Consider the following 56,916-nt stretch of genomic DNA (forward strand, 5'->3'; position numbering starts at 1 on the left):
AAGTTTTGAAGGAATATATTAGAAATCAAGAAAAGCCGTCCTAGAAGGACGGGGCTTGAATCCCGTTTTTTTGGTCAGATGGACCTCCTGAAGGGTTGCGAGACTACTTTAAAGGTAAGGAATTCCAGGAAGATTTCTGCCCTGAGAATGCAACGTTAAGGTTTTTTTATATTCATGGGGGCTTACACCTATATTCTCAAGGAGAAAAAATCCTAAAAATTACCAATAAAGGAGAAAACATCTTAGAACAATGTAAACAACTCTGGAGCGATCCAAATTTCCGACCCTTGTTCATTGCCGAAGGTACATGGAGAGACAAACTCAAATTCATTCGCAACTCCGATTATCTGTTTTTTGCTTATAACAGGCTCAAACAAAACACTGATAAACTTGTTGTACTTGGCAACCCGTTGAACCTTGATAAAAATCTGCTGGATAAAAATCATGATTTTAACAAGCACCTTTTAGATGCAATTGTTGAATCAAGCCCTCAGACAGTAGCTATTTCCATAGTAGATGATGGAGATGTAGCTCAGCAAATCAAGTATTGGGAAGGCGTAATGAAGCCAGACGACATACAGTTTTTTGACGAAAAATCTCATCCTTTATGCTCTCCTGGTATCAGGATAGAAGCAGACTGATAGAGCTTAATCGTTCCTGTTGCTTTCGGTGTTTGTTGACATTTAAACAGAATTTAGCAATATCTGGCTCAATCTTAACGTGCCAGATATTGCCAGCATAATATTTTTTCCAATCTGTGATAGGTGCAGCCAATTTCAGTGGTAATTTACCAACACTATCAGAACTTACCACTACAGCCGGACGGATTTTTTTGATTTCTGCTCCCACTGTTGGGTCAAAATTAGGTAACCCAATATCACCCCGTTTAGGAGAAGGAGAGTTAGTAGTCAATTAAATCTCCGGCTTCTAATTCTTGCCATTCTCTATCTTGCTGGTAATGTTGCAACATTACCTCAGCTTGTCTTTCTAAAATATTTCGCCTCTCTTCTAACGGCAATTGCATAAATTCTCTGCGACTGGGATAGTCGGCTAGTGTTGGTATTTCTAAAGCTATATCCATCTGCTGATTTTGAATCTTACGATCGCAAATCAATGCTTCTATTCGCTCGCCTTCTGCTGCTTCGGCTGCAATGTCAGCATCAATTTCCTCTCGGTTAGCATGGTAATAAGTCAAAGCTGCATAGACTTGGGTGAGAGTTAAATGCCCGATGCGATCGACAATTTCTTCTGGACTCAAACCTTGCTTGTACCAAATAGCAATGCGCCGGACTGTAACACCAGTTCCGGCAATAATAGGACAGCCACCATGTATGTCAGGCTGACGGCTAATTAAAGTTCCTATATCGGTGATAGTTGACAAGATTTTTTCCCGCCAATTTCTGATTGTTCTCTTATCTAGGATAGCACTGTCACAGCAAGAGCGATCGCCCCCTAATTTTCTGGAAAATAACGCTCCAAAAATTCCCTAGCCGTAACAATAGGAATCCCCTCATATTCCTGCAACACTAACAAATCCAGATCGCCCGTAACAATTGCATCAGCATCAGCAGCGAGGGCAGTTGCTAAAACCATATTGTCATTAGCATCTCGTAACTCAGGCACGTTGATAGTGGAAATCGGATAAATCTCCACTAACTCTCGTGTTCCGCTCATTAAATCATTGAGATTCACTCTCAAAGCCTGAAGTTTAGAAAGAAATTTATCTTGACTCAATGTGCTTTGCATTTCATCAAGCAACTCTTCAGAAGCACACACAGTAATGAGATAAACTTCTGCTAATTTTAATACTCTATCGGGTCTACCTCCCCACAACCACCCTGAGATAAAAATATTAGTATCCAGTACAACTTTCATGGTTGCGACTCTCTTTCCAAACGTTTATCGCGACGTACTTCCCGCACAAGTTCGCAAATTTCCTCCATTGTCATCGGATTAGGATCGAGGGGTAAAGACTCTCTACGCCGTCGTAGTTCCTCCCAGTCGAAACCTGCTACCTTCTCAAAAACAATACTATCTCCTGTGACTGTAACTGCATATCGATCCCCAGGCTTCAGTTGAGCCTCAATCTCAGCGGGAATTTCTAACTTACCGTCGGGGTTGACAGGAACAGTAATATTTGATTTCAGAATGTATTCTCGCAGGTGTTCAACAACTCTATCTTGCAGAGTTTCTGGCAAAGATTCCATGATTTTGACCAAAGTTGCGATCGCCCTTGATGACATAGCTTTATCCTCCTAGTAAATCAAGTTTTTATTTAGCATTATTAATGAGAGCTTATACTTAATTTTACCACAATATCTTCTCGGCAAAAATCAAGCAATTTCCTCCGCTAAAAGCCGACCCTCGCAGCGCTCATACTCATCTTCCAAAAGCCATGAATGAGCCTCATCATAGCTTGAAGTTAAAAACAGAGACTTATAGTTGGCTGATGGGTCATAAATACAAAAACCTCCATTCTTTCCACTCACTAACATCAAAATACGAGGGAGAAAAACAATCGGATCTACCCACAATTCGATAAAGTCCCAATCATTAATTTGTTCGGCGAGGTCTGGTGCGTGGGATAACATGATATGTATCTGTTCCTTTGATAATTTTTATTTCAGCATAATAAAGAGGAATGCGACTACCATCTGCTCTAACTTGATAGCCTATCGCATCGTCAAAGTAGAGTCCATAACGTTCATAGTCATCGGTTTCATCCTCAACTCCTGTCAGATATCCTCTGTCTATAATAGCTTCCGTCACTGCATCTAGTGTAGCTCTGTCATTGGAAACATGAGCTTTTCCCTCTTTCCTTAGCAGTCGTTCCACCTGTGAGGTACCGGGAAGATGTTTGTCAAATAAACTATTTCTAGCGTCTGGTGTTAGTTCGCGGTTAATGCCACTCATCAACTAATTAGACAGGTAACATGATATTCAGTTTACCCAAACTCTACACAAAAAGCGATCGCCCGCCCAACACCACCAATACCTCCAGACTTGCTACTGTAAAGAGAGTTAGATTTAATCAAAATCAGCGCAAGCAATTATGAGCGGTACTGTTACATCCCCCAACAACCTCAACCAGCAGCGGCCACTCTCCACGGCATCCGCTGACACTTCCAGTTCCCTGCTGGGCGACTTCATCCAAGAAACACTCGCCTTAACCAAGCGCCTGTTTATTCAATTGCAGCGCCGCCCCTCCACCCTAGTTGCAGGCATTATTCAGCCGCTTATGTGGTTGGTTTTGTTCGGAGCTCTGTTTGAAAATGCACCCGCCGGCTTGTTCGGCGAAAGCCAGAATTACGGACAATTTCTCGGCGCTGGTGTAATCGTTTTTACTGCTTTTGCCGGGGCGCTGAATGCTGGTTTGCCGATTATGTTCGATCGCGAGTTCGGATTTCTCAACCGCCTGTTAGTCGCGCCGTTGGCTTCCAGATTTTCGATAGTCTTGGCTTCGGCTATTTTTATCGTCACCCTCAGCTTTATCCAAACCGGCACAATCGTTACAGCGGGCGCGTTTTTGGGCGCGGGATTCCCCGGAATTGCCGGACTGGGGGCGATCGCCCTAATTGTCCTACTATTAGTTTTGGGCGTCACCGGCTTGAGTCTGGGTTTAGCCTTCGCTCTTCCCGGTCACGTAGAATTAATTGCGGTAATTTTTGTTACTAACCTGCCGCTGTTATTTGCCAGCACCGCCCTCGCGCCGCTGTCATTTATGCCAGAGTGGCTGCAAGTTGTGGTGACTCTCAATCCTCTGAGTTATGCGATCGAACCCATCCGCTACCTGTACCTGCACAGCGATTGGTCGCTCGCCAGTGTCGTGATGCACGCTCCTTGGGGTAATGTTACCTTTGGAGGAGCGCTGTTAGTATTGCTAGCCTTTGATGTCGTAGCGCTGCTGAGCATTCAACCGCTGCTGCGACGCCGGTTTGCATAGGGCAGGGCGATCGTTTCACCTGCACCGTCAATTCTAGGACATGGCGCCGTGCCTTTCGTCGTGTCAACTTAACGTAAAACCGATAGTCCGTCAGGGGTTGAAACAAGAGCCTCAAAGCCAAAGTCCTTGCATAGGACTAATGAGTTCTCCAGTCCTCTTTGAGAGGACTTTAGCTATGAGACAGGGAATTCATTCCCTGGCGGACTGCCGGGTGAGTGGCAGGACTGGCGGACTAAAAGCTTAAGTTGACACCAATGGGCATTGCCGTCTCCTGAGCCCCAGTGAAGTAATATAATATTTAGTCGCAAGTCAGAATATTGTTTAGATAGAATTGTTTTTTTGAAGGTTCAACTAATAAATTATGAACACCAAAACTTCCAAATCGGGCAAATTGATGATTGGGATTGCTGCAAGCGCGATCGCATCCTGTGCTCTGTTTTCCCCTCAAGCAAGCTTCGCTCAAGCCAGCGGTTTAAATAATGCCCAACCGCTGCAAGACTTTCAAACTCAAGACAATACCGACCCATTTTCCGGCCAAAGCAGCGGAAGCGCAATATTTGATTTAATTCACAGATCCAGATTGGGAGGCGGCCGCAGCATGGAAGAATTTAATAGCGAACAGCGCCAAAATTTGAACGATGCGGCCACAGAATATCGGAACAAACAGCGCCTACTACTGGAAAAGCAAGCTGTACCTTCTGAAGGGGCGATCGCACCTACAGAAATTACCGCCCCTGTCCCTTAAATTGCTTTCTTAGTCCGCGCACCATCCGGACTTCGTGTGTCTAGCAGCGGTTTCAAGCGCCGAGTTTTAATCTTTAGACCTCTTGCAAAAGTCCTTTTCATAAATTTATTGGACGGGCTCTTCGGCCCATCTCACAAGAAAAAATAACTCTTGTGGGATGGGCCGAAGAGCCCGTCCTAGTTATTTTTGCAAGAGGTCTTTTATTTATTAGTCCGCGCACCATCCGGACTTCGTTTATTTAGCAGCGATTTCAACCGCCGAACGATCTAAAAACCATCGCCCTTAATCCCGTTCCAACCACGCCCGCATTTTACCCGGATTAAGCAAACCGTAAGGATCGACCAACTCTTTAAACTGCAACTGTTCCACATTAATACTTTTCATCCCTCCATCTTCCAATATATAAGTGTGAGGATTAGCAATTAGTGCGCCTTGCTCTTCGTGATAGCGAATAATTTCATTGAGCCGTGATTCCGTAGTGTAGCGAACTATTTGCAAAGCCGCCGCGATCGCCCTCCCATTCATCCGCAAAAACTCCAAGTGCATCATCACCTCATCTCCATAATAATTGTACAGTTCCTCAATCAATTTCAAACCTCGATCGGCGGGAAAAATCGTCTGCAAATAAGTCAGAGAAGGGTCAGCGCTGCGAGCGTGTAGAGTTGTATGATTCCAAGTAAATTCAGCAATGGCTGCACCTTTGCTCGCTGCTTGCGCGTTTTTTTGATAGCAAATTGTGCCGCCATATTCGCCCACCAAATCTTGCAGCGGTTCCAGACAAGATTCAGCTACCATTAACAAAGCGCAGTGCTTACCTTCAGGAATCTCCTCGCGGAAAGCAGCAAAATAAGCAGGAATCGGCCAAGCACAAACACAAATTAGTTTTTTGATAATTCCGTCAGCATCGCCCAAAGCTTGACCGAAGTTTGCCGATGTCATAAAATCGTCAAAAGCGACGATGATTTCCGCCCAAGGATAAGCAGGGGCGAGGGGAATTTCTAACTCAGTAATAATCCCATTTGTGCCGTAAGCGTGATTGACTTTTTGCACTTCATCGCCGCGCAATTCGATGACGCGGGGCTCGTCTTCCATTGTAACGACTCGAACGGCATGAAGATTTCCTCGATCGCGCAATTGCCCGTAAGTTATCGAACCAATTCCCACGCTACCGCCGCCGATAAATCCTCCAATCGTTGCGGTGCGATAGGTTGACGGAACCATCCGCAATTCCCAACCAGTTTCTCGCGCTTGTTTGTCGAAAACCGACATTTTCACCCCTGGTTCTACGCAAGCTAAACCCGGTTTTATCCAGCGGATACTGTGCATTTTGGTGGTATCTAAAATGACGCCACCCTTGAGGGGAATGCACTGCCCGTAATTGCCCGTTCCTGCACCTCTGACAGTTAGCGGAATTTTGGATTTGACGCAGGCTGCTGCAATCCGCAAAACTTCGGCTTCGCTGGCGGGACGAACTACTAAATCTCCTATTTTATCACTTAAGAGAGGTTGCAAAACTGGACTGAAGTGATAATAGTCTTGAGATAGCTTGACAACTTGCGCGCGATCGCTAATTATTTCAATTCCCGATAGTTCCGAAGAAAAAGCATCCCAGTCAATACTTTCGATCGCATTTGCAGTCATTTTGTTTCCTAAATCCTGACAGTATTATATATTTTTTCAAGCCGAACTTAGTAACCAAAAACACTAACTGCCATCTTTATTTAAGCAGTAAGGTGCTTATGCGCGCACCCTACACATAGAAGTTCTGCCTCCAGGACTGCTTTTCTCCATTAACAAATCCCCCAAACACCGCCATACCGTAGTATTTCCAAGGCACTGCAACAGTGTCAAATCTAGCTTTTACCAGCATTTCCAACTGTGCCGAAAGTGTAGCTAGGCGATCGGGATTAGAATACCCGTAAGAGACACTCGTCCCCACATTTGCCCGAATTTGTGCTAACGTTTCCCCCTGATTTCGCGCCCACTCTTCTCGCGCCGCTTGATAAATATCTTTCATTCCTGCTGATTCTGCTAAAAGAGGATCGGCATTCCAAAAACAGCCACCAGCATTTAAACTTCCGCGAATGCGTTCAAACAATTTTAACTTCATCTCGTCCTCAAGATGGTGAATTGCCAGAGATGAAATGCAAGCATTGAATTTATCGCCCAAGCCTGAGAAATTTGGATTGTTCGCCCATTCTCCAAAATCCATTTCTAAACCAGTCCACCGGGCTGCGTATCCTGCCGACTCTATTTTGGCGCGGGCAAAATCAAGCATTCGCGGCGAGTAATCGACAGCAACTATTTCCGCAGACGGGTAGCGTTTGAGAACTTTTAAAGTGAGTTCCCCCGTACCGCAGCCGAGTTCTAAAATGCGGTGGTTTGTGTTAGCAATGCAGCCTGCTACTACATCCAGCATTTCGTCATATTTAGGTAAAAGTCGCCGAATGCCAGTATCAAAATTAGCAGTATTGACGAAAACTTCTCCCGGAAAAATTTCGTTGCCCGTCGGTGAGACAGTAGAGTCAGAATTCACGATCGCCAACCATAGACTACAATTGCTATCCTAACCGAGATAGAACAAAAAGTGCGTGAAGTAGGGACACGGCACTGCGGTGTCCTTACTCGATCATCTGTACTTCACTCAACCGAAAACCACTATAAAGTTATGGGTATTCTTACGGATAAGCGAAACACTCGCGGTAAACAATAATTAACCCTCGGTTGCACTCAGAGAGTCTTGCTTTACCCCGGAGGCCAGCAAAACAGTCTGAACAACCAGTGTTATGTTAGTAGTGCATAAATTGAAATAAAGATTAAACCTCACACTTGAGGATACCATGCGCCAGTTGATTTCTCGCAGTCGGGCTGCCATCAGCCAATTAATTTATAAGCGAATTCTGCTTGCGCTGACAATTTTATTTTGTGTAGGTGTAGGAGTAGCGATGGCAAATATGTATCGTCTTTCCTCCACCCTAATCGAATCGCAAGCCCTCCAAAATGCCACCCTCTATGCCCAAGCAGTTAAAGAAGCCCGCACCCTTTACAGTTCTGATGTTGTCAATCCTCTAAACACCGCTAAAGCGATTAACTTTACCCACGACTACAACCCGACAAAAGTAACAGTTCCCGTACCGGCCACTTTCTTAATAGAACTCGGCAACCAGATCACCAATAAAAATCCCGAAGTATCACTTCGTGTCTACAGCGACTACCCGTTTCCCTGGCGGCGAGGAGAAGGCGGAGTCCGAGACGATTTTGAACGGCAAGCTATTACCTATTTGACAAAAAATCCGACACAAAAGTTTTTCCGCCGTGACGATTTTCGCGGCAAGCCAGCATTTCGATATGCCGAGGCAGATCTTCTAAGTTCTAGCTGCGTTAACTGTCACAATACTCACCGCGACAGTCCTAAGACTGATTGGAAAGTGGGAGATGTACGGGGAATATTAGAAATTACTCAACCTCTCGATACCATCACTCAAAATACTCAAAGTGAACTTAAAAACCTGTTTTTACTGTTAGTAGGTCTTTCAGTTTTAGGGGTAACAGGATTAACTTTAGCTATCAGCAGGTTGCGCCAAAATGCTAAACAATTAGAACAGCGCGTCAGGGAACGCACGGCACAATTGCAAGAAACTAATGTAGAATTGCTGAAAGAACAGGAAAAGAGCGATCGCCTGCTGCTCAATATTTTACCCCAATCCATTGCTACCAAGTTAAAAGACGGTCAAAGCAGTATTGCTGACGGCTTCGCAGAAGTCACAATTTTGTTTGCAGATATCGTAGGCTTTACCGTGCTTTCAGCACAAATATCTCCCGAAGAACTGCTCAATTTTCTAAACGAAATTTTTTCAGCCTTCGATAGCTTAACGGAAAAGTACGGCTTGGAAAAAATCAAAACAATTGGAGATGCTTACATGGTAGTGGGAGGTTTGCCAAATCCTAGCACCAACCACGCCGAAAGCATTGCGGAAATGGCTTTAGATATGCAGGACGAATTAGCAAAATTTAATGCCAAACATCATGCAGGCATTAACATTCGCATCGGCATCAATACCGGGCCTGCAATTGCCGGGGTTATTGGCACTAAAAAATTTATTTACGACCTCTGGGGCGATGCCGTCAATACAGCAGCCCGCATGGAATCCCACGGGATTGCCGGCGCGATTCAAGTCACACAATCAACTTACGATATCTTGCAAAATAAGTATTTGTTTGAAGACAGAGGAATTATCCACGTCAAAGGCAAGGGCGATATGAATACTTATCTGCTTGCAGCCAGGCTAGTCAGCGCAGTTTCGGTTTAATTTGTTTATTATATTATTAAGGGGTCTGCTAGTTAGTCGCGAGTCATCCGTCGTTAGTGGTTAGCCAAGAACTAACCGTTAATGCCTGCTGGCTGTTGACTACGGACAATTACAGGAATTACACAGGGGATGTGAGAAACCCGGTTTTTGCGCGGTTGCTTCGTTGACACACCCAAAATTGATTACCAGAAACCCGGTTTTTTTCCTATTCCCTAAACTCGCCCTTTGCCAAATAGTAAATTTTATGTTCGTGCGGATTTTATCATTCTTGAGTTTTTTCAAATCTCGCTTGTCTAGGCAAATAGCTTTGTGGGTATTTGCTAGCATTCTTGTCATAGAGGGAATTATTTTAGTTCCCTCTTATTTTCGGCGTGAAAATGAACTTTTAAGTCAACTGGAACAGGTATCTCGGACGACTGTGGATTCCCTAGAGTTTTTGCTCCAACAAGATATTTCCGATCGCACTTTCTTGCAAGAAGAAGTCAAAAATATTACTAAGGACTCTCAAGTAGTTTTAGGATTATCTATTTACCAGGCTAACGGTGAGCTCATATATACACTTGGCGAACCGCCAGAAATCCGTTTCGAGCAACTAAACAGATCTCGTATAGTTCACAATCACAATTTCGATGGCAAGCGCTACGATATTGCTTGGACGGAGCGACATTTTGGAGGCGATTATATCTTAATTGTGCGTCACGATGCTTCCACAGTTCAGCCGGAACTCTACGCATTTATCGGACGGGTTGCTGTTCTAGTCATCATTATATCAGCCTTTGTCACTTCTGTGACTATGTTTTTTTTAGGGGTGACAGTAATTGCACCTATCTTGAGATTGCGCGATGACTTGATCGCTGCCGGAGACGCTTTGAGCAAAGATCGAGAACAACCTGATTTCTACTCTCTGTCTGTCAAGCGCGATGACGAGTTGGGAGAACTCATGGTCGCATTCAATCAAATGTTTCACCGAGTATACAAGGAAATTGCACAGCGGAAACAAGCTGAGGAAGTATTGCGCGCCGAACAAGAAAAGTCGGAACGTTTATTACTAAATATATTACCTGTAATGATTGCCGACCGCCTAAAACAAGGTCATATAAATATTGCGGACGGCTTTGCCGAGGTTACGGTTTTATTTGCTGATATTGTGGGGTTTACCGAAATATCTTCGCGCACGTCTCCTGAAGAATTAGTCGAATTGCTTAACAAAATATTTTCAGCTTTCGATCGCTTAAGCGAACAATACGGCTTAGAAAAAATTAAGACTATCGGCGACAATTATATGGTAGCAGGCGGTTTACCGCTTCCCTGTACAAATCACGCCGAATCTATTGCCGAAATGGCTCTAGAAATGCAGCAAGAAATTATGAAATTCCGCGACGAATGCGGTAAACCTCTCAATATCCGCATTGGCATTAATACTGGGCCTGTTGTAGCAGGTGTCATCGGCACTAAAAAGTTTATTTACGATTTGTGGGGAGATGCTGTGAATACAGCAAGCCGCATGGAATCTCAGGGACTTCCTGGTAAAATTCAAGTTAGCAACTCAACTTATGAGTTGCTGTGCGATAAGTATTTGTTGGAAAAGCGCGGTAAAATTAATGTTAAAGGCAAAGGATCTATGACGACTTATTTGCTCAAAGGCAGAAAATTGTAACTGACAATTTTAACCATCGCCCGCGAATACGTGATATGGCGGCAGACGTTGCAGGGCAGCCGCCATCAACACCCAACTAGATTTTTTTTGAACGAACCGCTAAGACGCGAAGGACACGAAGGAAGAGAAGAAGAAATAAAAAGTTCATAAGTGAGTAAAAATTGCTATATTAAAAGGCGACTTGATATTAGCTGTATGGGTAAAAATGACTGCGAATCAGGAACATAATTCTTCAATTTCTCCGATTTGGCAGCCTTTCACGCAAATGAAAACGGCTGCCCCGCCACTGAAGGTAATTCGCGGCAAAGGAGCGGTGCTGGAATTAGCAGACGGGCGGCAAATTCTTGACTGCATTTCTAGTTGGTGGGTGACTGTTCACGGGCACAGCCATCCGGTTCTCGCTGAGGCTCTTTACGAACAAGCTCAAAAGTTAGAACATGTAATCTTTGCCGGATTTACTCACGAACCTGCCCAGAAACTTGCGAGTAAATTGCTCACTCATACGCCTGCTTCTTTAACGCGAATTTTCTTTTCTGATAACGGATCGACTGCTGTTGAAGTAGCTCTAAAAATGGCATTTCAATATTGGCGCAATCTCGGAGAAACTAACCGAACTAGCTTTATTAGTTTTGAGGGAGGTTATCATGGCGATACTGTGGGCGCGATGTCTGCTGGCAGAAGTTCGCTGTGGTGGGAATCTTTTGCACCTTTAATGTTTGCTGGAGATGTTGTTCCTTTTCCCGCGACTTTTGACGGCGACAGCGAGGTGGAAAGCAAGGAGGCGGCGAGTTTAGAGAAATTGGAGTTTTTGTTAAAGCAGGGCGGCTATGCGGGAATTTTTATCGAACCTTTGGTGCAAGGTTCTGGGGGGATGCGAATGTGCCGCCCTGAGTTTTTGCGGGCGATCGCACAACTTGCCCGCCAGTTTAATGTATTGTTGATTTACGATGAAGTAATGACGGGTTTTGGGCGCACGGGTGAACTGTTTGCCTCGGTTAAATCTGCAACTTCACCGGATATCCTGTGTTTGTCTAAAGGATTGTCTGGTGGCTGTTTGCCAATTGCTGTCACAATGGCATCGGAGGATATTTATCAAGCTTTCTGGCGAGATGAATGGGACAAAGCTTTTTTTCACGGTCATTCTTACACCGGAAATCCCTTAGCTTGTGCGGTGAGTGTAGCATCTTTGGAGCTTTTGGAGCAAAACCCAAATGTTTATCAAGGGATGGAAAAACTGCACCGCCAATATCTGAATCAATGGCTGAGAAATCATCCTAAACTCGAACGGATTCGGACTTGCGGCACCATCGCAGCAATGGATGTGAAAACCGAAAGCGTTTCTGGTTATTTTAATGACATCGCTCCTGTATTGAAAGCCAGATTTCTCGAAGCGGGGTTTTTGCTCCGCCCCTTGGGAAATACGCTTTACTTGATGCCTCCCTACTGCATTTCTCCTGATGAACTAGAATCGATTTATCGGGTGATTCGTCAGGTTTTGGATACTCTGTAAACCCTTTAATTTTAGTAATGAATTTACCCAATTGGAACGATTTGGCTGACGACGCGCTGGCGGGCAAATGTCTCTCTCGCGAGCAATCTTTAGCCGTATTGCGCGCACCGGATGAGGTTTTGCTGGAACAACTAAACGCAGCTTATCGGGTGCGCCGCCACTACTGGGGAAACCGAGTCAGGCTGCACTATTTGTTAAATGCTCAAAGTGGCCTTTGTCCTGAGGATTGCCATTATTGTTCTCAGTCAAAAATTTCGAGTGCGGAAATTGAGAAATATCCGCTTTTAGCTAAGGAAAAAATTCTGGATGCCGCCCAACGCGCCGCAGATTTAAAAGCAGGTACGTTTTGTTTGGTGATTTCGGGGCGTCAACCTAACGCATCTACTTTCGATCGCGTTTTGGATGCTGTCGAGACTGTGAAGGCAAATTATAACCTGAAAATTTGTGCTTGTTTGGGATTGTTGAGCGAGGAACAAACTCATCGTTTGGCTAAAGCTGGAGTCGATCGCGTAAATCACAATCTCAATACTTCCGAATCATATCACACGGACATTTGCACCACTCACACTTTTGGCGATCGGGTTGAAACCGTCGAACACGTAAAAGCAGCGGGAATCACAACTTGTTCCGGCGGAATTTTGGGGATGGGCGAATCGGATGATGATGCGATCGATTTAGCGCTTTCGCTTCGCCATTTGGGCGTTACTAGCGTGCCGGTCAACTTTTTCATTCCGATTCCCGGTACGCCATTTGCAGATGTGAACAGGTTAACTCCCCGCCAATGTTTGCGAATTCTCTGTTTGTTCCGATTTTTGCTTCCCAGTCAAGAAATTCGGATTGCTGGGGGACGGGAGGTGCATTTGCGATCGCTGCAACCTCTCGGACTCTACCCCGCTAATTCTATCTTTGTTGGCGATTATCTGACAACTCCCGGACAAGCTGCCCATCAAGATTGGGACATGATTAGAGATGCGGGATTTGCGATCGAATCCCCCGAAGGTTCTCTCTTAGAAGTTGATTCAGCAGTTACCAAATCTGAACAAAAAACCCTGGCTGTTTAACTCTTATACCAGTTTTCAATCGGATGAAATAGAGTAGGACACGGCAGATGAAATAGAGTAGGACACGGCACTGCCGTGTCCCTAAGGTTGACTCAACTGTCAAATAATACAAGAGGAGGAATTGTGGACAAACGCGAAGAAGTGACGATCGCAGAATACCAGCTAACTGCCGAATCTTTCCGAGCGGGAACTTGGCATCACGACGTATCCCAAAATCGATCCGCATTGACCGCTGCCATGCCCCGCAATCCCGGTAAAATTCTCGATATAGGATGCGGCCCGGGACGAGATTTGGTTGCCTTTAAAAGCCAAGGACACACAGTTGTAGGCTTAGATGCAACTCCAGCTTTTGTAGAAATAGCAAAAGAGTTGTCAGGATGCGAAGTTTGGCAACAATCTTTTCTGAATCTCGATTTGCCCGAGGCAGAATTTGACGGTATTTTTGCCAATGCTTCCCTGATTCACGTTCCCAGCGACGAGATGGTGAAAGTGCTGCAAGATTTGCACAAAGCCTTAGTTGTTAGCGGTGCAATTGTCATGTCAATGTGCCGGGGAAATTGGGAGGGATACGACGAGAGACCAACGGGAAAACGCTATACTGCCGGATGGGAATATCATACTTTAGCGCCTTGTTTAGAACAAACAGGATTTGCAATTGTCAATCACTACTATCGCCCCCCCGGCTTACCGCGCGAAGCTCAATCTTGGGTAGTAATAGTGGGCAGAAAAATCTAACGTAAATTGGAAATAGGCAATCGGTAATTGCCAATCATTCCCCTCTCTTCCTCTGCGCCCTCTGCGGTTAAATAAAAAAATAATTCACCAAGTGACAGAGGATGGTTGTATAATCCACAGTAAAATAAACCAATTTCTGCACCCATTAAATCAAAATTGATATGACAGAGAAATTCCACATTTTTTTAGCTGGTGCTAGTCGAGGAGTCGGCTTAGAAATCGCGAAATGTCTGACAGCACAAAAGATGCAAGTAACTGCACTTTTGCGATCGCCCGCAACCAGCACCGAATTAGAAGCAATGGGCATCAAAGTCGTGACTGGGGATGCTTTGGATGCAGCAGCTATGGAAGCTGCGATGGCTGGCGGCGATCCAATTCATGCCGTAATCAGCACAATTGGCGGCTTGCCAAAAGATGGAGAAAGAGCCGATTATTTGGGCAACAAAAACTTGATTGATGCGGCTGTCAAAGCAGGCGTGCAAAAATTTATTTTAGTTTCATCAATCGGCAGCGGTAATAGTGTCGGCGCTTTGCCGCCCCAAGCTTTAGAAACTTTGCGCCCGGTTTTAATTGAAAAGGAAAAAGCCGAAAATCATTTGATAGCAAGCGGGATGATTTATACAGTGATTCGTCCCGGCGGACTCAAATCGGAACCTGCAACAGGCAACGGTATTTTAACAGAAGATTGTCGAGTTTCTGGAACGATCCACCGGGCGGATGTAGCGCAGCTAGTTTGTCAGTGTTTAGTTTCGGATGCTGCTAACAATAAAGTTGTGTCGGCGGTAGATAAACAGATGGTTTACGGCCATTCAGAATTTGAGGTATTAACTTTCTAGGGGCGGGTTTAGCGCAAAAATAAGCTGTATCCCATCTAAATTGTATTTTTTGGGCTGGCTAGGAGCAACGCCCCACAGGAAAATTGAACTTTTGTGGAACAGGCATCTTGCCTGTTCCTAAAAATGCTGCAAGATTTGGCACTCAAGAATCGAAAGGCTTAATCCACGATCGCCCGATCGCCCAATCCAAAACCAAACCCGCGATCACAAACAATACCACACTCTCGACACCGCGAACCGCAAACGGCAATAACTCCTGTAGGGCGGGCATCTTCCCGGGTTCAAAAAACAATCCAGCATCCAATTGTCCAAAAGCCCGCACCAACCCAAAAGCCAACACCGCACCCGATTTAAGCTGCGGGTTAACATCTCGGCGAATCGCATAGCGGTAAGTCACGCCGAACAAAAAACCGCCCAAAAGTGCGATCGTCCCTCTGAAGGCAAAATTTAGGTCAATTTCCCTTACCTGCAAACTCGCCAGAGAATCGAACCTATCCGCCAGAATTAAGCTATTACCAAGGGCGATCGCCCCAAAACCCAGCAAACAAGACAAAGCAGCAACACTCCCTGCCTTCAAAGATTCTACCCGTTCAGCGGCACTAAAATTTGACGAGTCCTTCACAGCGCCCTCATTTCAAAAATGGCTCAAATTGACTTATCATAAGGTTTGGAGTCACTTTGTACAGTTTGTTCAATAAATAGCTATGGATATTTTGTCACTCGGTTGGGTTTCGGTGCTAGTTCTGTTCTCCTTCTCAATTTCAATGGTCATTTGGGGACGCAACGGTTTCTAGATTTCACAATAGCTTGCGGGGCAAGCTTTTTAACTGCCCCGCATTTTTTTTAATCCTATTTAACTGATATCTTGCACCATTCTCAATTACTTGTTTAGGAACGGGCATCTTGCCCGTTCCACAAGAAAATTAAGTTTTGTGGAACGGGCATCTTGCCCGTTGGTTCTTGACAATGGTGCAACATCTCAGATTTAACCAAAACGAAATAAGCCCAATTGCAAACATGACAGCCAAAAAAATATTAATGCTAGTCGGCGACTTTGTAGAAGACTACGAAGTAATGGTTCCTTTCCAAGCACTGCAAATGGTAGGTCACACCGTCCACGCCATCTGCCCGGAAAAAGCCGCAGGCCAAACAATTCGCACTGCAATTCACGACTTTGAAGGCGATCAAACCTACAGCGAAAAACCCGGTCACAACTTCACTTTAAACGCGACTTTTGACGAAATCAACCCGACTGACTACGACGCTTTGATTATCCCCGGAGGACGCGCCCCAGAATACATCCGCCTCAACGAACAAGTGCTGCAAATTACCCGCTACTTTGCCAACAGCAAAAAGCCGATCGCATCTATTTGTCACGGCTTACAGGTCTTAACAGCAGCAGGCGTACTCGAAGGCAAACGCTGCACCGCATACCCCGCTTGCAGCCCCGACGTACTCCGGGCCGGCGGCAAATATACAGAAGTTCCCGTTACCGAAGCCGTAGTTGATGGCAATTTAGTCACCGCCCCCGCCTGGCCAGCACATCCTAACTGGCTAGCTGAATTCCTGAAAGTTTTGGGAACGAAGATCGAACATTCAGAGAAAGTCGAGGTATGACTATTTTCACAGTCAAAGTAAAACCGAATTGCAAACAGCAAAGCATCGCAGAACAACCAGACGGCAGCCTCACAATACATCTCAAGTCGCCGCCCGTCGATCGCACAAGCCAATCAAGAATTAATCATGCTGTTGGCGAAAAAGTTTAAAGTGCCGAAATCTGCGATCGGCATTAAATCCGGTTTTTCCTCCCGCAATAAACTTGTCGAATTTGCGATCGAACCTGCAACTTAGAAATAAAGGTAATAACAAATCTATCTAAAGAGAGATACAGACTCAACTTTAAAATCATATATTAGTAGTTGTAGAGTTAGAATATAAAATTATGAGCATTGAAAATAGAGTCGAAGCAACAGCGAAGAATATTGAAGGCAAAATCCAAGAAGCTGTTAGCGAAGTTACAGGCAATCAGAAAGATAAATTAGAAGGTCAAGCCAAGCAAGACCAAGCATCAGCAATTCACCTGAAAGAAGACCTCAAAGATAAAGCCAAAGAGATTGTAGACCGAGCTTAGTAACAGTATTCGCTACAAGTTTCCTGCCTACTAAATCCCGCAAGCGATATGTTTGCGGGATTTTTTATACTGAGCCTAAATTATTTGTACCAATATCTTGGGGTGGGTTTATTAACATTATTGGTGCGTGGCAAAATTCACCGGCGAACCGCCCCTATAGATTCTAGTAATTCATAATGCAAAAGCATTAATTTTGTGGCTGGAATTGTTTCCCTTGCATAAGTTGTGCCATCTTGATAAGAAAATTATACCTCAAAAGCACTGCCATCAAATTCCATCACGACTGTTCCTACTTGTCCTTTATATAATTTAATGATTTGTTTTGTTTCAAAATGGGTTGCTTCTAAATCTTCAGTTAAAGCAACAATATCTAGGTCTTTAATTGTTTTCATTGTTTTTACCTCACTTTTTGACTTGGCTGGGGGAGAGTTATCAAGATTAGTCCTGGAGGTAGAAATCGGGTTTTTACCGAAATACTGCACCCCAGCCTTTAATTAGGAGTGAAAAACCCGGTTTCTTTGGTTCTGATGCGTCAGTTCTAAAGATTATTGGCGCATGGCAAAATTCACCGGTGAACCCGCCCCATGCCTCACTAGATTGGCGATTTTCGATTAAAATTACCAATCAATCGAAAATCTAAAATCTAAAATCTAAAATCTAAAATTGCCCAATTCCCAATGCCAATAAAAAAGCCAGGGATGGATATCCCCAGCTCGGAACATAGCACAATTAGTTTTGAGAGTTGGTAGGGCGATGTTTCAGAATCGACCCTACCCACTTTTACCCAAATTAAATCAGGGTAATGTCAGCAGCCGTAATGCCCGGTCTGTTATTCAGAATTGCCAGCGTCACGCCTGGGTTAGAACCAGCAGTACCGTCAGGGTCAAATCCTAGTCGTCCGTCTGCATTTTGATAAAAGAGGAACGCCTCAGAGGCGCCAGCCCCGGCTGGACCAAACTGGCTAGTGTAAGTCCCACTCTCAAGCACCAAGAACGACCTCGAAGAAAGTCGATTCGTACCTTCGACTGCACTCAAGCCGTTGAAGCCGTTGAACTGCAAGATAAACTTGTCTTGACCGACGACAAAATCGCCGATTTGGTCTGGCTCAGTACCCACTGGAAGGCCGCCGGGGCCGATCGTGACGCCCTCGCCGAAGTTGTTGTAGTAGAAGCTGTCATTGCCCGATCCGCCAATCAGCGTGTCAGCACCAGGCCCGCCACCGAGAGAGTCGTTGCCGTCACCCCCGATTAAATAGTCGTCCCCAAAGCCGCCCAGCATGGTGTCGTTCCCGCCACCGGCATTTAAGGTATCGTCCCCGAATCCTCCGAGGGTAGTATTGGATGTGTCGCCGAACAGTATGTCATCCCCGTTACCAGTAGTTATGACATCAGTGCCGTTGCCACCAATAATGAAGTTGCTGCCTAAGGTATCGGTAATCAAGTTGGCGACTGTGCCGGCAAAGGTGACGCCGCTAGCGTAGGAGATGAAGTCGTTACCCGCAAAGTTGCCAATCACGCGATCGCGCTGGCTGCCAAAGATGATGGTGTCACTTCCCTCGCCACCGTTCATGAGGTTGGTGACGGTGAAGCTGCCAGTAGGATTGGTGTAGCCAATTAACAGATCGTTGCCCAGCCCGCCTTCGAGAGTAATCAAAGCAGTACCAGTACCAGCAAAACGGGCAGCGGTAGCATTGATAGTATCGTTGCCATCTCCACCGGCTGCATTAGTAAAGGTACCGCTCAGGCTGTCGTTGCCTTCGCCGCCGATCATTGTATCACTGGAGAAGGCAGCGACGATCGTGTCATTGCCCACTCCGCCGTCGAGCAAGTTGCGACCCGCGAAGCCTGGAAAGGAACTGGAGGCGCCTACACTCGAAATTACATTCGGCACCGACGCCGACACGATGAAGTCGTCGCCTGCACCTCCCAACGCGGTATCAGAAGTGGCAAAAACGCTGATAGTGTCGTTACCGTCGCCGCCCTCAAAGAAGTTTCTGCCGCCGCCAAACTCGCCGATCGCGCCGGTGAGAGAATCGTTACCGCCACCACCAATCAAGGTGGTTCTCTCAATTCCGATCGTGATGACGGAGGAAGTAAATGGGCTGCTTTGCGTACTGTTGGTAATGACCAAGATGTCGTCGTCCAGATCGCCCGACAGGTAGCTGTTGCTGGCCACACCTCTTAGGGTGTCGTTGCCTCTACCGCCAAAGAGACTGTCTCTTACATTGATACCTACAACCAAGTCGTCGCCCAAATCACCCCGCAAGTAGTTGCTGCCTTCATTGCCAGCGAAGCCAATAGCCAAGCCACCCTCTAAAGAAAGGTTGTTGCCACCGCCTGCGATGAAGAAGCCGATCGCGTCATTGTCCTTACCGCCGTAGAGGGAATCTCCTCTCTGCGCCCCTCCCAGCATCGTATCTGCGCCCTGATTACCAAACATCAGGTTAGCTTCGACAGTACCTTGGAGGAAGTCTTCTCCCTCGCCGCCGGCCAGGGTAGCGCGGGCTTCAGCGACTATGGTGTCCGAGCCTGCGTCGCCAAACAGCAAAGCCGGAGTGCGCTGAGATCTGATTGAATCTTCGTCGTCGCCGCCGTATATGGTATCGTTCGGGCCAACTGAAATCAGAGTATCGTTATCGCCTTGGCCAAATATTAAGCTGCCGCCCAGGGTGGAAGTTCTAACGAAATCCGCCCCGGCTCCGGCGAATACTGTATCCGGGCCTAGTCCCGGAAGGTTTAAATCTAGTTGATTAGGATTGTCATCTAACGTTGTCATAAAGCTTCACTCCTCTACTTGTTGGTCATCGCTGGTGCGACTACAGACACTGCCTAGAACACCGAATGTTTGGATTCCGCTGTAGTTTAACCTGTTTGCCAGCCGCAAGTCTAGCCTACTGGCCTTAACCCTGTCTAGACTTTCTCCCTCGCGGATTTTTTGCTTGTAAGCTTTTATTTTCAAAGTCTTCACCCTTTAATAATCCTGGTGCACTGTCTCAGGTGCTCACGCTCCATAAGACGCGGCTGATATTCTTAATGTTCCATTCGGGATTGGCGGTCGGGGATCGCGTCCGGGGGAGGAAATTAAAGATTAAAAAAGGCAGATCTGGGTGATCCGGAAGACAAGGGAAATTGGGAGATTTGTTACTTGGTAACAAGGCTTTGTGGCAATTTCCGGTTTTCCAGGCAGGGCCGTCATTTAATAATTCTGGCCCGGATTGAACTCGCCAACCGCTCCGGGCTTTAAAAGTCTACGCCCCGCTTTAGTTCTACGCCCCGATCGCCGTAGTGTTTGTGACAGTATACCTCGGAGTGTACGCTTGCCAAGTCAAAGTAAGCGTGGGGTTTGTGGCAGCGCCCGGTGATAATGATTTCTGTATCCCGCGGCTTGCGTAGCAGGGCTTCGACGATCGGCTCTACCGGCAGCAGTTCTAAGTCTACTGTGGGATTGAGTTCGTCGAGAATAATCGTTTTGTACCAGCCGCTGGCGATCGCACATTTGGCGATTTCCCAGCCGCGTTCTGCTTCTATGCAGTCTAGCTCTTGCTGTTGCCCCCGCCAAACTATAGCATCTCGGCCGCACCGCTGATGGTCTACTAGCTGCGGATAGCTTTGGCGCAAAGCTGCGATCGCCGCATCTTCTGTATAACCGCTGCCACCTTTGAGCCATTGCACAATTAACACCCGGTGAGATTGGTCTTGACTGATACCCCTACCTATTGCCTGCAAAGCTTTGCCCAAAGCGCTCGTAGACTTGCCTTTCCCCGCTCCAGTGTATATTTCGATACCGGAAATATGATGCTCTGCCGCTGCGGGGTGATAGTGGGGCTTCATTTCTGAGTGTAAGTCGGCAATCTCCAGCAAAGCTTCCGGGGCCGCTCGGCCTGTGGCGATGACTTCTAAATATTCTGGTTTGTTTTTGAGGGTTTGGACTACTTCGTCAACTGGCAGCAAACCCAAGTCCAATACGGGGTTTAGTTCGTCTAGTACCACGACGGAATAGAGCTCGCTGGCGATCGCTCCTTTGGCGATATCCCAGCCTCGCTGAGCTTCGGCGCGATCGAAGCGGGTGATTGCTTCGGCCCCAAAATATTCGGATCTGCCGGTACGCACTTGGTCGATCAAGTGGGGAAATGCCCGTTGCAAGGCTTCTATTGCCCCGTCTTCGTCGTAGGAGCGGCCGGGGCCTTTGAGAAAGCGCAGCAACAAGACTCGCGTGGGCGAGTCAGAATTGATACCCAGCCCGATCGACCGCAACACTACTCCCAAAGCTGCCTGAGACTTGCCTTTACCAGCGCCGTCGTAGACGTGAATCTGACCCGCGGCGCGTTCCGACCGGGATGAGGCTGTCCGAATACCAATGCCATTCCTTACCATAATCAGCAGTTATTTGAGTCTGTATCGGGGTGGGTATTCGATCGCGCGCCTTGAATGTTTAATTTTTCCATTCTGTTGGCGGATCTCAACAGATTATACGATAACTTCTAACCCCCAATCTTTTAAGCAGCGATCTAACGGAATCAGGCGCTCAAACCTCCGGTTAAGATTATTCCGTTTGTGCTGTACAATTAAAATTTAACACGGACTGATATACCTAAAGGCTTATGATTGCGAGTGTTTTCCCATTTAGGACTGTTTTGGTGCAAATTTTAATTATGTTTTTGGCGATCGCGATAGAATCGTGGTTTTTGCAAAAACTACTTAAACTCGGCCCCAAAACCAGCATTGAATATACAGCCATACTCAATCTATCTTGCACTTGCGTAGGCTGGTTAGTTTTCTTCGGCATTGAAAGCGTTCTTAGCAAAGAATTGCGGGAACAGCTTATCGGTTATATTTTATTAGGACGTGGGGATAATGTTTACGCTCCAATAACTATGATAGCACTCTCAGTATTAGCAGTAACTTTTCTAGCTAAATGGCAGGGATTAGAAATCATAGAAAACATGGTTTCCGGCAATAAAAAAGCTTCCCAACCTCAGTTTATAGGGCCACCCACCCTCACCCGCCGTCCTCCCCAAAAAACTTTTCAAGTAACTACCCAGTTTGGGGGAATTTTAATCGCCCACACTGTTAGCAATGTCGTTATTTTAACCGTGTTGTTTTTGCAAAGCGTCTATTGAAATTTATGATGAAGCAATTTTTTGATGCCACTCAGCAACTCATGAAGCTGAGGAAAAACCTTTCGGAAACCAATAAAAAATTCCAACAGGCGATGATTCCGCCTAGAGTTGTCCACTGGAAGACGCCTTTACTGCTCAGCATCTTTTTAGCTTTGCTGACAGTGGCGGCAGTCACTGACTGGCGGACGAGAACTCTGCTTTTTGATATGAGCTGGTTATTATTTACACTTTCAATGGGTTTGCTGACCAGCCAGCAACCTTTTGTGATTAAAGGAGTAAGTCTCAGTCCGTGGGTGACAAGCTTCTTAATTGGCTTGTGGTTACTGATAAGATTGCCGTCGGATAGGAAGGAAATAGCATGGATATCCGGCCCACTTATAGCAGTAGTAGTCCTTGCTATCATACAGATTTGGAAGAGCGAGTCAAAACGGGAAGGTATCAGGTCGTTGGTGCGCCCTCAGTTTTTGATGATTACTCTAGTTCACCTGCTTTTTTCCTGTTGGTTTGCATTTCACTTTTTAATCCAAGGCTGGATAGAACAGTATCCGAGCGTTTTATCGGAAAATTTCAGGCAAAGCGATTATGTGGTGACATTTCAACAGCCAACTATTAATCGCTCCCGAGGAGTTGTCATCCTCAATGAAATGGAGCGATACCTGCGAAATGAAGCCCGCACAAAACCGTGGGCGCAGGTAGAGCAAATGCTAATAGATATTGACAACCAGCGATTTTTTCTGAAGAATCAAGCCTTAAAAACAACTGGGGTAGTCGCAGAAGATGCGAGGTGGGATGTTAAAACTGCGATCGTCCAAGGAGAGTCCCGCTATCAGTTAGAGATGCAGGCAACTTGGCTGGGGGTGGTTTTTAGACCGGAAATATATTCGTTTACCAAATCTTGCGAGGTGTTCGAGATAGCCAATAGGGCGACTGTAACTTGCGATGCCATCAAACGCTCTCAACCCGGACAGAAAAAAGATGGAACGGCGGGGGACACTCAAGTTTGATTCGGTCTCTGTTAACTAATTGCGATCGATATAGCGGGAGAGTGGAAGAGTCTGAGAGTGGGAGAGTGTGAGAGTCTGAGATGGAAAAAATCCTCTTTCTTCCCTCTTCCTTCTTCCTTCTTCCTTCTTCATTACAATAAAGTATGGCGAAAGTTTTCAGCGGGTTAATAACTAGATGAATTTGAGAAGAATCTTGACAGTCGCGACCAATGTATTTTGGGAAGTAATTCGCGATCGCATCCTTTACTTAATTATTATTTTTGCTCTGTTGATGGGCGCCTCGGTACGGTTGATACCGGAATTGGCAGCGACAACCGAAAAGAAAATTATCTTAGATGTCGGTTTGGCTGCTATGAGCATTCTCGGTCTAATTGCCACAGTTTTTGTGGCTACCGGATTGGTCAACAAAGAAATTGAAAAGCGCACTGTTTACCTGTTAGTTGCTAAGCCGATAAGTCGGGCTGAGTTAATTGTGGGCAAGCACTTAGGGCTGTCGGCGGTGCTGGCGGTGCTTGTAGCAGCAATGACTGTTATCTATCTGGCTATTCTGAGTTTGAGCCGCATTCCTTTCCCTTTGGGAAGCATTTTAATCGCTTCGCTATTCATCTGGTTTGAGCTGTGTCTCATGGCTGGTGTCGGGATTTTATTTGGGGTGTTCAGCAGTTCGCTGTTGGCAACTTTACTGACATTTGGCGTTTATTTGATGGGACATTCGACGCGGGATTTAGTGGCTTTGGGCAAGTTAACTAAAAATCCTGGCCTTGAACAATTGATGATGGGACTTTATCTGGTTTTGCCGGATTTAGCCAGATTCAATTTGAGAAATGATGCTGTTTACGGACAAGTTCCTTACTTAGCGGGTTTGATTACAGATGCTGGCTACGGTTTGCTGTATGTGGTGCTGCTGTTGTCAATTGCGATCGCCATATTTTCCCGTAGGGAATTTTAAAACGCGCCTTCGGGACTTTCAAAATCTTGAGTAAATCAAATTATCGCGCTAAAATATAGAGGAGGTGATCGCTCAGAAATCTCGACTAAAACTAAAATTTATATTAGTAAAATGAGGTGACTTATGACGGCTGTAATTCACAAACCGATATCACAGCTCAAGATTACTTGGCCTCTGCTACCCGATGATTTCATCCTACCAGATGACCCTGTAGACGATATAGACCATCCCTTGCTAGCTAACGGTTTGCGCCAGTCTGTAGTGGATTCCCCGGAACTAATGCAAGACGCACTAATAGTTTCTAATTTTGCTTTGTGCGCTGCCGTGGACGATCGCACTATTTGCAAAGCCCCAGACTGGATGTACGTGCAGCCGGTTCAACCTTGGCCTCACAACTATCCCCGCCGCAGTTACACGCCTCATACCGAAGGAACAGTGCCTTTTGTAGTGATGGAATTTCTATCAGCTACTTACGGCGATGAATACTCTGTCGAACACACAGAAGAAATCGGCAAGTGGTTTTTTTACGAACAAGTAGTAAAAGTTCCTCGCTATGTCATTTTTCGACCGCATACAGGCAGAATAGAAGTTTATGCCCTAGAATCAGAGCGTTATGACAATCAAAATCCTGATGAAAACGGTCGTTATTTAATACCTGGATTAAATCTACTTTTGGGAGTGTGGCAGGGAACTCGCGAAGGTAGAACAGGATATTGGCTGCGCTGGTGGACGGTGGGCGGAGAACTGCTTTTGTGGCCGGAAGAAAGGGCAGAAAATGAACGCCAGCGAGCGGATCGCCAACAGCAAGACAAAGAGTTAGCCGAAACGCTGCTGGAACAAGAAAGACAGCGAAATCAAGAACTTTTGGCTCGATTGGCAGCCCTAGGTCTCGATCCAGAATAGCATTAGAAGTCCGAGGGAAGTCGGAAAAAGGAACAGGTTCGAGGGAATAAGGAAACCCGATCGAAATATGCTTTCTTCACCCTTCTTTATTGAGTTTACTTTCTTACTTATATGTTGGTAAAAAAAGGTGAATTTATGTTAATAGAAAAACTCCAACAATTAAAAGATATTTTCGCGCAGATGGAACGGGCGCTGATTGCGTACTCTGGCGGAATTGACAGCACTTTGGTGGCAAAAATTGCTTTTGACGTGCTGGGCGATCGCGCTTTGGCAGTGACGGCAGTTTCGCCGTCTTTACTGCCAGAAGATTTAGAAGATGCGCGGATTCAAGCAGCAGAAATTGGCATTGCCCACCAGGAAGTAGAAACTCAGGAAATGGCAAATCCCAATTACACTTCTAACCCGGTTAACCGCTGCTATTTCTGCAAAAGCGAACTGCACGATACTTTGAAACCCCTAGCACTAGCAAAGGGTTATCCTTATGTCGTGGATGGGGTTAATGCTGACGATTTAAAGGATTACCGTCCCGGAATTCAGGCTGCGAAGGAACGCGGCGCGCGATCGCCTTTAGCAGAAGTAGGCATGAGTAAATTGGAAGTGCGGCAGTTGGCCAAAGAATTGGGTTTGCCTTGGTGGGACAAACCGGCTCAACCTTGTTTGAGTTCGCGCTTTCCTTACGGCGAAGAAATCACCGTTGGAAAGTTGCAAAGAGTGGGGCGCGCGGAACGCTATTTGCGACAGTTGGGACTGAAAAATTTGCGAGTGCGATCGGATGGAGATACGGCGCGGATTGAGTTACCCGCGGAGGAGATTCAGGAGTTTGTGGTAAATACCGATTTGCCTGCATTGGTGGCGGTGTTTCAGGAGTTTGGTTTTGTGTACGCGACTTTGGATTTGGAGGGGTTTCGCAGTGGCAAATTAAATCAGGTTTTGCAGCCGCAGTTGTTGCAGGCAAAAGGTTGATTAATTTTCCCGAATACAAAAAATTTCTCATGATTGATGTAGTTTGGGACATAGACAAAGGGGAACCATGTCAATCGAACCTTTACAGTGGCGTTGCTTAATCAGGGTATGAAAAAAATAACTTTAAAATCCCAAAGCTTTGTGGGTACTGGTTTCTATGACGGGCATATTTAACGTTTCATACCGTAAATCAGCAACGCCTAGGATGTTTGCCGTAGATTTGGGATGTGCCATGTAATAGCAAATCCGGTTTTAATACCCCCTTTATTTCTTAGTCCCCCTTTGCTCGGACTTCGTTGGACTCTATGCAGCGGGTTCAACCGCCGATTCATAAAGAGGGTGGCTAACTTTCAACGCCCGAGTCTTATCAAGGAGTAGCTGGCTGAATTTGCTGCGGTTGCATTTGCTGCTGCTGATTCTGGAGCAGAAGTTGCTGCTCCTGGATCTGAATTTGCCGATTCTCAAGATCTATTTGCCGCTGTCTGTCTTCAAGTTGCAGTCTTCTGTCTTCAAGTTCCAGTCTTCTATCTTCTGCTTGCTGCAATCTATCTTCACGTTGTAGTTCTCTTTCTAGCAGTCTGTCTTCACGTTGCTCTTGTCGGTCTTGACGTTGTTCGCGAAGCTGTCTGAGCTGATTTCGCCGCTCGAAATCCCCTCCCAAAAATAAGTTTTGAAAAGCGTTGATAGTTGCTTGAAACCCAGTAAAAACGCCGCTAACAGCGCTGATCCCACTTGCAACTCCTGTTATTGGCTGCAAAAAACTGTTGATATTGTCTCCTACCCTAGCATAGCCCGATCGCGCTACCAGAATCACATCGTCGTTGCGGAGAGTGGGGTTATTATTAGGATTCAACCCTTGAGCAAAATCCACCTCGATCGTGCGGCGAGAAACAGTACCGTTGGGGTTCAAACGCAATAGTTCTACCTTGTCTTTTTTGGCCCGCAATTGATTGAAACTGCCTGCCGTCAGTAAAGCTTGGTGCAGGGATGTACTGGGTCGAACTTGCAAAGCCCCAGGCCTAATTACTTCTCCTACAATATTGATGCTAATCGCGTTCGGCGAAAAACTGCTATTTGCGACTTGAGAAACTTCAGCTAAGTCTACAGTAGCTGCTGTGGGGATAATTACGCTATCCCCTTCTTGCAGCAAAATATCTTGAGTTGCGTCGCCTTTTTGCAGCAAATCCCACAGATTTACCATGATAGTTTGTTCATTGCCACCTCTGACTCGGCGGCGGATTTGCACGCGGCGAATGTCAGCTTCTGTAGTGATACCACCAGCAATTTTCAGTGCTCTAGTTATTGTTGGTAAGCCCACAACTGCTCCTTGCTGTTGGTCGATAGATACAAAACTCAACTCTGTTTGTTGGTTGCTCGATCGCACATCCGAAGCAAATACAGTATAAGGCCCCGGCCGGTTTACTTCCCCGACAATTACCACGCCAATTGGTTTAGTAATATCAGCGGAAAAATTAGCACTGGCTCTTTGACGAACTTCTTGAGTATTCAGGGCCCTTGCTGTCGGTACAAAAATTGTATCTCCATCTCGAATGGTGACATCTTGACGCAAATTTCCCGTGTCTAAAAAATCCTGCAAATCAACATTAGTAACTTGCTCCGGCCCGCCTCTGCGGGAACGGCGAATTTGGACATTTCGCATATCTCCTGCTGATGTCACCCCTTGTGCAAGTTGCAGCATTTCCATCAAAGTCGGGAATTTTACTCCTCCTCCTTCTCTAGTGGGATTAATCTTGTAGGAACCCGGGCGAGTAACTTCACCCGCAAGACCTATATTTAGGGGGCGAGCGACGATCACAGTCACGGTAACAACGGGAACATTGATGAAGGGTTCGTATCGCTGGGTAATCACGTTAGCGGCTTGTTGCAGCGTCAACCCTTGAATTGAGACGCTGCGAATGATTGGCAAATTGAGCGTCCCGTCAACTAACACTTGATATTCTCTGCTGAATTCAGGGACGCCGAAGATATCTAAAGCAATGCGATCGCCCGGGCCTAAAGTATAAGCTGCTTCTGGTGTCAGCGAACCAGAATTGCCGATCGGTGGCAAACTCGAACCCGGAGGTGGCGGCGGTACTCTCGGTTGGTTTGGGTTCCTAGCGGGCGCAGGAGTTCTGACGGCAGGTAACTGAGCTCTACCGGGCAGCGAACTCAATAGCACCAGGAGTGCTGACAAACTCAGACTTGTAGCGGTTTGAATGGTATGTTTCATCTTTCTTCCCTGGTTGCAGCCTGCCAATGAACAAGAGCAATTTAGCTAGTGGATTTTAGTTTATTTTCCCTGCTGTCCAGTGTAGCTTCGCTGCGCTGCAAAATCCACAGGTGCAAGCATAAAAATTGTGCGATCGTACTTAACTATTTTGCCCCTTGTTTGTAAAGAAAGTGTAAAGCCCGCCCACTGTTCTCAGGATTAGGATCTCGTTTGAGCAAAATTTTTCATACATAACTCGCGATACAAATCAACCCGCCACAGAAAGGAGATAGGAAAAAACCACCCTGATTTGAGGTAAAATGTTAAATAATTCTCTCTGCAGGACAAAGACAAGTGTCACTAAAATTGGATAAAGTAATTCCCTGGGGACGCTGCTTGGATGAATACATAGGAATGTTTAGCTTGACCTCAAGTGACCTCAAACTAGCAATTATTGATTGTGCGGGCGGCCCAGCGAGTTTCAATGCCGAAATGACTCGCCAAGGTAAAAAGGTAATTTCTTGCGATCCAGTTTATCAGTTTACTGCGGTGGAAATTGGCGATCGCATCCAAGAAACATATCAAACTGTGATTGACGGTGTTAAAGCCAATTTAGACGGCTACCTGTGGAATAATTTTGAATCGCCCTACCAGCTAGGCGAAGTGCGAATGAAGGCGATGCAGGAATTTTTAGAAGATTTTCCATCAGGCTTGCAGCAAGGCCGCTACCTGAATGCTGAGCTGCCAGTTTTGCCTTTCGAGAACGGTCAATTCGATTTAGCTTTGTGCAGCCATTTCTTATTTGCTTATTCTCACCTGCTTTCGGAAGAATTTCATCTGGAAGCAATTACAGAAATGTGTCGGGTTGCAAAGGAAGTCCGGGTATTCCCTCTATTGCAGAGTTTTAGCGGGGAGGAATCCGATCACTTAAGCCCGATCGTCGCCGAATTGAAAAAGAGAAATTTTAGTGTAGAAATTCAAGAGGCTCCTTATGAGTTTCAAAAAGGTGGGAATAAGATGCTGCGAATTAGCAAAAAAAGCTCCGCAGAAAAGTAAGTATAACTTATTCTTCGGGTAGGGAAACCAAATAACAGCCATTAATTCGCCAACTATTATCAAACTGTTTTTCCATGAGATAAATGGCTCGGATGGGGATGCCTTCCGAGTCCAGCAACAGCACCGGCTGAGCGGGAATTCCTTCTACAGTGGTGAGGTTTTCAAATAATACCGATCGCGGACGGTAGACAGCTTCATAGGCAATTTTTACCATGTGCATAAAGTTTTCTGCTGTGCGAAACTGCTGCTGAATTCCGGGACTAGCGAAGGCAAAAGCCCCAGCAGCATCATCTTTTTGAAATGCTTGCAGTTGCTGTTCTACGACTGAGCGAATGGTAGCGCGATCGCTTTCACTGATGAGCATATTTTTAATGATTTGTCAAGAGATGGGAGTGTCGAATAGTTACTATTATAGCGCTCCCACTTAAAGGCGATTTTGTGGCGGGATGGCTGGGAAGCTGTCAGGGCGATCGGGGTTTATTTAAACTCCCGGCGGGCTGCAGACATTAGTGGTAAAATTGGTTAAAGAATTTAAGAATTGTCAAAATGCTAAGCAGCGCCGCATTGAGGAAAACAGGGTCGGGGTGGGAATTTGCAAATGAAGAAGCGTTAGAGGATTTTGTCGAAGTTCAGTTGCAAAGTTTGCTCGGTTTGACAGTCATCAAGCGGCAATTCACTGTCAACGAGCAAAGATGCGATATTATAGCGGTGGACGAGAATAAACGGTTAGTTGTGCTGGAGTTGAAAAACGGCGAAGACAGATATGTCGTTCAGCAGTTAACCCGTTATTACGATGCTTTGTTGGAACACAAACCTTTTGGCGATCGTGTGGATTACGCTCAGCCCGTTTGCTTAATAGCAATTGCGCCCAAATTTCACAGAGATAATTTTACAGACAGGAAGTATCACGGGCTATTTTTTCAGTTTTTGCAATTTGCGATCGTTCCTGACGGGAAAAATTTATATTTACACTTTAAAGATGTAGATGCCGAACATATTGCACGAGTAGAGATTACATATCAAGAACAATACAGAAACGAAACTCTATCTGAACCGCCAAGGTTGCTTTTAAGATTTATCCAAGAATGTAATCAAACTGAACGCGAAGGAGTTTTGAGCGTTCGCCGACAGATTCTAGGCTGTGATAGACGGGTCAAGGAACTTACTGACTCTAGTAGTATTAAGTATGGTTTCGGCAAAAATAAATTGATTGCTGAATTTAGATTTGATGCAAGACGAAATAGCCCTGCAATGTTTTTATGGCTCCCACTTCCCAGAGGATACAACAATAATAAAATCCTAGCTAGAATGAGAATTTGGACGAATTGGGAAATAGTCACAGATACAGGTTATATTCGGAAGGGAATTGGCATAATGGTTAATGAGGATGAGTACAAACTAGGTAGAGTTTCTCCTTCAGCTAAGTTAATGCCTGATACCTCCTATAGGGCATTAGGTGCTAGGGAGAAATTTTTGAATGATCCAGCATACAGAGAGAATTATGTTATGAAGAATTTGGCATCTTATGTGAGCAAGTATGGACGAAACTACCGTCACGGTTCGCCATTAGCGATGTCCCTAACATACTATTTTAAGATTATTGGAAAAAGTGACGAATCCACTTCTTTAGAAAGAATAGTTAATTTAGCTTTAGAATCAAGATTGGTAAAACTCTAAGGAAGAATTAACAAATACGATCGCACCCCATCACCCCTTACCCAATCCACTATCCATCTGCGTCTATCAGCGTGCATCTCCGGTTAAAAAAAATCTCATCAATAGCTTCGCAACAAATCAAATTAACAAACTTTGATATAATATTACACCTAGAAGCCAACCTCAAACCAACTCATGCCACAAACAGTCTGGATCGCACGACACGGAAACCGCATCGACTTCGTTAACCCCGACTGGTTTCTCACCGCAGAACACCGCTACGATCCCCACCTTTCCGAAGACGGTCACATTCAAGCTAAACAACTCGCAAATCGCCTCAAAGGTGAAGGAATTTCTCATATTTTTGCTTCCCCTTTTCTGCGAACAGTCCAAACAGCAAATCACGCGGCAGAAGCTCTCGGTTTGTCAATTAAACTAGAGTGGGGACTGTGCGAATGGCTGAATCCGGAATGGATGACAGAAATGCCAGAAACTGAGTCCGTCGAAGCTTTGTGCCGGCGTTTTCCCAGGATTGATGCTTCCTACAAAGGCGGTATTGCTAATTATCCCGAAACCGTGGAAGCTTGTTTCAAAAGGGCGGGGGAAACGGCTAAACGCCTCGCGGCTGAGTTTCCCGAAGATATGTTATTAGTAGGTCACGGTGCGTCGGTTTTAGGAACTGCGATCGGGCTAGCGGGCGGTGCTGAAACGGAAATTAACGCTTCTTTGTGCTGTTTGGTGAAAGTGGTGCGGGGTGAGGGAGAATGGTCGATCGCACTTAATGGCGATACTTCTCACCTGACTGACTCTGAAGCCGTTATCCGGTTTAATTAAAGTTGAGATTCGTGCGAAAAATCGCATTTTATGCTATGTGTGTAAGGTGCGCCGAGGTGCACCCTATGTTAATCTGATTTGTCCGAATCTGGGTGTTATTGTTTAATCTCGATCGCACATTTTAAATCGAAAATCTTAAATCGGTATGGCAGGACACAGTAAGTGGGCGAATATTAAACGCCAAAAAGCTAGGGTTGATGCCGTTAAAGGCAAGGTTTTTGCTAGAATATCTCGCGAAATTATTGTCGCGGCCCGCAGCGGAGTTCCCGATCCCGCTGGCAATTTTCAACTGCGGACGGCTATTGAAAAAGCCAAGGCGGCGGATATTCCTAATGAAAACATAGAAAGGGCGATCGCCAAAGGTGCTGGCTTGGCCGGGGGAAGTTCGGAATTAGAAGCTATTCGCTACGAAGGTTACGGCGTTGGCGGGGTTGCTATTCTAATTGAAGCGCTGACAGACAATCGCAACCGCACGGCGGCTGACTTGCGAGAAGCTTTTACTAAAAATGGCGGCAACCTGGGCGAAACTGGTTGTGTGGGCTGGATGTTTGACAACAAAGGAGTTTGTACTGTACGCGGCCCGATTGATGAGGAACAATTGTTTGAAGCGTCACTAGAGGCGGCTGCGGAATCTTATGATTTGATATTAATTGATGAGGATACTGAAGGTGCAGAGGTATTTACAAGTGTGGCTCATTTGGAACAGTTGGCTGATGTTTTGAAACAAAAAAGTTTTGCTGTTGTGCAGTCAGAAACTCGCTGGATTCCGAGCAATACAGTGGAAATAGACACTCCTGAAAAAGCTCGATCGCTCCTTAAGTTAATGGATGCACTGGAAGATTTGGACGACGTGCAAAGTGTGACGGCGAATTTTGAAATGACAGATGAATTGATGTCTTTGAGTATGGTTTAACGATCTAAATCACCAGATTTTTGCCATCCGCAAGACAAATCCCGGTAACTCTGGATCAGCGCTGACTGTTTCAGGATTATCTAAGATTTCAGGTTCGCGATGGGGGACGGTAGATGTAGACTTTTCTGTTTTTGCGATCGACCAAAAAGCCGAGCGATACACCGTTCTCAACATATTCTTGCATCTTGTTTTGCAATCCCTTGAGAGTGTCACTAGCAGACCGAAATTCAATCACAAAGTCAGGACAAATCGGTGCGAAGGAGGCTTTTTGTTCTTCAGTTAAGGCATTCCAGCGCTGCTTCGTGAAACTTATCTAAACTTGTCTAAACTCATTTTTAGACACAATTCGAGTTCACTTCCTACGCTATTGGGTAGACGGCTAATCCCAAGATAAGTAGGCTATTCCCCTCAAGCCGAGGGTTCCCAATTTAAAATATTCAAACTTGCGTTAAAATCCCGATCCAAAGATATGCCACAAGTAGGACAGTCAAAAGTCCGAACGCTTAGTGGCATATCTTTTTTTGTGCCACAATTTGAGCAAGTTTTCGTACTAGGGAACCACTGGTCTACTAGCACTAAACTAGCTCCATACATTTGGCATTTGTAGTCGAGCTGACGTTTGAATTCGTAAAATCCAAGGTCAGATATTGCTCCAGCTAACTTATGATTCGCCATCATTCCTTGAACATTCAAGTTCTCAATCTTAATTAGCTTGAAAGTTTTAGCTAGGTAAGTTGTTAACTTGTGAAGGAAGTCTAAGCGAATACGAGCGACTCGTGCATGGAGCTGACTAATTTTGTTGTAGGTTTTGCGCTGATTTCGAGAGCCTTTTACCTGTTTAGATGCTTTGCGCTGTAAAGTAGCAAGCTTGGTTTTCGCTTGCTTTAGCGGCTTTGGTGCATCAAAACTCTGTTGGGTTGATAGCGTGGCCACATACTTGATGCCGACATCAATTCCCACAGAACCTTCAGACTGCCCACCGGGCAGGCGCTCTGCATCAACACAAAAGGAAACAAACCAGCGATTCCCTTCTTTTGAAACCGTAAAAGTTTGAGAAATAAAACCACATTCTAACGGCTCAAAAAGTCGAAAAGTTCCCAACGTAGGAATCTTGATAGTGCTACCAGCGACTAACAAAACTTTACCGTTAGATGAATCAACCGTAAAAGATTGACCGTCTCGGCGGCTGGCGAACTTCGGATGACCTGCTTTCCCTGAACGATATCGACTAAAAGCATCTTTTAAGTCAATCAAAGCGTTTTGATAAACTCGGCTAGACAACTGGTTCATTCAAGCAAATTCAGACGTTTTCTTGACGTGATTGGTGAGAACCTTCTTGACTTCTTTGAGTACCTTCGAGTCGGTAAATTTCCCCTCACTGTACATTTGAGTTCGCAGGCTCAACCCAAAATTGAAAACTACGCGCCTAAATCCTGCGTGTTTCGCCATTAACGTCGCTTCCTTGTTATTTAATTTGAGCGCCCGCTTGACAGCAAACATGAAACTTCCTCTCGGTGATTAACTGTGAATAAGTTTAGCAAACTATTTGGCACTTAAGTTTTGCTCTAGTTTAATCCATGAGGCATCGGGGGATCTGGTTGCTCCATTTGGCAAGGTAAAGCCTGCACTGGAGTCAAACGCTTCACCTGTGCCATCTTGTTCTGCCCAGTTCGCAAGTTGCTGAGCAATTTTAATGTTGCGGTTCCCTGTATCTGAAAAAGCTGGTGACATAATGATAACTTCCCCACTGGCTGTACGCTCAATTCTCAAATCGCGATTAACTAGACAGAATTCATAGAACTGTTCAACAGTCATCGATTGGAACGCAGGGAAATTGACCGTCATTGGGACGCTTTCGGTTTGAATTAGCAGCGTCGTCATGGTTTTTCCTTTTTTTGGTGCAGGGGTGATAAAATACCTTGAGCTTACACTATTTTAGCTTTGCGATAGAAAGTCTTAGTCGATCGGGGAGTCGGAGGCTTGTATCCGTTTTTGGGCGGTGTCAATAATCTTTTTTCCCAGTAAGCAAATAAGTAACCATGTATCCCTTGCCCTTGATTTGAATGGCGCCGCGCTTCTGAAAAGTATATTTATCTTTTAATATCTCGTAGGTTTCGGCGGTGACTTGAATGCAGCCGGTAATCCCGTGGGATTCCATGCGCGAAGCAATATTTACTGTGTCGCCCCAGAGGTCGTAAATAAACTTTTTTAAGCCGATAACGCCGGCAACGACAGGGCCACTGCTAATCCCGATCCGAATGCTGAAAGGTTCCGAATGTTCTAAACTGAGGAGCCTAATTTCATGCAACATATCGATCGCCATGTTCGCAACCGCCTCGGCGTGATCCTCTCTGGCCGTAGGCAAACCGCCGACAACCATGTAAGCGTCACCAATAGTCTTAATTTTCTCCAAACCGTGGCGATCGGCCAAGTGGTCAAAAGCCGAAAAAATATCGTTGAGCACTTCCACCACTGCCGTCGCTGAAATTCTCGACGAAAGCTCTGTAAACCCCACAATGTCGGCAAACATCACAGTCACTTCCGCAAAACTTTCGGCGATATTGTGTTCATTGTCCTTCAAACGCAGGGCGATCGCTGCCGGCAAAACGTTCAGCAGCAGTTGCTCGGATTTAGCTTGTTCGAGTTCCAACTGTAGGTAAGCAGCCTGCAACTGTTCGGCTTGGCGAATTCTTTCTCCGGCTAGCTTTTCGATTTGGGCGGCGCGGCTCAAAGATGTCAGCATATATGTCACCGGAATCAGAGTCCACAGCATCCCCATCGTCAGAGTTCCCCAAGAGCGCCAGTGCTTGCGAATCCTGCGAATTTCCGGCGTTGCCGACACGTACATAGACCACTGGCGGCCGCTAATTTTCAGCCGCCTTCTGCAAGCTGTATAGTTCGGGCCTGGATTGTCAAGAATCGGGCAGTTTTGCATGAGGGATCGATCCGCAGCGGCTGATGCTGGAAGCACTTGTTGGCTGGCGGATTGGAACTGCACCGCAAATTGCTGAATTTGTCCGTTACCAGGCAGATTTTTGAGAACCGGGTTCCCCGTTTGCGGTAACAGCGACGGTGCTTCTTGCTTGTCTGGAGCCTCGCTAACGAGATAAATATTGAGGTAGTCGGTATTGCGTCCTTTTAAAGAGGTTTGGAAAATATCTTTGCCTCGAAATACGCCCAGAACAAATCCTTGTAGCAGTTGGCGACGGGATTCGAGGGTAGTCGGTTTACTGCTGTTTTCGTAAATCGGAACTATGGCCAAAAGACCCTGTTCCGGGGAATTGCCCTGAGTTAGGCCGATGTAGTTGGTGACAATCATTTCTCCTGTATCACGTCCTCGATCGAGCGCGGCGCGGATTTCTGGGTGGGAGGCGAGGTCAAAGCCTAATACAGTCTCGTTTCCGGCTGGGGGTTCGACGTAGAAAGCCGGGAAATATTCGGAACGCTGGAGGGCCTTGCGGAGTTCTCCTCGCGGGCCGCGCTCTGTAATCTCGAAGCTGGGGTCGGTTTCGGTTCTAGCTTTGGTTTCGTAGTTGGGCCGCTGGGAATTGGGGACGCGGGGGGCCCAAGCCAGGAGTTGCAGGCTGGGGTGGACGGATAGGGGCCGGGCGACAAACCGGGCAAAAGAGGAACGCTCGACGGCGTTGAAGGCTTTCATGTAGTCGCTGAGGGCGAGAACAGTATCTAAGTCGGAGTTGAGCTGGCGTTCGATGCCGATCGAAATATCGTCAATGCGGCGGTGCATTTCGTAGTCGCGGCGGTTGTCTTCCCAGTCCCAAACCACGGTAAAAGTCAGAAGCGACAGCCCGACACCCAAAGCCAGCGTCAACCCGGCTGGAATGTAGCGAGACCAGGATAAAGGTAGTTTTTTCAGCATAATTGCCTAGCGAATAAGGGCAGCAGATTAGCACACCGCTGAGTGCGATTGGTTCCGGCCTCTGAGTGCGGTTAATTCAAAACCCTGATAACTCAAGCACCGACGGCAATTGGGAATTAAAAGTTATATCTTGAAACTTTTAGATTAATGGACTATCGCTCAGCAGGGGATTTCAATCCAGAATTCCGCTCCCTGTCCGGGCGCTGAGATGCACCGCAGGCTTCCCTTATGTTTTTCTACCACAATCTGATGGCTGATGGATAATCCTAAGCCAGTTCCAGAGCCTACGGGCTTGGTGGTGAAGAACGGGTCAAATAGCCGCTTGCGAACGTCTTCGCTCATTCCCGGGCCACTGTCGGCGATGCAAATTACAATGCGATCGCACTGACTGAGCTTGCTATTACTATGATTTTTCAACCCGGCTTTTTTGATGAGGGTGCGAATCACGATCGTCCGAGGTTGCGGTTGGTTTTCTAGAGCGTCGATCGCATTGCTGATAATATTGAGAAATACCTGGTTTAACTGACCCGCACAACAGTAAATTTTTGATATTTTTCCGTATTCTTTAATAATTTCAATCCTGCTTTTTATACTGGCCTGATGCAATCTGTGCTGCAAGATTAACAGTGTACTGTCAATTCCTTCATGAACGTCTACCAACTTCATTTCTGATTCATCCAGTCGCGAAAAGTTCCGCAGCGACAACACAATCTTACTGATTCTTTCTACTCCTACTCTCATGGATTTTAACATTTTTGGCAAATCTTCCTTCAGAAAATCTAACTCTAAGTCCTTAACTTTTTCAGCAATCTGAGGCACTGGGGACGGGTAGCATTCCTGGTAGAGACTTAAGAGTTCTATTAAATCATTAAAATAGTTGTAAGTGTGAGAAATATTGCCGTTAATAAAAGTTGCGGGATTGTTGATTTCGTGGGCGATGCCAGCCACCATCTGACCGAGACTCGACATTTTTTCGGATTGAACTAATTGGATTTGAGCGTTTTGTAGTTGTTCGTAGGCTTCTTGCAATTGGGCGGCTTGTTTTCTTAATTGAGATTCGGAAGCTTGGAGGGCGGCGGCGGAAATTTTGCGGTTCGTGATATTTTCAATCATCCCTAAGTTGTAAATAGGTTTTCCTTCGCCGTCTCGGATCAAAGTAGCTGTCACATTTACCCAAACAATTTTACCTGTAGCGGTAATCTGGCGGAGTTCGATTTGATAGTGAGTAATTTCTCCCCGTTCAAGAGAATCAGCAACTTGGATATTTTTTGGATAATCGTCGGGATGCCCAAGTTCTATAAATGTTTGGGCGAGCAATTCTGCTGCGGTATATCCCAGCATTTCGCAATAAGTTTTATTGACTCGCACTAACTTGTTATCGTCTAAATTAGCTAAGTAGATAGCGATGGGTGCATCTTCAAAAATTGTGCGAAATAGTTCCTCACTAGCCCGGACTTTAGCTGCTAGGGAAAGCCTATCGGTGATGTCTTCAAAGGTAGACAAAATGCCGACAACATTGCCGGAATTGTCGTGTAAAGGTATTTTATTGGTATCCAGACAGCACTGGGTGCCGTCGGCTTGCATTTTGGATTCTATGATGTGATATTCTGGGGTGTTGGTTGCCATGATGCGGCGGTCGCAGGCTCGAAAAAATTCTGTTTCTTCCGGCTTCCAGGGCATATCGAAGTCGGTGAGACCGGCGATTTCACTGGGGTGATTGAAACCTGCGACTTTGGCAAAGTTTTTGTTACCTCCCAAATAAACTAAATCTCGATCTTTCCAGGCGATTAACTGAGGGATGTTATTGATTACCAACCACAGCATTTTTTGGGATGTTTCCAAGGCTTCCGTGCGTTCTAAGACGCGCTTTTCCAGCTCTTGATTGGCTTGTTGCAGGGCGATTTTTGACTCGCTGAGGGCGATTTCTGCTAGCTTGCGATCGCTGATGTCGATTGTCACCCCCTCCCACAGTATATTCCCGCCCGCTTGAAGTTCGGGGCGGGCGATGCCACGAATCCATTTCAGTTTTCCCGATCCGGTTACGATCCGCCCTTCATATATCCAAGGTTTTAAAGTTTCGCCGGAAATTGCGACTGATTCTAACATGGCTGTTAGGTCTTCTGGATGCACCATTGACCACATTAAACCGGAGTTTTCTTGAATTTTTTCTGGCTCTAATTCGTAGAGTTCCCAACAGCCTGAACTGGCATAAATGAATTCATCGGAACCGTCGGGATGCAGCAAGTATTGATAAATCATTCCCGGCACGTTGGCGGCCATTTTTTGAAATCTGGCTTCGCTTTGCCGCAGTGCTGATTCTGCAAGTTTGCGATCGCTAATGTCAATCAACAAGCCGTCCCAAATAATGTCATCTTTTTCGCCCGGTTCTGGTCGCGAAGCCCCGCTAATCCACTTCATCCGATCGCCGGGAAAAACAAATCTGCCTTCCCACCGCCAAGGTTCTAAAGTTTTAGCTGAGATAGCAAGAGATTCCTGGAAGCTTGGCGCATCGTCTGGATGAATCATTTCGATCGCGGGAATAGCTGAGTTTTGGAGTACAAGAGGTTCTAATTCCCAGAGTTCGCGGCAGCCGGAACTGACGTAGGGGAATGACACAGTACCGTCTGCTGCTAACTGAAATTGATAAATCATTCCGGGAACGTTGGCGGCTAGTTTTTGAAACCTCGCTTCGCTTTGCCGTAATGCTGTTTCTGCTTCTACGCGATCGGTAATATCGTAAAATGCCGATAAAATTGCTGCTTCGCCGTTAAAATTAATCGAACGCATCGACATTTTCACCCAAAACAAACTGCCGTTTGCTTTCCTAAGGCAGATTTGTTCGCTGTCGCTAAAGCCGTTTTGTTTGACTAATTCTATCAATTGACGGCGGTCATTGATATTGGCATAAAGTTCAATTTTTTTGCGTCCGATAAGTTGTTCGGGACTCAAACCTAAACTTTCCCCTAGGGCAGGATTGGCATACAAAATAACGCTGTCTTCTAGGCGTGTAATTGACATGGGAACGGGAGTCACAGTGGCGATCGCCCGCAATCTTTCTTCGCTTTCTTGCAGGGCTGTTTCGGCTGCTACTCTTTTACTAATATCGTTCTGAACTCCGATAAAATGAGTTAATTTTCCCTCGTTGTCTAGGATGGGGGAAACGATTAATTCGTTCCAAAAAGGAGTTTTGTCTTTGCGATAATTTTTGAGAACTACCTGAATTTCCGTTCCCGATCGTAAACTGCTGCGGAGTTTGTTTAATTCGGCCTGATCGGTATCGGGGCCCTGCAAAAATCGGCAGTTGCGTCCAATAACTTCTTGGGCGCTGTAACCAGTCAGTTTCTCAAAAGCAGGATTGCAGTAGATAATAGGTGTGTCAGGCTTGGTAGCATCGGCGATGAGGATGCTGTTGCTCGACGCTGCGATCGCCCGCTCTAGGAGAGACAGGTGGAAAGAGTCTGTTGTCATCGGTGGCAATATCCAAACTCCTTGGGAGCGGACAGAACAATAAAAAATTATAAATAGCTTGAGCCATTCTTATTGTATAATTTTATTCTTAATTGAGCCTTGTTAAAAAAGCCAGCAGCCCAAAAAAGCCGACGGGGGAGACGACTAATACCATTTTAGGTTTTAGATTGGCAATGACTGATTCCATTATGGTTTGGGGCCGGGCATACAGTTGCCTTCTGGTTTGAAAGTAGTACAACCGAAGGCATTAGGCACTTATCCAGAAAACAGAAGGGGAAAATACCGAAGGCAGCAAGAAAACAGAAGGTGAAAATACTGATATTTTCAACTTTTTTTCTTCTTTTCCTTCCATCCGGCTCGTCAACCCTTTTAAATTGACAAGCTAATGCAAGAACCCTGAGAAGTTTTGCTTACTTCAATCCTGGCTTGAAAAGCTTCTTTCAGGTGGGGCATATGGGTAACGGTGAGGATGCAGGCGAAGTCGGAGGCGATCGCATTAATTGCAGCAATCAGCCGATCGCACCCTTCCGCATCCTGAGTTCCGAAGCCCTCATCAATAATCAACATTTGCAAAGCCGTGCCCGCCCGCTGAGACAGCAGTCTAGCCAGCGCCAGCCGAATCGCAAAATTAATCCGAAAAGCTTCACCGCCCGAGTAAGTTTCGTAGGCGCGAGTACCGCGAGCATCAGCAATTAAAATGTCTAAAGTGTCAATCAATTTAGTTGCTTTTTTAGAAGCAGCAGCCCGCTGAGTAATAAATTGAACGTGCAATTGATTGGCGCTCAATCTCGACAATATCTGATTGGTTTCAGCTTCGAGTTGAGGCAAAACATTTTCAATCATTAAAGCTTGAATGCCGTTTTTACCAAATGCTTGGCCCAACTCTTGATAAACTCGCTGCTGGCGTTTAGCAACTTGCATTTGCTCTTTTTGAGCTACTAGCTGAACTTGGAGATTTTCCAGATTTTGCTGCTGCTGCTGGAGGCGTCCGAGACTTCCCAAATGTTGGTCTAGCTGCTGGCGGCGGCGACCCATTTGCTGTTCGATCGCACTGATGCGAGCTGTGGGATCGGGATGTTCTTGCAATTGCTGGTTCATCGCGGAAGTTTGAGCGCTGACAGCTTGCAAATCTCGATCGCGCACTGCGATGGAATTGGCTATTTCATTAACGCGCTGCTGCACCTGCGGGTACTGCACAGTTGCCGATCGCAATTTTTCGGCGCGGGCAATCCAAAACTGCGATCGGCGCATTTCGCTGCGGACGTGTTCGTGCTGTTCCAAATTATAGCCAATTTCGGCAATGTATCTATCTAAAGACAGAATTTGCTGCTGTATTTCCGAGCTATTTTTTTGCTGTTCTAACTGTTGTTGTACGGAGGCTAATTGAGTTTGCAAATCCGGGCGGCGGGCATTAATTTTATTCCGTTTCTGCTGAGCGTCTTTGATTTGAGCTTGCTTAATTTCCGCCCACCGCAAGCGCTTTTCATCGCTGCGGGCGAGGGAGTGGCTACTATCGCTGTAATTGAGGTGTTGCAGTTGCTGTTCGATTTGCTGGAGTTCGCCCAAGTCATCGGCTGCATACTCGCCGCTACGCAGCAACCGCTCGATTTCCTCCGCGTCTTGACGCATAGTTTGCAGCCGGTTTTCGTCTTGGCTTAGTCCATCTAATTGTGCTTGCAAATGGCTGCGGCGTTCCCGCAATTCTTGGTAGGGCGCTAATTCCTCTTCTAGTTCTCGGTATTCATGTCTGAGGACTTGAATTTCGCGCTCGGAGACGGCCAACTGTTCGCGCACAACCCACAGTTGGTTCCAGATTTCCTGCTGTTGGGAGTGGTGTTTTGTGACTACCAAATTCCAGTAGTGTTCGTCTAAAGGTCGATCGCACAAAGGACAATTGCCAAAATTTGCATCCCGCACCATTAAAGGCGAATTCGATGGCTCGTTTTCTGCAAAATTCGAGGCTTTACCTTCGCCTGCGGTTTTTTCTCCTTCATGTTTCCGCAGCAGTTGCAGTTTTTGGTCGATCTCGGCGAGTCTGGTTTGATAGTCGCGGCTTTTAGCTTGCAGGTTTCCTAGAAAGTCGTGCCTTTCTTGGCCTTTTTCGCGGACTCGCTGCTGATAAACTCGCTTGTTTTCCAACTGCAAAATTTGATTGGCGATGGCCGAGATTTCCTGCTGTAATTGTGGCTGTCGCTGCTGCTGCTGAACTTGCACCTGTCGGTTGATTTCGTCTAAGCGGGCGGTTAAACCGGCGCGGGCGCGATCGAGCTTTTGTTGCTTTTGCTGCTGCTGTTGTAGCAGCGGCGAAACTTGCAGTTGCAGTTGCTCTAGTTCGTTGAGGCGCGATCGAACTGCTTGCAACTGTGCGAGTCCTTTGTCAACCTCCGGCTGCTGTTTGAGAATGTCCAGAACATCTTTTTCATCTTGTTCTAAAACCTCTAATTGAGCTTGCAACTGCTGAATTTTGCTTTGCAAAAAGCTCAGTTCTTGCCGCTGCTGTTCTTGCAATTGCTGACGCTGATTTTGGGCTTGTTGGTTAGCTTTAAATTTGCCAGCCAGAGTTTCTTCTGTGGCTTGCAAGCTGTGGAAATACGCGATGCCTTTTGTTATTTCATTTTCTTGAACAAGGAGGGCTTGCAGCTCATTTTGCTGCTGTTTGGCTGCGCTGAGTTCTTGCTGCAAGCGGCGGCATTCTTGAGTGATATTGTAGTGCTGTTGCTGGTGGCCGGCGAGGAGTTTTTGCCAGGTTTGGCGGTTGTGGTGCTGGAGTTGCAGTTGCTGCAAGTCGGTTGTGTCGGCTTGCTGCTGCTGCTGAAGCAAATCGGTTGCTTGCTGCAATTGAGTTTGTTCGGAGGCGATCGTCTCTTTTTGTTGCAGTTGCTCTTGTAAGGTTTGCAAACTCTGTTTAAGTTGATCGACTTGAGCTTTAAATTGTTTGGACGTATCCTTGGCTTGTTCGGATAAAGTATCGTATTGATCTAGTTTGAGCAGGTTGGCTAAAACTTGTTTGCGTTCGATCGGCTTTTTGAGCATAAATTCATCAGCTCGCCCCTGCCGCAAATACGCCGAGTTGATGAAAGTATCGTAATCTAGTTTGATGTGTTCGAGGATTTTTTGCTGAGTTGTTCTCAGACCTTTGTCTGTGAGCGTGCGAAAATTAAGTTTTTCCTCACTCTCGGCAGAATTCAAGCTGACTTGAAATTCCAAACTTCCCGATTGTCCGCGTCGGCGGTTGCGAATCACGCGGTAGATTTGGCCCCCGGTGGAGAAAGTGAAATCAACGCGCACATCAGTTTCGCCGATGTGGATGATATCGTCTTCCGTATCGCTGCGGCAACAGCCCCAAAGTGTCCAGCATATGGCTTCTAAGAGGGAGGATTTGCCAGCACCGTTAGGCCCGCAAATGCAAGCGGTGTGCAGGCCGCGAAAGTCTAAAGCAGCTTCGCGATAGCTGAGAAAATTTTTGAGTGTAAGTTGTATAGGAATCATTTAGGCCATCGCGCCATACAATCTATCTATAAATAACACTATTTGTACGCTGTTGCCTAGTTATTCAATCCAGATCAAGAACAATTGTCAGTGCTTCTGCAATTTCTTCCCTAATTGTCTCGGACAGGGTTCCGAGTTGTCGGACAAATCTTTGTTGCGAGACGGAACGGACTTGAAAAGTATCGGCGGCGGAGAGTTTGGCCAAGCCATTTTCTGATGTCGGTTCGAGCTGCACCATCCAATCAAGCGGGGAAAAAAGATCGTTCCATGCTGTAATTGGAACAATTACTTTGAGCCGCAAATTTCCCACTTCATCATCGCTGACAACCACAACTGGTCTAGTTTTGCCGATTTCATCTCCCACCGTTGGATCTAGTCTGACAAGCCAAATTGCGCCCTTACGCATTAGTTTTTACCCCTGCGTTCAGGTATTCTTCCTCTGAATCGAAATACGGTTCGCTGTCGGGCGACCACAAATCGTGCAGCGGCCCTCCTGGTTCATACAAAGGAACCGCTGCTTCTGCTGCGGCTCTGAGTCTCCGCTTTCTCTCAACTTTGCGCTGGGCTTTTTCTTCTATTTCTTCGCGCATCATCCGCGAAGCTGTTTCGATGATTTCTAGGCGTTCTTCTGCTGTCAGATTTTTGAGGGCTGCTAAGATTTCTGTTTTGGTCACGGTTTTTTCGGGTGGTTGGTGAGAAAGTACGATCGATCCGGGAGCATCCCGATACTCGGCAACAAACCAGATTTGTGCGGTTTTTACTGTACGGGCTTGCGACCTTACGGGTAGTTGTTGGGATTTTCAACTATCAAACCCTCACTTGTTGCTGCTGCATTCAGCTCCCCGTCAGCAGATACAAAAGTCATCGCAGGCAAACTGTTAGCTGTGCAAAGGTTATTTATGCCACAGCCTGTTGCTAGCTGCACAGCATCATAGCCTCGCAATCCGTAGGTTTCAGCTAATGCCATTGCAGAGTTAATAATGCTTTCGGTGAATTCTACAATCTGAGTATCAGGTTGTAGGTCACTCCTGAACTGATTGCACGCTGCTGTAGCATCGGTCGCATTGATACTTCTGCCGCGCGACCTTCTGGTAATTGCAGCAACAATTTCAACACTTGTAATAGCAGCAATCAATATATCGTTGTTAAGTGCAGGATCGCACAAACTCAAAACCCATGCCGAACCTATTTCATTAATGTAGCGTTTGACCAGCGCACTGCTATCTACAAAATAAATTGTCATCTAGCGGCGTTCCTCAATAATTGTCTCAGAAACAGGCTTGCCCTGTACCTGAATTAGTCGCCGTTCTGTTTGCTGACTCCCAGAAGAATGCTTGATTTTTTTTACTAAACCAGAAGTTAACAGCGCTTGGTGCAATTTTGTCCGTTGAGCAGTTTGTTCTTTCTGGGCCAGATATATCCCTATAGCGCGCTCTAGTTGCTGTAGTTCTAGCAGTTCCAGAGTGTCAAGCTGATTGAGGATTTTGTTGAAAATTCCCTGCGGCATAGGATTCTACTTTTTACGCTTGGCTAGTGTGTCTATTATACAACTATCAGACTTGCACGCTGTCACGAATATTCCGGCTTTCTGGACTTAGATTGATGGCTGAAACGACCTATTATCCTTCATCTATCGGGATTGTGCGTCCAGGACGAGTAAAGAAACCGGGTTTCTACGAAGATTTCAAACCCTACATTATCGGTCTGTGCTTATGGCGCACCCTACATCGATGATCGCATTGGCAGATTTTCCATCATCAAAAAGGGTTGACTGTATTCCTACAGCCAACCCCGCGCCTATTTATTTGTCCTGCGTTTGCTCAAACAGCAACACTACCGGGCAATATTCGGGAACGTATAGCCGACACCGACTAACAATCCCACTTCAGCTCCGTCTACAAAACCAACATTCAGTCCCGCTGTTGCTGTAAAATTTCTCGTCAGCGGCACATCTACACCCCCCGAAATCAGGAAGCCCAAAGTACCGTCATCCCCGGTAGAAATTATCACGCCAGCACCTGCATAAGGAGCAGCAGTAATCACAAAATCCTCGGTGACTTCGACGGTATTTTGAGATACAAAATCGAAGGTAACGGGAACTAGAAAAGCTAAGTCGTCCTGGAACAAAACAGTCGGCCTCACCGACAAATTGTTTGTCAAACCGATTTTGCTAATAATGGCAAATGAACCGTCGCCTAAAGCTGAATCTCCGCCAAAACCTAGATTGCCACCAATGCCGATGTAGCTGGGCCCGGAACGAGTTGCTCTGCCTGGTCGGATTTGAGTTCCTTGAGCCACTTTTTCAGTTGGTTCCGAGACAGTTGCCGGTTTTTCAGCAACTTTCGGTTGGTTTGTCAAAGCTGAGGCGGAAGTGCTGACAGGATTGCTCAACAATTCTTCTGCTGTTTTGACTTCTTTTTCTTCCTTCGTTGCTGTTACTTCCAGATTATTGCTCTGGGCAACAATTGAGGTAGGTCGATCGCTCTTTTTGGCATTCTCGACAGTGGACTGCACTTTGACGCTATTATCAGCAATTTTAGCGGTTTCTTCCGACTTTTGGGTCTCAGCAGCAATGGAGGTATTTGGCGCTGTTTCTGTCTCAGCAATTTCAGATGTTGCTGCTTCTGATTTTTCTGGTGCAGCAATAGATACTTGCAAGTTGGCTGCCGTTTCAGAGGCTGCTGGCTCTGCCGTTTCTGTTAGTTGGCTCCAACTGATTGAATCAATTTTTGTATTACTAGCGGTTGTTTCTGCGTCGGGCTTAACTGCTGAAGTTGCCGTCGGCTCAGAAATTTGGTCAATATTTTGAGCTGCGATTGTTGCAGTTGTACCGATATCCGGCAAGTTGCCAGTTTCAGCTTTCGCTGACAGGGTGCTGCAACAAACAGCTAAAGCTGCAAGATTTATTAACGCGAAAGTAGACTTGGAAAATAGACTATTCATAGAAACTCCTCAATGAAGGGTGTGTTAAAAGTGTAAGTGTTTGAGGGCGCTAGTCGAGAGCTTTGCTCAAAAAAGACACAAATATGAGTTGTGTTGTTCCTAGATTGGCATTCTACCGTTGAAGAGTCAACTCTCAAGCTGATTAGATTTAAGAACTGACGGCGGGTTTAGAGGCTAATTTAAATTTACCTATCGATCGGCTAAAAATCAATCCTAGGGGTGATTTCATCCTTAATCCTGTTTAATTGAGGAATCGATCGCGCGTCTGGCTTGCATTCTACAATACTGTACTTGGGGGCGCTGCACTCGCAGCCATGCCGGAAAAATCCGGTTTTTGAGGGCGCACCAGCTCGAAACCAAGAGACAACAAGCTTTCAACACAGTTTTGGCAGCCCCGCAGTCCAAAGCAAGTGCAGTTAAAACAACGCGATCGGCTGCTGCACAGTCCATGACAATTAATGTAGAATAATACCACCGATTCGAGAAATATTTGTGGGTCGATCGTGTCAAAATTACTGAACATTATGAAAATTGTGTAAAATTTAGTGTTCTATTTGTAAAGTTTAGCCTTCGCTTTCGCTCAGGGTCTGACCATCTAACAACAGCACGCAACTAAACAAGTAAAAAAATACAAATTATCTGATCTCAACCTGACTTTATGAGCAAAGTTCTAGTCATATTAGGCGAATTGAGCGATCGCGACATCGATTGGATGCTCGCCAACGGAACCCGCACCCAAGTCCTCCCCGGCACAACCCTGATCACCGAAGGTAAGCCCTTAGACGCCCTGTACATAGTTCTGGAGGGAACTTTGAGCGTTGCTGTATCATCTTTGGGCGACAAAGAAATTGGAAAAATTATTGCTGGGGAAGTGTTGGGCGAAATGTCTTTTGTAGACGGGAGGCTTCCTTCTGCTAGCGTCACAGCAATTGAAGAGTGCCTCATCCTATCAATTCCGAGGCGGCTGCTAACTGAAAAACTAGAGCAAGACGTGCTTTTTTCCCTGCGGTTTTATCGGGCGATTACCAAATTCCTGTCGTCGAGACTGCGGGGTACAGTCAAACGTTTCGGGGATGATACTGATTATTTAATATATCAAGATCCCGACGACGAGCGCGCCATCCCGCGAAATGTCGAAAATCCAGATTTGGCTGAATCTAGATTTCAATGGCTGTTGCAGCGTTTGAAGGGGAGTTGAAGGAAGAGGGAAGTTCGGCAACGGATTCTGTAACGGATGTAACGGATGTAACGGATTTCAGGAAGAAGGAAGAGGGAAGAAGGAAGAAGAGAAAAGAACACCTATTTCCAATTACCAATTCCCAATTCCCCATTAGAAAACATATTTTTCAGCGACGCGCCAGTAGCGGGAAAAACGCTTTAAATCAATGTAGCCATCGTAGCGGACAAAGGGTTCTGGCGGCAAAACTTCTACTGGGTGCGATCGCTTAATTTGCTGGCAAATATCCTGAAACCGAGGACTGGGACTTTCCGCAGTTACCACTTGATTTGCGCCGGATTCGATCGCAAAAGCGATAACTTCCGCAGCCACATCGCCCCGCCGAATAACTACCGGCAACTCCAGCAAACATTCGTAAATAAACACCATTCGTTTGAGACTCAACTGCCATTCATCAATGAGTGCATCATCCCAAACCCAGATGGCCGGTGCCTCTGGGTGCGCTTGAAAAGCCGGGCCTTCAGGACTCAAGCAGTCGCCGTGCAGCCAAATAATCGGATTGTTCATAAATTGCGAATTGTTGACTGTTGACTGTTGACTGTTGACTGTTAACTGGTGACTGTTGACTGTTGACTGTTGACTACTGACTACTGACAACTGACTACTGACTAATAACTTTTTAATTTCTGCGACCTTTTTTAGGGCTGTTCCAACTTTTAGAACCGCCGCTGCGATCGACCTTTTCTCCCAAAGGAAACAATTTCCCTTCCAAATATTCGTAAGTTCCCTCAAAATCGCATTGCCCATACAGAGGACAATCGCGACAATAAACCGCCTTAGTGTAACGCTCCAAATTTTCCCGATTAAAAAAATAAGGTTTGTGACTAAAAGTGCTGGCTACCCACTGCCAAGAAAGATTATTGCTCGCGGGATCTCCATCTAGCAAATGTTGCAAAAACCAGCGAGCTCCCGCTTGCCAGCGCACGCGGCGCCAGTGTACCAGATAAGCGGCCATCCACATCCGCTGGTGGTTGTGCAAATAACCAGTTTCTCGCAACTCGCGGCTGAAACTGTCGATGCAAACCAAACCAGTCGCGCCCTCGACGACATCCTGTGGCAGAGTTTCGCTGTAATCTTTAGCAGTGTAACCAGTTTTGTAGGCTTCCCGGTCTTGCCAAATCCCGTTGCCCAATTCGGCGTACAGTCGCTGCCAATAATCCCGCCAACCCAACTCGTTGACAAGTTTCACAGCATCTTCTGGATGCCCCACCTTCTCCAGCACGGCATCCCGGACTTCGGCAAGACTCAAAACGCCGTAGCGCAAATAGGGCGACAAGCGCGTTACCGCACCGTTGAGGAAATTGCGGGTTGAGGCGTAATTGCCGGGGTCAATTTGTTGCAGGGCTGTCTCGGCTGCTTTGCGCCCGCCTAGGATGGGGGGTACGCTGCTGTCCCGGGCGGCGGCTTCGGGGAACTGTTCACGCACGTAGGCAATTAATTCGTCGCGGCTGGCAAATTCCCGCTTCATGTCCTGACTCATTCTTTTCTCAAGCACCTGCTATTGTTTCTTAATGTTAAAGCTATTCGATCGGGCGTGCGGGTCGATCGCCCTAAATTGCTTTTCGCTCCTGGTAACTCACATCTTGCACATCAGCAACAGGCAAGATGCCTGTTCCACAAGAAATATTTATCTTTTGTGGAACAGGCATCTTGCCTGTTCATAAAAGGCTAATTGAGAATGGTGCAAGATCTCAGTGGTAACGTACAGTTTGCCCCAGCAGCAATTGATCGTCTCCTAGCAGCGAAAATTAGCATCAAACAGTACACTCAGGGATAGATATCATAGCAAAATCTTATGGAAACTTTTCCGGCGGACGCTCAAGCGATCGCCAGCTTAGCTAACAGACAGCAGCCAGGTACAAAACAACTGGAAAACAGCGAAATTCAAGAGTTCGATCGAGCCATGATGCGCCGCTGTATAGAATTAGCCCGCCGCGCGCTAGGCAAAACCGCACCCAATCCGCTAGTCGGTTCTGTAATTGTCCGAGACGGCAAGATTGTCGGCGAAGGGTTTCATCCCGGTGCCGGTCAACCTCACGCCGAAGTTTTTGCGCTCCGAGAAGCGGGGGAACTCGCCGAAGGAGCGACCGTCTACGTGAACCTGGAACCCTGCAACCACTACGGGCGGACTCCTCCCTGTTCCGAAGCTTTAGTTAAGGCCAAGGTGGCAAAAGTAGTGGCTGGCATGGTCGATCCGAATCCTTTGGTAGCTGGAACTGGGCTGGCCCGGCTGCGAGAGGCTGGCATTGAAGTGGTGGCGGGAGTGGAAGGGGAAGCTTGCCAGAAACTCAACGAGGCTTTTGTACACCGGATTTTGTACCGCCGGCCTTTTGGAATTTTGAAATATGCAATGACTTTGGACGGTAAAATTGCTACCAGTACCGGCCACAGCGCTTGGGTAACAGGCGAGGAGGCTCGGAGCGAGGTACACCGGGTGCGCGTCGGCTGCGATGCTGTGATTGTTGGGGGAAATACGGTGCGTCTGGACAATCCTCTACTGACAAGTCACCAGCCTGATAGGAATAATCCTCTGCGCGTGGTGATGAGTCGCACTTTGGATTTGCCGAAGTCGGCTTGGTTGTGGGAAACCTCTGTGGCGGCTACTTTGGTGCTGACTGAGCCTGGGGTTAACCGCGAATTTCAGGAATTTTTGATCGCAAAAGGGGTGGAAGTTGTGGAATTGTCGCCGCTGACGCCGACTAATGTTATGGCTTATTTGTACGATCGATCTTTTCTTTCTGTACTCTGGGAGTGTGGCGGCACTTTGGCGGCCGAGGCAATTGCTGAGGGTGCAGTTCAAAAAATTATGGCTTTTATTGCTCCTAAAATTGTCGGCGGCCAAGGAGCTCCAACTCCTGTAGGAGATTTGGGGTTTTCCGCAATGACTGATGCTTTGACTTTAGAGCGGGTTTCTTGGCGCGCAGTGGGTGCAGATTGTGTAGTGGAAGGCTATTTGAAAATTAAAGATTGAAAGTTAAAAGCGAGTCTTTTTAGTTTTTGATTTTTAACTCCTTTTATGGTTGAAATTCTGATTTGGAGTTTGATGGTTGGCAGTCTCGGCTTGGAGGCGGCGCTCGCGGGTGTAGTGGTGAGCCGCGAGCAATTGGCTGCGGGGCAAAAATGCGATGAGGAGGAGGAAGTTTTGACTCGGTACGAATCTCAAGAAGATAATTTTAATGCGCCTGAAAATGCGCGCTCGAATGGCAATCCCAAACCCGCTCCTAATGCTGTTGATTTGACGGTTTGGGAGTACAAGATTGTGCGGGCTAGCAACGATTTGTTTCGCAATCCTGCGATTTTTCACAAGCTGTGCCAGGAAGAGGCGGAAGTTGGCTGGATTTTGCTCGAAAAGCTCGACGACAGGCGGGTGCGGTTCAAACGTCCGATCGCGCTGCGGGACGCCCCGAAGCCTAATTTACCCACCTTTGACCCTTACCGCACTCATTACGGCCCGCTCTCGAATACGATGACTTGGGCTGCGGTGATCGTGTTTCTGAGTGCGATCGTGCTTCCTGCTGTTTTGGGCTATGCTTTGGTGTCTACTACTCTAACCAGAAGTCGCTCTAATTGGCCTCCGGCACCTGTTCAATCTTTGCCCTCTCCCAGGGGGTAAGAAACTAATAAGTGAAAGATCGGCCCAATGAAAGATGGAAGATGGAAGAGAGAATTGTTTGTTTTAATATCAAGTACGGTCAAAAGTTTATAATTAGGTTTGTAGTGAAGACTTAAGTCTTCTCTTCTCTTAAGAGGGTGACAACAAACAATTATATTATAAGTCATTAACCGGACAGTATCTAACTGACAAACCCGCAGAATTATTTAATCATAAAATTTTCTTTAATTCTGCATTCTGTCTTCCACCTTCAGATTTGGACTGCCTTCGAGTGTAAACCCTCATGTCATAGAAGCGGCGTGGGAGAAGGAGCGGAAAGCAATCTCAAGTCATAATTTGTATCGCCTTGAAATTGAGAAACGCGGACGAAATAAGTCCCCGCAGGCAAAGCCCCATTGCTGACAATTGTTTCTGAAGCCGTGCTTAAATTGTTAGACGAAGCAATAATATCGTCTAATCCAACTGCGCCGTTGCCGTTGATATCTTGAATTAATTCAACATCAACATCTGCACTCAAACCGTCAACAGTTACACTGAAAAGGCTGGGAGTATTGAGGATAAAACTGTAAATGTCGGCTGGTTCAGCATTTCCCACAAAATCGCTCGCAGTTTGAATTTCTGTGAGAATGCCCAGGGTTTTTGCTGCGATCAAATTGTCGGCGGGATCGGGGAGAGTGCTCAACAATCCTTCTTGTAGACCGAATTGAATGTAATGGTCGATCGCACTTCTAACTGCCCCACTATTGACTGCTGCTGCTACCAGCGGATATTTTTCTAGATAAAAGCTGGGATCGAAGAAAACGCTGGCTTTGCGGTTTTCTAATTGACCGGCTTTGAAGTAGTGTTCAAATGGGGTAAATTGATTGGTTTGAACTGCTGTCTGAACGTCTGGGTTGCTTGCTAGATAGAAACCAACATCGAAGAAAGGGTTGGGGTTGCGTCGTTCAAATTGACCGAATCTAATAAAGTGATCGGCTGCTGAAAAGCCATTGAGTTTCGCTGATACCGCTACATCTGTATTGGTGTCTAAATAATAGCTGGCGTCGAACAGGGCATTCGGGTCGCGATTTTCAAATTTGCCAATTTTTCGGTAGTGATCGAAGGGACTCGATACCGTGCCTCTGGCAACTGCTACGGCGACATCTGGGTTGTTTTCGAGATAAAATTTGCTGTCGAACAGTGTTCTGAGGGTTAGCATTATTAAAAAAATCTCTCTGGACTTTAGTCTGGAAAGTGCACGATCGAGAATCCAGTTTACATCAAAGTTTTGTTTTGTGAGGATGTCTTAATTATGGCTAAATCTGCACTGATGGCAATGCTGCGCCGCGCTGCGAGTATTGCCCAGAAATCAAGGGAAACGGGCATTCCGGCTGATGAACTGCTGGGGATGCTGAGCGCTGGCATTCCTAATTCTGCCATATCTCGTCGCCGCTTGCTGCACGGGGGTTTAGCTGCTGCAGGGGCTGTGGCTGCTGCGACTTTTACCAGGGAGGGAGGGGGAGCTTTTGCTCAACAGGGCGGACGATCGCCGATTTTGGTTGTGGGTGCAGGGATTGCGGGTTTGACGGCCGCTTATCGCTTGCGCCAAGCGGGTGTGCGTGCCGATATAATCGAGGCAACGAACCGCGTGGGGGGACGGATACGCACGGTTCCCAAGGTGGCTGGAACGCAAATTTATGCGGACGTGGGGGGAGAATTTATTGACACCGGCCACACTACTTTGATTTCCCTGGCGTCGGAATTGGGCCTGCGGGCGATCGACTTAGTTGACGTGCAGCGGGGATTTGTGAAGGATACTTTTTTCTTTGAAGGGCGCCGCTTTTCTCTTGAGCAAATAATCGCAGATTTTGCGCCGCTAGCGAGTAAAATTACTGCTGATTTGCAGGCGGTTGGCGATGAAATTAGCTATCTTGATTTTACAGAAGCAGCGGAAAGATTGGACAATCTTTCGATCGCTGAATATGTAGACCAAGCTGATACTAGCACGATTGTCCGGCAGTTACTCCGCATTGCTTACACGACTGAATACGGTCGAGATCCTGAAGAACAGTCGGCGTTAAATCTGCTGTTTTTAATCGGTTCTGAAGCGGGCAGTTTTGAATTGTACGGCAACAGCGATGAGCGTTATCAAATTGACGGCGGTAATAGTCAAATTATCAACCGTTTGGCGGGTCAATTGTCTGGTTCGATCGAGGCGGGGACGGTTTTGGAAGCGATTACTCTTTTGCCGGATGGCCGCTATCGGGTAAATTTGCGATCGGGATTAAGCGCGTTCGAGCGCACTTACGAGCGAGTTTTGTTAACTTTACCGTTCAGCACTCTGCGAGACGTTAACATTAACGTACCTTTGCCCCAACCAAAGCGTAGGGCGATCGAGCAGTTGGGTTACGGTACTAATTCTAAGTTAATTACTGGCTACCGCAGCCGAATTTGGCGGGAACTTTATCAATCGACTGCTTCTGTTTATAGCGATTTAGGATTCCAGAATACCTGGGAAGCTACGCCTTTCGCTCCTACTCCTAACGGTTTGATCACTAATTTTACAGGAGGAAAGCAGGGTTTGTCGATCGGTGCCGGAACTCCAGAAGACCAAGCACAAAGATTTTTGAACCAATTTGAAAGAGTTTTTCCCGGAGTGAGAAATTTGCGAACCGGCAAAGCTGTGCGAGCTTATTGGCCGGGAGAACGCTTTTTCAAAGGTTCTTATGCCTGCTATTTAGTCGGACAGTGGACGCAAATGTACGGGGTTGAAGGCGAACGAGTTGGCAATTTATATTTTGCCGGCGAACACACTTCGCTGGAAAATCAAGGTTACATGGAAGGCGGTTGCGAAACTGGACAAAGAGCGGCTGTTGAAATTTTGCAAGACTTGGGTTTGATACCTTCTGCTGATGCTTTGAGTGCTCGAACTGCGAGCAGTTTGAACAATCGCCGTCCGAGCCGGAAAGTTCCCGGAGCGCGGAATCTTAGGAATAGAAAGCCGAGTATTAGATAATCTCGTAAGGTGCGGCGCGCATCTAATTCTTGTGAGCCGTTGCTCCTAGCCCACCCATCTAATTCCTGTGGGGTGGGCTTCTAGCCCGCCCGAAAATTTAAATTACTCGGTGCACCATAGATAGAGATATGCAAACGTAAAAATTATGTGAATTATCATGTACAACTTCTTGCCAAAAAACATGATTTTTTTACCTTTAACACTAGCTTTATCTAGTTGGCTAATGTCGCCGATATCGGCTCGCCCTTTGCTTACCGATTTTACAAATACACTTGCTCAAAGTTCACCCGTTGATGAACCCTTTTGCTACATGAAAACCCCCGACGGCAAAACAGTAGACTTGGGCAAATTGTGCGAGAAACAGCCAGCATCGGGAACTGCCCAAACTTGCATTCCCGGTTCCAACATCGCTGCCAAAGTGTCAATTGCTGCGGCTAATTATGACGGCAACTTTTTCAGCGGTCAAGTGCTTAATCAAGGCTGCAAAACAATCAAGAATGTCAAAGTCAATTATGAAGTTTTGGATGAGTCAGGCAATTTAATTGACAACGGATTTATCTACGCTCAACCAGTTACTCTTGCACCCGGACAGTCAGCCACCTTTCGGGGTGCAGTTGTCGCGGGGGCTAAGGTGCAGGCGACTCATGCAGACGCTCAAGAATGATTGTTGAGATTTGCCCGATCGCTGATATCATGTTTTGGCTCAGATATCTGTAAAAACAGAACTTCCAGAGGTAAAATATCTTGAAAACTCGATCGACATACTGGCAAATCTTACCCTACCTCCGTCCCCAAAAACACACCATCGGTAAAGCATTAGCTTGTACCGTAGTATTTACCATATTTTGGCCGATTATAGCGTGGCTAGTTGGCGAAACAGCCAAATTTATAGGTAAAGGAGATTTACAAGGCTTCGCTCAAATTGCTGCACTCAGCGCCATTATATTTCTAATTCGCGGTACAGCCCAGTACGGTCAAGATACGCTGATGGCAAAAGCAGCTTTGACTATTGCTTTAGAAATCCGCAAAAAAGTCTACTCCCACCTGCAAAAACTCAATCTCGGCTACTTTGAAACTGCCAAAACCGGAGACTTATCCTACCGCCTCACAGAAGATATTGACCGCATTGGCGAAGTCGTAAATAAATTTTTTCATCAGTTGATCCCTTGTGTTTTGCAGCTAATTGCCGTCCTGGGATATATGATTTATCTCAACTGGCAATTAACTTTAGGTGCATTAATTATTGCACCGCTGATGGCTATCTTAATTGGCTGGTTTGGCGAAAGACTGCTAAGTTACTCACGGCAAAGTCAAAATCGCATCTCTGATTTATCCGCTTTGCTGACAGAAGTATTCAGCGGCATTCGTTTAATCAAAGCATTTGTGGCTGAAGACTACGAAATTGCCCGCTTTGCAGAAGAAGCAGAACAAAACCGCCGCGCAAAGTATTTGTCAGAACGAATAAAAGCACTTCAGTTCGTTGTAGTTGGTTTTCTGGAAGCGATGAGCGTGATTTTGCTCTTTTTCCTGGGAGGTTGGCAAATTTCTCAAGGAAATCTTACAGGTACTCAATTTATAAGTTATATCGCAGGGGTGGCACTTTTAATTGACCCGATCGCCATTACAACTGCTAATTACGGCGATTTTAAGCAGGGAGAAGCATCGAGCGATCGCATTTTTGAACTATTAGCAATTGAACCAACAGTAGTTGAAAAGCCTGGGGCAATTGAACTTCCCCATGTTACAGGCAAAGTCGAATATCGCAACATTAATTTTGCCTATAACTCAGAGACGCCGATTTTACAAAATATGAGTTTACTGGCACTTCCGGGAGAAATGATTGCCCTCGTGGGTGCATCCGGTGCCGGCAAAACTACTTTAGTAAATTTGTTACCGAGATTTTACGATCCGCAAGCGGGACAGATTTTAATTGATGGGATTGATATTCAAGATGTGACATTATATACGCTGCGTCGGCAAATCGGCATTGTGCCGCAAGAAACGATTTTATTTTCGGGTACAATTGCTCAAAATATTGCTTTTGGGCGATCGTATTATGAACTAAAAGATGTTCAAAAAGCTGCTGAGATTGCCAACGCCCATCAATTTATTAGTGAGTTTCCCGACGGTTATCAAACTTGGGTGGGGGAAAGGGGTGTAAACTTATCTGGCGGTCAAAAACAAAGAATTGCGATCGCCCGTGCAGTTTTGCTCGCTCCGCGAATTCTGGTACTTGATGAAGCTACATCGGCGCTGGATTCGGAGTCGGAAGCTTTGGTACAGGAAGCGTTGGAAAGATTGATGCGCGATCGCACTGTGTTTATTATCGCGCACCGCTTGGCTACTGTACGGAAAGCCGATCGCATTTTAGTTTTGGAAAAAGGCAGAATTGTAGAATCTGGCACGCACGAGGAGTTGCTGGAAAAGGGATCTCGATATGCTGGCTACTACGCTCAACAGTTTAGTCAGTAGGTACGTTACAAACCGGGTTTTTAGCCGTTTCTGCTGGCCTCAACCAAGTATTCTGGAAAAAACCCGGTTTCTTGTTACCCGCGCGCACTTCGACAAGAAACCGGGTTTTTGGCCGAATCTGCTGACCTCAACGAAGTATTGTCGAAAAAACCCGGTTTCTGACTACCCGTGCGTAAGTCCTAATCTAGCAAAAATTTCATTCAAAAGCCTCTCTCGTCTCCAAAGACAATTGATCTCTGACTAGCATAAAGTCGTCAGAAAACATATTCAAACTATCAAAAAAAGTTT

The 56,916-nt window shown here is 46.2% G+C and carries 55 protein-coding genes and 5 pseudogenes (1 of these 60 only partly in view); 29 read left to right on the forward strand and 31 right to left on the reverse strand.

The features are described 5' to 3' along the window. The first annotated feature begins 95 nt into the window (after positions 1 to 95). Positions 96 to 641: a DUF4917 family protein gene (locus tag QUA74_RS12850; protein WP_333329088.1), complete on the forward strand. Its 546-nt coding sequence runs from the start codon at positions 96 to 98 to the stop codon at positions 639 to 641. On the opposite strand, the gene QUA74_RS12855 is transcribed toward QUA74_RS12850, so the two are convergent. The 6 genes from QUA74_RS12855 to QUA74_RS12880 all read right to left on the reverse strand — a co-directional run bounded on the left by QUA74_RS12855 (position 622) and on the right by QUA74_RS12880 (position 2,913). Beyond that, positions 622 to 912, reverse strand: coding sequence for a type II toxin-antitoxin system PemK/MazF family toxin (locus tag QUA74_RS12855; RefSeq protein ID WP_333329092.1), 291 nt, complete (start codon positions 910 to 912; stop codon positions 622 to 624). The two genes, QUA74_RS12850 and QUA74_RS12855, sit on opposite strands and share 20 nt — an antisense overlap. Further along, entirely contained in the window at positions 902 to 1,381 is a 480-nt protein-coding gene (locus QUA74_RS12860) for a DUF433 domain-containing protein (RefSeq protein ID WP_333329095.1), read from the reverse strand. The genes QUA74_RS12855 and QUA74_RS12860 overlap by 11 nt, the downstream gene beginning before the upstream one ends. Positions 1,382 to 1,452: 71 nt before the next feature. Further along, positions 1,453 to 1,875: a putative toxin-antitoxin system toxin component, PIN family gene (locus tag QUA74_RS12865; RefSeq protein ID WP_333329097.1), complete on the reverse strand. Its 423-nt coding sequence runs from the start codon at positions 1,873 to 1,875 to the stop codon at positions 1,453 to 1,455. Continuing rightward, positions 1,872 to 2,243, reverse strand: coding sequence for a hypothetical protein (locus QUA74_RS12870; RefSeq protein WP_333329101.1), 372 nt, complete (start codon positions 2,241 to 2,243; stop codon positions 1,872 to 1,874). The genes QUA74_RS12865 and QUA74_RS12870 overlap by 4 nt, the downstream gene beginning before the upstream one ends. Positions 2,244 to 2,333: 90 nt before the next feature. After that, positions 2,334 to 2,591, reverse strand: coding sequence for a hypothetical protein (locus QUA74_RS12875; protein ID WP_333329104.1), 258 nt, complete (start codon positions 2,589 to 2,591; stop codon positions 2,334 to 2,336). After that, positions 2,554 to 2,913: a DUF6972 family protein gene (locus QUA74_RS12880; RefSeq protein ID WP_333329108.1), complete on the reverse strand. Its 360-nt coding sequence runs from the start codon at positions 2,911 to 2,913 to the stop codon at positions 2,554 to 2,556. Before QUA74_RS12880 ends, QUA74_RS12875 begins: the two co-directional genes overlap by 38 nt. Before the next feature lie 139 nt (positions 2,914 to 3,052). Between QUA74_RS12880 and QUA74_RS12885 the strand changes: the two genes are divergently transcribed. Beyond that, entirely contained in the window at positions 3,053 to 3,943 is an 891-nt protein-coding gene (locus QUA74_RS12885; protein ID WP_333329111.1) for an ABC transporter permease, read from the forward strand. A 361-nt stretch (positions 3,944 to 4,304) separates the two neighbouring features. Next, positions 4,305 to 4,688: a hypothetical protein gene (locus tag QUA74_RS12890; RefSeq protein ID WP_333329114.1), complete on the forward strand. Its 384-nt coding sequence runs from the start codon at positions 4,305 to 4,307 to the stop codon at positions 4,686 to 4,688. A gap of 282 nt (positions 4,689 to 4,970) precedes the next feature. Here the strand turns inward: QUA74_RS12890 and QUA74_RS12895 are convergent, their stop codons facing one another. Both QUA74_RS12895 and QUA74_RS12900 read right to left on the reverse strand, forming a co-directional pair. Next, entirely contained in the window at positions 4,971 to 6,329 is a 1,359-nt protein-coding gene (locus QUA74_RS12895; protein WP_333329117.1) for an FAD-binding oxidoreductase, read from the reverse strand. A 109-nt stretch (positions 6,330 to 6,438) separates the two neighbouring features. Further along, positions 6,439 to 7,224, reverse strand: coding sequence for a class I SAM-dependent methyltransferase (locus QUA74_RS12900; protein ID WP_333329120.1), 786 nt, complete (start codon positions 7,222 to 7,224; stop codon positions 6,439 to 6,441). 418 nt (positions 7,225 to 7,642) lie between these two features. Here QUA74_RS12900 and QUA74_RS29870 point away from each other — a divergent pair. From QUA74_RS29870 to QUA74_RS12930, 7 genes and pseudogenes are all read left to right on the forward strand, one after another. Then, positions 7,643 to 8,143: pseudogene (locus tag QUA74_RS29870) on the forward strand (Tll0287-like domain-containing protein); the annotation flags it as partial. A 120-nt stretch (positions 8,144 to 8,263) separates the two neighbouring features. Further along, positions 8,264 to 8,998 (forward strand): annotated as a pseudogene (locus tag QUA74_RS29875) (adenylate/guanylate cyclase domain-containing protein); the annotation flags it as partial. A 244-nt stretch (positions 8,999 to 9,242) separates the two neighbouring features. Beyond that, a complete protein-coding gene (locus QUA74_RS12910) occupies positions 9,243 to 10,655 on the forward strand; it encodes an adenylate/guanylate cyclase domain-containing protein (RefSeq protein WP_333329125.1) in 1,413 nt (470 codons plus the stop codon). A gap of 205 nt (positions 10,656 to 10,860) precedes the next feature. Beyond that, positions 10,861 to 12,165 (forward strand): adenosylmethionine--8-amino-7-oxononanoate transaminase, encoded by a 1,305-nt coding sequence (gene bioA, locus QUA74_RS12915; RefSeq protein WP_333329129.1) that lies wholly within the window; start codon positions 10,861 to 10,863, stop codon positions 12,163 to 12,165. Between the two features lie 17 nt (positions 12,166 to 12,182). After that, positions 12,183 to 13,226, forward strand: a complete 1,044-nt coding sequence (gene bioB / locus QUA74_RS12920) for a biotin synthase BioB (protein WP_333329132.1) — start codon at positions 12,183 to 12,185, stop codon at positions 13,224 to 13,226. 123 nt (positions 13,227 to 13,349) lie between these two features. After that, complete coding sequence (locus QUA74_RS12925; RefSeq protein ID WP_333329134.1) at positions 13,350 to 13,961, forward strand: class I SAM-dependent methyltransferase; 612 nt, start codon at positions 13,350 to 13,352, stop codon at positions 13,959 to 13,961. Between the two features lie 161 nt (positions 13,962 to 14,122). Next, positions 14,123 to 14,797, forward strand: a complete 675-nt coding sequence (locus QUA74_RS12930; RefSeq protein ID WP_333329137.1) for an SDR family oxidoreductase — start codon at positions 14,123 to 14,125, stop codon at positions 14,795 to 14,797. Positions 14,798 to 14,939: 142 nt separating this feature from the next. Here QUA74_RS12930 and QUA74_RS12935 read toward each other — a convergent pair whose 3' ends face one another. Beyond that, positions 14,940 to 15,419 (reverse strand): hypothetical protein, encoded by a 480-nt coding sequence (locus tag QUA74_RS12935; protein WP_333329140.1) that lies wholly within the window; start codon positions 15,417 to 15,419, stop codon positions 14,940 to 14,942. 82 nt (positions 15,420 to 15,501) lie between these two features. Here QUA74_RS12935 and petN point away from each other — a divergent pair, with 82 nt between their 5' ends. The 4 genes and pseudogenes from petN (at position 15,502) to QUA74_RS12955 (ending at position 16,928) form a co-directional block, all read left to right on the forward strand. After that, positions 15,502 to 15,591: a cytochrome b6-f complex subunit PetN gene (gene petN, locus QUA74_RS12940; RefSeq protein ID WP_071883976.1), complete on the forward strand. Its 90-nt coding sequence runs from the start codon at positions 15,502 to 15,504 to the stop codon at positions 15,589 to 15,591. Positions 15,592 to 15,814: 223 nt separating this feature from the next. Next, positions 15,815 to 16,414 carry a DJ-1/PfpI family protein gene (locus tag QUA74_RS12945; RefSeq protein WP_333329143.1) on the forward strand — a complete coding sequence of 200 codons (600 nt, stop codon included), beginning with the start codon at positions 15,815 to 15,817 and terminating at the stop codon, positions 16,412 to 16,414. Then, positions 16,411 to 16,648 (forward strand): annotated as a pseudogene (locus QUA74_RS12950) (DUF167 domain-containing protein). The gene QUA74_RS12945 and the pseudogene QUA74_RS12950 overlap by 4 nt, the downstream one beginning before the upstream one ends. 91 nt (positions 16,649 to 16,739) lie before the next feature. Next, positions 16,740 to 16,928, forward strand: a complete 189-nt coding sequence (locus QUA74_RS12955) for a CsbD family protein (protein ID WP_333048102.1) — start codon at positions 16,740 to 16,742, stop codon at positions 16,926 to 16,928. Positions 16,929 to 17,173: 245 nt separating this feature from the next. Here the strand turns inward: QUA74_RS12955 and QUA74_RS12960 are convergent, their stop codons facing one another. The 3 genes from QUA74_RS12960 to QUA74_RS12970 all read right to left on the reverse strand — a co-directional run bounded on the left by QUA74_RS12960 (position 17,174) and on the right by QUA74_RS12970 (position 21,301). After that, the gene (locus tag QUA74_RS12960) at positions 17,174 to 17,320 is read right to left on the reverse strand and encodes a DUF4926 domain-containing protein (RefSeq protein ID WP_333039385.1); all 147 of its coding nucleotides are present in this window, start codon (positions 17,318 to 17,320) and stop codon (positions 17,174 to 17,176) included. Between the two features lie 397 nt (positions 17,321 to 17,717). Next, on the reverse strand, positions 17,718 to 19,703 hold the full coding sequence (locus tag QUA74_RS12965) for a calcium-binding protein (protein ID WP_333329146.1): 1,986 nt from the start codon (positions 19,701 to 19,703) through the stop codon (positions 17,718 to 17,720). A gap of 464 nt (positions 19,704 to 20,167) precedes the next feature. Then, entirely contained in the window at positions 20,168 to 21,301 is a 1,134-nt protein-coding gene (locus QUA74_RS12970; protein ID WP_333329149.1) for a cob(I)yrinic acid a,c-diamide adenosyltransferase, read from the reverse strand. A 227-nt stretch (positions 21,302 to 21,528) separates the two neighbouring features. On the opposite strand from QUA74_RS12970, the gene fraC reads away from it, so the two are divergent. From fraC to larE, 5 genes are all read left to right on the forward strand, one after another. Beyond that, positions 21,529 to 22,047 (forward strand): filament integrity protein FraC, encoded by a 519-nt coding sequence (gene fraC / locus QUA74_RS12975; RefSeq protein WP_333329152.1) that lies wholly within the window; start codon positions 21,529 to 21,531, stop codon positions 22,045 to 22,047. Between the two features lie 5 nt (positions 22,048 to 22,052). Then, positions 22,053 to 23,051: a DUF5357 family protein gene (locus QUA74_RS12980; protein WP_333329155.1), complete on the forward strand. Its 999-nt coding sequence runs from the start codon at positions 22,053 to 22,055 to the stop codon at positions 23,049 to 23,051. A 175-nt stretch (positions 23,052 to 23,226) separates the two neighbouring features. Further along, positions 23,227 to 24,000 (forward strand): ABC transporter permease, encoded by a 774-nt coding sequence (locus QUA74_RS12985; protein WP_006631021.1) that lies wholly within the window; start codon positions 23,227 to 23,229, stop codon positions 23,998 to 24,000. Positions 24,001 to 24,123: 123 nt separating this feature from the next. After that, entirely contained in the window at positions 24,124 to 24,903 is a 780-nt protein-coding gene (locus tag QUA74_RS12990; protein WP_333329159.1) for a Uma2 family endonuclease, read from the forward strand. A gap of 135 nt (positions 24,904 to 25,038) precedes the next feature. Then, on the forward strand, positions 25,039 to 25,866 hold the full coding sequence (gene larE, locus QUA74_RS12995) for an ATP-dependent sacrificial sulfur transferase LarE (protein WP_333329162.1): 828 nt from the start codon (positions 25,039 to 25,041) through the stop codon (positions 25,864 to 25,866). Positions 25,867 to 26,233: 367 nt separating this feature from the next. On the opposite strand, the gene QUA74_RS13000 is transcribed toward larE, so the two are convergent. Next, the gene (locus QUA74_RS13000; RefSeq protein WP_333329165.1) at positions 26,234 to 28,096 is read right to left on the reverse strand and encodes a polysaccharide biosynthesis/export family protein; all 1,863 of its coding nucleotides are present in this window, start codon (positions 28,094 to 28,096) and stop codon (positions 26,234 to 26,236) included. A gap of 333 nt (positions 28,097 to 28,429) precedes the next feature. On the opposite strand from QUA74_RS13000, the gene QUA74_RS13005 reads away from it, so the two are divergent. After that, positions 28,430 to 29,131, forward strand: coding sequence for a class I SAM-dependent methyltransferase (locus QUA74_RS13005; RefSeq protein ID WP_333329168.1), 702 nt, complete (start codon positions 28,430 to 28,432; stop codon positions 29,129 to 29,131). 7 nt (positions 29,132 to 29,138) lie between these two features. On the opposite strand, the gene QUA74_RS13010 is transcribed toward QUA74_RS13005, so the two are convergent. After that, the gene (locus tag QUA74_RS13010; protein WP_333329171.1) at positions 29,139 to 29,495 is read right to left on the reverse strand and encodes a DUF4864 domain-containing protein; all 357 of its coding nucleotides are present in this window, start codon (positions 29,493 to 29,495) and stop codon (positions 29,139 to 29,141) included. Between the two features lie 182 nt (positions 29,496 to 29,677). Between QUA74_RS13010 and QUA74_RS13015 the strand changes: the two genes are divergently transcribed. The 3 genes from QUA74_RS13015 to QUA74_RS13025 all read left to right on the forward strand — a co-directional run bounded on the left by QUA74_RS13015 (position 29,678) and on the right by QUA74_RS13025 (position 32,534). Beyond that, entirely contained in the window at positions 29,678 to 30,808 is a 1,131-nt protein-coding gene (locus tag QUA74_RS13015; protein ID WP_333329174.1) for an endonuclease NucS domain-containing protein, read from the forward strand. Between the two features lie 174 nt (positions 30,809 to 30,982). Continuing rightward, positions 30,983 to 31,621 (forward strand): histidine phosphatase family protein, encoded by a 639-nt coding sequence (locus QUA74_RS13020; RefSeq protein WP_333329176.1) that lies wholly within the window; start codon positions 30,983 to 30,985, stop codon positions 31,619 to 31,621. A 145-nt stretch (positions 31,622 to 31,766) separates the two neighbouring features. Next, positions 31,767 to 32,534 (forward strand): YebC/PmpR family DNA-binding transcriptional regulator, encoded by a 768-nt coding sequence (locus QUA74_RS13025; protein ID WP_333329179.1) that lies wholly within the window; start codon positions 31,767 to 31,769, stop codon positions 32,532 to 32,534. Between the two features lie 9 nt (positions 32,535 to 32,543). On the opposite strand, the pseudogene QUA74_RS13030 reads toward QUA74_RS13025, so the two are convergent. The 13 genes and pseudogenes from QUA74_RS13030 to QUA74_RS13090 form a co-directional block, all read right to left on the reverse strand. After that, positions 32,544 to 32,832 (reverse strand): annotated as a pseudogene (locus QUA74_RS13030) (Uma2 family endonuclease); the annotation flags it as partial. Between the two features lie 110 nt (positions 32,833 to 32,942). Then, positions 32,943 to 33,824, reverse strand: coding sequence for an RNA-guided endonuclease TnpB family protein (locus QUA74_RS13035; protein WP_333329182.1), 882 nt, complete (start codon positions 33,822 to 33,824; stop codon positions 32,943 to 32,945). Then, complete coding sequence (locus QUA74_RS13040; protein ID WP_333329185.1) at positions 33,825 to 34,034, reverse strand: helix-turn-helix domain-containing protein; 210 nt, start codon at positions 34,032 to 34,034, stop codon at positions 33,825 to 33,827. Positions 34,035 to 34,094: 60 nt separating this feature from the next. Then, positions 34,095 to 34,415: pseudogene (locus tag QUA74_RS13045) on the reverse strand (Uma2 family endonuclease); the annotation flags it as partial. A 121-nt stretch (positions 34,416 to 34,536) separates the two neighbouring features. Further along, positions 34,537 to 36,411: an adenylate/guanylate cyclase domain-containing protein gene (locus tag QUA74_RS13050; RefSeq protein WP_333329188.1), complete on the reverse strand. Its 1,875-nt coding sequence runs from the start codon at positions 36,409 to 36,411 to the stop codon at positions 34,537 to 34,539. A 159-nt stretch (positions 36,412 to 36,570) separates the two neighbouring features. Beyond that, positions 36,571 to 39,879: a PAS domain S-box protein gene (locus QUA74_RS13055; protein WP_333329190.1), complete on the reverse strand. Its 3,309-nt coding sequence runs from the start codon at positions 39,877 to 39,879 to the stop codon at positions 36,571 to 36,573. Positions 39,880 to 40,248: 369 nt separating this feature from the next. Next, entirely contained in the window at positions 40,249 to 43,368 is a 3,120-nt protein-coding gene (locus QUA74_RS13060; protein ID WP_333329193.1) for an AAA family ATPase, read from the reverse strand. 64 nt (positions 43,369 to 43,432) lie between these two features. Then, complete coding sequence (locus QUA74_RS13065) at positions 43,433 to 43,774, reverse strand: type II toxin-antitoxin system PemK/MazF family toxin (protein ID WP_333329196.1); 342 nt, start codon at positions 43,772 to 43,774, stop codon at positions 43,433 to 43,435. Beyond that, entirely contained in the window at positions 43,767 to 44,042 is a 276-nt protein-coding gene (locus QUA74_RS13070) for a hypothetical protein (protein ID WP_333173825.1), read from the reverse strand. Before QUA74_RS13070 ends, QUA74_RS13065 begins: the two co-directional genes overlap by 8 nt. A 104-nt stretch (positions 44,043 to 44,146) precedes the next feature. Further along, positions 44,147 to 44,611, reverse strand: coding sequence for a type II toxin-antitoxin system VapC family toxin (locus tag QUA74_RS13075; protein ID WP_333329199.1), 465 nt, complete (start codon positions 44,609 to 44,611; stop codon positions 44,147 to 44,149). After that, positions 44,612 to 44,875 (reverse strand): hypothetical protein, encoded by a 264-nt coding sequence (locus tag QUA74_RS13080; protein WP_333025420.1) that lies wholly within the window; start codon positions 44,873 to 44,875, stop codon positions 44,612 to 44,614. Between the two features lie 326 nt (positions 44,876 to 45,201). After that, positions 45,202 to 46,311, reverse strand: coding sequence for a hypothetical protein (locus QUA74_RS13085; protein WP_333329203.1), 1,110 nt, complete (start codon positions 46,309 to 46,311; stop codon positions 45,202 to 45,204). Between the two features lie 231 nt (positions 46,312 to 46,542). After that, entirely contained in the window at positions 46,543 to 46,821 is a 279-nt protein-coding gene (locus QUA74_RS13090; RefSeq protein WP_333329206.1) for a hypothetical protein, read from the reverse strand. A gap of 148 nt (positions 46,822 to 46,969) precedes the next feature. On the opposite strand from QUA74_RS13090, the gene QUA74_RS13095 reads away from it, so the two are divergent. After that, positions 46,970 to 47,509, forward strand: a complete 540-nt coding sequence (locus QUA74_RS13095; protein WP_333329209.1) for a cyclic nucleotide-binding domain-containing protein — start codon at positions 46,970 to 46,972, stop codon at positions 47,507 to 47,509. A 132-nt stretch (positions 47,510 to 47,641) separates the two neighbouring features. Here the strand turns inward: QUA74_RS13095 and QUA74_RS13100 are convergent, their stop codons facing one another. Continuing rightward, positions 47,642 to 48,055: a hypothetical protein gene (locus QUA74_RS13100; RefSeq protein ID WP_333329212.1), complete on the reverse strand. Its 414-nt coding sequence runs from the start codon at positions 48,053 to 48,055 to the stop codon at positions 47,642 to 47,644. Between the two features lie 112 nt (positions 48,056 to 48,167). Beyond that, positions 48,168 to 49,028 (reverse strand): FAD-binding domain-containing protein, encoded by an 861-nt coding sequence (locus QUA74_RS13105; RefSeq protein WP_333329214.1) that lies wholly within the window; start codon positions 49,026 to 49,028, stop codon positions 48,168 to 48,170. Positions 49,029 to 49,343: 315 nt separating this feature from the next. Between QUA74_RS13105 and ribD the strand changes: the two genes are divergently transcribed. Together ribD and QUA74_RS13115 are read left to right on the forward strand one after the other, a co-directional pair. Beyond that, positions 49,344 to 50,519 carry a bifunctional diaminohydroxyphosphoribosylaminopyrimidine deaminase/5-amino-6-(5-phosphoribosylamino)uracil reductase RibD gene (gene ribD / locus QUA74_RS13110; RefSeq protein WP_333329216.1) on the forward strand — a complete coding sequence of 392 codons (1,176 nt, stop codon included), beginning with the start codon at positions 49,344 to 49,346 and terminating at the stop codon, positions 50,517 to 50,519. A 45-nt stretch (positions 50,520 to 50,564) separates the two neighbouring features. Then, positions 50,565 to 51,161, forward strand: coding sequence for a hypothetical protein (locus QUA74_RS13115; protein ID WP_333329218.1), 597 nt, complete (start codon positions 50,565 to 50,567; stop codon positions 51,159 to 51,161). A 286-nt stretch (positions 51,162 to 51,447) separates the two neighbouring features. Here QUA74_RS13115 and QUA74_RS13120 read toward each other — a convergent pair whose 3' ends face one another. Next, positions 51,448 to 52,359, reverse strand: coding sequence for a PPC domain-containing protein (locus tag QUA74_RS13120; protein ID WP_333329221.1), 912 nt, complete (start codon positions 52,357 to 52,359; stop codon positions 51,448 to 51,450). 93 nt (positions 52,360 to 52,452) lie between these two features. On the opposite strand from QUA74_RS13120, the gene QUA74_RS13125 reads away from it, so the two are divergent. From QUA74_RS13125 to QUA74_RS13135, 3 genes are all read left to right on the forward strand, one after another. Continuing rightward, complete coding sequence (locus QUA74_RS13125; RefSeq protein ID WP_333329224.1) at positions 52,453 to 54,156, forward strand: NAD(P)/FAD-dependent oxidoreductase; 1,704 nt, start codon at positions 52,453 to 52,455, stop codon at positions 54,154 to 54,156. 181 nt (positions 54,157 to 54,337) lie between these two features. Further along, on the forward strand, positions 54,338 to 54,820 hold the full coding sequence (locus QUA74_RS13130) for an FxLYD domain-containing protein (RefSeq protein ID WP_333329227.1): 483 nt from the start codon (positions 54,338 to 54,340) through the stop codon (positions 54,818 to 54,820). An 80-nt stretch (positions 54,821 to 54,900) separates the two neighbouring features. Continuing rightward, positions 54,901 to 56,628, forward strand: coding sequence for an ABC transporter ATP-binding protein (locus tag QUA74_RS13135; RefSeq protein ID WP_333329230.1), 1,728 nt, complete (start codon positions 54,901 to 54,903; stop codon positions 56,626 to 56,628). Positions 56,629 to 56,824: 196 nt separating this feature from the next. On the opposite strand, the gene QUA74_RS13140 is transcribed toward QUA74_RS13135, so the two are convergent. Beyond that, on the reverse strand, positions 56,825 to 56,916 hold the end of the coding sequence (locus tag QUA74_RS13140; RefSeq protein WP_333329233.1) for a hypothetical protein. Its footprint extends 124 nt past the window's final position; 92 of the gene's 216 nt are visible here — the last part of the coding sequence; its start codon lies off the right edge, out of view; its stop codon occupies positions 56,825 to 56,827.

The sequence above is a fragment of the Microcoleus sp. LAD1_D3 genome (assembly GCF_036702135.1).
Lineage (GTDB): Bacteria > Cyanobacteriota > Cyanobacteriia > Cyanobacteriales > Microcoleaceae > Microcoleus.

What these genes read in the sequence shown, in the direction of transcription:
- QUA74_RS13015 (WP_333329174.1), top strand. Translation starts at nt 29,678, where the DNA reads ATGCTAAGCAGCGCCGCATTGAGGAAAACAGGGTCGGGGTGGGAATTT.
- QUA74_RS12890 (WP_333329114.1), top strand. Translation starts at nt 4,305, where the DNA reads ATGAACACCAAAACTTCCAAATCGGGCAAATTGATGATTGGGATTGCT.
- QUA74_RS12955 (WP_333048102.1), top strand. Translation starts at nt 16,740, where the DNA reads ATGAGCATTGAAAATAGAGTCGAAGCAACAGCGAAGAATATTGAAGGC.
- QUA74_RS12985 (WP_006631021.1), top strand. Translation starts at nt 23,227, where the DNA reads ATGAATTTGAGAAGAATCTTGACAGTCGCGACCAATGTATTTTGGGAA.
- bioB (WP_333329132.1), top strand. Translation starts at nt 12,183, where the DNA reads ATGAATTTACCCAATTGGAACGATTTGGCTGACGACGCGCTGGCGGGC.
- QUA74_RS13075 (WP_333329199.1), bottom strand. Translation starts at nt 44,611, where the DNA reads ATGACAATTTATTTTGTAGATAGCAGTGCGCTGGTCAAACGCTACATT.
- QUA74_RS13065 (WP_333329196.1), bottom strand. Translation starts at nt 43,774, where the DNA reads ATGCGTAAGGGCGCAATTTGGCTTGTCAGACTAGATCCAACGGTGGGA.
- QUA74_RS13010 (WP_333329171.1), bottom strand. Translation starts at nt 29,495, where the DNA reads ATGCTCATCAGTGAAAGCGATCGCGCTACCATTCGCTCAGTCGTAGAA.
- QUA74_RS13040 (WP_333329185.1), bottom strand. Translation starts at nt 34,034, where the DNA reads ATGTTTGCTGTCAAGCGGGCGCTCAAATTAAATAACAAGGAAGCGACG.
- QUA74_RS13105 (WP_333329214.1), bottom strand. Translation starts at nt 49,028, where the DNA reads ATGAGTCAGGACATGAAGCGGGAATTTGCCAGCCGCGACGAATTAATT.
- QUA74_RS12880 (WP_333329108.1), bottom strand. Translation starts at nt 2,913, where the DNA reads ATGAGTGGCATTAACCGCGAACTAACACCAGACGCTAGAAATAGTTTA.
- QUA74_RS12870 (WP_333329101.1), bottom strand. Translation starts at nt 2,243, where the DNA reads ATGTCATCAAGGGCGATCGCAACTTTGGTCAAAATCATGGAATCTTTG.
- QUA74_RS12970 (WP_333329149.1), bottom strand. Translation starts at nt 21,301, where the DNA reads ATGGTAAGGAATGGCATTGGTATTCGGACAGCCTCATCCCGGTCGGAA.
- QUA74_RS13055 (WP_333329190.1), bottom strand. Translation starts at nt 39,879, where the DNA reads ATGACAACAGACTCTTTCCACCTGTCTCTCCTAGAGCGGGCGATCGCA.
- QUA74_RS12875 (WP_333329104.1), bottom strand. Translation starts at nt 2,591, where the DNA reads ATGTTATCCCACGCACCAGACCTCGCCGAACAAATTAATGATTGGGAC.
- QUA74_RS13080 (WP_333025420.1), bottom strand. Translation starts at nt 44,875, where the DNA reads ATGCCGCAGGGAATTTTCAACAAAATCCTCAATCAGCTTGACACTCTG.
- QUA74_RS13020 (WP_333329176.1), top strand. Translation starts at nt 30,983, where the DNA reads ATGCCACAAACAGTCTGGATCGCACGACACGGAAACCGCATCGACTTC.
- QUA74_RS12910 (WP_333329125.1), top strand. Translation starts at nt 9,243, where the DNA reads ATGTTCGTGCGGATTTTATCATTCTTGAGTTTTTTCAAATCTCGCTTG.
- fraC (WP_333329152.1), top strand. Translation starts at nt 21,529, where the DNA reads ATGATTGCGAGTGTTTTCCCATTTAGGACTGTTTTGGTGCAAATTTTA.
- QUA74_RS12865 (WP_333329097.1), bottom strand. Translation starts at nt 1,875, where the DNA reads ATGAAAGTTGTACTGGATACTAATATTTTTATCTCAGGGTGGTTGTGG.
- QUA74_RS13050 (WP_333329188.1), bottom strand. Translation starts at nt 36,411, where the DNA reads ATGCTGAAAAAACTACCTTTATCCTGGTCTCGCTACATTCCAGCCGGG.
- QUA74_RS12885 (WP_333329111.1), top strand. Translation starts at nt 3,053, where the DNA reads ATGAGCGGTACTGTTACATCCCCCAACAACCTCAACCAGCAGCGGCCA.
- QUA74_RS13035 (WP_333329182.1), bottom strand. Translation starts at nt 33,824, where the DNA reads ATGAACCAGTTGTCTAGCCGAGTTTATCAAAACGCTTTGATTGACTTA.
- ribD (WP_333329216.1), top strand. Translation starts at nt 49,344, where the DNA reads ATGGAAACTTTTCCGGCGGACGCTCAAGCGATCGCCAGCTTAGCTAAC.
- QUA74_RS12895 (WP_333329117.1), bottom strand. Translation starts at nt 6,329, where the DNA reads ATGACTGCAAATGCGATCGAAAGTATTGACTGGGATGCTTTTTCTTCG.
- QUA74_RS13095 (WP_333329209.1), top strand. Translation starts at nt 46,970, where the DNA reads ATGAGCAAAGTTCTAGTCATATTAGGCGAATTGAGCGATCGCGACATC.
- QUA74_RS12980 (WP_333329155.1), top strand. Translation starts at nt 22,053, where the DNA reads ATGATGAAGCAATTTTTTGATGCCACTCAGCAACTCATGAAGCTGAGG.
- bioA (WP_333329129.1), top strand. Translation starts at nt 10,861, where the DNA reads ATGACTGCGAATCAGGAACATAATTCTTCAATTTCTCCGATTTGGCAG.
- QUA74_RS12990 (WP_333329159.1), top strand. Translation starts at nt 24,124, where the DNA reads ATGACGGCTGTAATTCACAAACCGATATCACAGCTCAAGATTACTTGG.
- QUA74_RS13100 (WP_333329212.1), bottom strand. Translation starts at nt 48,055, where the DNA reads ATGAACAATCCGATTATTTGGCTGCACGGCGACTGCTTGAGTCCTGAA.
- QUA74_RS13000 (WP_333329165.1), bottom strand. Translation starts at nt 28,096, where the DNA reads ATGAAACATACCATTCAAACCGCTACAAGTCTGAGTTTGTCAGCACTC.
- QUA74_RS13025 (WP_333329179.1), top strand. Translation starts at nt 31,767, where the DNA reads ATGGCAGGACACAGTAAGTGGGCGAATATTAAACGCCAAAAAGCTAGG.
- QUA74_RS12945 (WP_333329143.1), top strand. Translation starts at nt 15,815, where the DNA reads ATGACAGCCAAAAAAATATTAATGCTAGTCGGCGACTTTGTAGAAGAC.
- QUA74_RS13085 (WP_333329203.1), bottom strand. Translation starts at nt 46,311, where the DNA reads ATGAATAGTCTATTTTCCAAGTCTACTTTCGCGTTAATAAATCTTGCA.
- larE (WP_333329162.1), top strand. Translation starts at nt 25,039, where the DNA reads ATGTTAATAGAAAAACTCCAACAATTAAAAGATATTTTCGCGCAGATG.
- QUA74_RS12965 (WP_333329146.1), bottom strand. Translation starts at nt 19,703, where the DNA reads ATGACAACGTTAGATGACAATCCTAATCAACTAGATTTAAACCTTCCG.
- QUA74_RS13060 (WP_333329193.1), bottom strand. Translation starts at nt 43,368, where the DNA reads ATGATTCCTATACAACTTACACTCAAAAATTTTCTCAGCTATCGCGAA.
- QUA74_RS12960 (WP_333039385.1), bottom strand. Translation starts at nt 17,320, where the DNA reads ATGAAAACAATTAAAGACCTAGATATTGTTGCTTTAACTGAAGATTTA.
- QUA74_RS13125 (WP_333329224.1), top strand. Translation starts at nt 52,453, where the DNA reads ATGGCTAAATCTGCACTGATGGCAATGCTGCGCCGCGCTGCGAGTATT.
- QUA74_RS13120 (WP_333329221.1), bottom strand. Translation starts at nt 52,359, where the DNA reads ATGCTAACCCTCAGAACACTGTTCGACAGCAAATTTTATCTCGAAAAC.
- QUA74_RS13130 (WP_333329227.1), top strand. Translation starts at nt 54,338, where the DNA reads ATGATTTTTTTACCTTTAACACTAGCTTTATCTAGTTGGCTAATGTCG.
- QUA74_RS13115 (WP_333329218.1), top strand. Translation starts at nt 50,565, where the DNA reads ATGGTTGAAATTCTGATTTGGAGTTTGATGGTTGGCAGTCTCGGCTTG.
- petN (WP_071883976.1), top strand. Translation starts at nt 15,502, where the DNA reads ATGGATATTTTGTCACTCGGTTGGGTTTCGGTGCTAGTTCTGTTCTCC.
- QUA74_RS12930 (WP_333329137.1), top strand. Translation starts at nt 14,123, where the DNA reads ATGACAGAGAAATTCCACATTTTTTTAGCTGGTGCTAGTCGAGGAGTC.